Source organism: Burkholderia sp. YIM B11467, assembly GCF_052952715.1.
In genome coordinates, this window is record NZ_JBQVSQ010000002.1 from 673,861 (window position 1) to 729,087 (window position 55,227).

Below are 55,227 nucleotides of genomic sequence, written 5' to 3' on the forward strand. Positions count from 1 at the left end.
ACGACGCGCGCAAGCTCGTGTCGCTCGCGCAGGATCGCTACGCGGGCGGCCTGACGCCGTTCATCGACGTGCTGACGGCCCAGCAGCAACTGCTGACGAGCGAGCGCCAGGCCGTGCAGATCCAGGGCCAGCGCGCGGCGCTCGTCGTTTTTCTCGCGAAGGCGCTCGGCGGCGGCTGGGACGGCGATGCGACGCACGGCCCCGCACCGTCCGACGTCGCGACGGCGGGCCCGCAGCGCACCGCGGGCGTCGGCCCTTAACCCGGTTACGCGGACACACAATATGAAAGTGCTGATCGTCGAAGACGAACCGAAAGTCGTCGAATACCTGAAGAGCGGCCTGACCGAGGAAGGCTGGGTCGTCGATACCGCGCTCGACGGCGAGGACGGCGCGTGGAAAGCCGTCGAATTCGACTACGACGTGGTCGTGCTCGACGTGATGCTGCCGAAGCTCGACGGCTTCGGCGTGCTGCGCGCGTTGCGCGCGCAAAAGCAGACGCCCGTCATCATGCTGACCGCCCGCGACCGTGTCGACGATCGCGTGCGCGGGCTGCGCGGCGGCGCCGACGACTATCTGACCAAGCCTTTCTCGTTCCTCGAGCTGATCGAACGGCTGCGCGCGCTGACGCGCCGTGCCCGCGTGCAGGAATCGACGCTGATCTCGATCGGCGACCTGCGCGTCGACCTGATCGGCCGCCGCGCGACCCGCGACGGCACGCGGCTCGACCTGACCGCGCAGGAATTCCAGCTGCTCGGCGTGCTCGCGCGGCGCAGCGGCGAGGTGCTGTCGAAGACGACGATCGCCGAACTCGTGTGGGACGTGAACTTCGACAGCAACGCGAACGTCGTCGAGACGGCGATCAAGCGCCTTCGCGCGAAACTCGACGGCCCGTTCGCGGAGAAGCTGCTGCACACGATCCGCGGCATGGGCTACGTGCTCGAGGCGCGCGAGGAAGGCGACGCCGAGAGGCAGGCATGAAACGCTCGATCGTCCTGCGGCTCTCCGCGATGTTCGGCATCGTGTCGCTGCTCGTGTTCACGCTGGTCGGCTGCGGGCTGTTCGTGATGATGGAGCGCCAGTTGTTCGCGGAGCTGCGCGCGACGCTCGACACGCGCGCCAAGGTCGCCGAACTGATCGTGTCGCATGCCACCACGGCCGCGCGCGGGCGCCTGCTGCAAGAGAAGCTCAGCGATTTCGAACCGCCCGATGGCTCGACGCACTACCAGATCGTCAGTCCCGATCCCGCCTTCCGCTTCGGCAACCCCGTGAACGGCGTACCCATCGAGCCGCCGAACGGCTCGTTCCAGCGCTACGCGCTGAACGACAGCAGCTACGACGTGATGACGAAAACCGTCACCGTAGCCGGCAGCGGCGAGCGGCCGACACTGCAGCTGGTCGTCGCCAGTTCGTGCGAGCGCACGCAGCGGATGCTGCGCCGCTTCGGCTGGACCCTCGCCGTGCTGATCGCGACGGCCACCGTCATCACGCTGCTGCTGAGCCGCGCGGTCGCGCGCTTCGGGCTCGCGCCGCTCGACCGGCTGTCGCAGGATGCGGCAACCGTGAGCGCCACGAACCGCCGCCAGCGGCTACAGACCGACGCGCTGCCGGCCGAACTGCGCGACCTCGCCGCGGCGTTCAACGGCGCGCTCGACCGCATCCAGCAAACCTACGCGCGGCTCGAGGCATTCAACGCGGACGTCGCGCACGAGCTGCGCACGCCGGTCAGCATCCTGATCGGCCAGACCCAGGTCGCGTTGACGAGCCGCGACCGCTCGGTCGACCGGATGCGCCAAACGCTGCAGTCGAACCTCGAGGAGTTCGAGCGGCTGCGCGTGATCATCAACGACATGCTGTTCCTGTCGCGCAGCGACCGCGGTGAACGCGCGACCGACCTGAAGGACGTGTCGCTCGCCGACGAGGTGCGGCGCATGCTCGACTTCCTCGAAATCCCGCTCGATGAGGCGCAACTGCACGCCGAACTGCACGGCGATGCGCGCGCGGCCGTCGATCCGTCGCTGTTCCGCCGCGCGATGACGAACCTGCTGATCAACGCGATCCAGCATTCGGCGCCCGGCGCGACGCTGAACGTGACGATCACGCGCCGCGACGCGCTCGTCGAAATGGCCGTCGCGAACCCCGGCGAACCGATCGATCCCGCCCAGCGCTCGCACGTGTTCGAGCGCTTCTACCGGCTCGAGGAAGCGCGCGCGAACAGCAAGGAGAACCACGGGCTCGGGCTGTCGATCGTCAAGGCCGTGGCCGAGATGCACGGCGGTGGCGTGTTCGTCGCATGCTCGGGCGGCGTCAATACGTTCGGCTTCTCGGTATCGACCCAACCTTGCGCGGGCGGCCCGCTGCGCCCGGCCGATGCCAACGGCCCCGCCGATACGCACGACGCGCAACCGGCGCATACGCCGCGCGCATTGCACTGACGGCGGCCGCGCGCCGCCGAGGGCAGTTTTCTTCAATACGGACCGGTTCGGCTTCCGTAGTCTCGATGCGACTTTCGACATTTCGCATGGAGACATCCAATGAGCATGCTGGTTTCGATGGCCGCGTTCGCGCTCGCCTCGTCGATCACCCCCGGTCCCGTCAACATCGTCGCGCTCAGCGCGGGCGCGCGCCACGGGCTCGGCGCGAGCCTGCGCTATGCGGCCGGCGCGACGCTCGGTTTCGTCGCGCTGTTCCTGCTGATCGGCCTCGGCCTGCACGCGGCGCTCGCGCGCTGGCCCGTGCTGACGACCGCCACGCAGTGGTCGGGGATCGCGTTCCTGCTGTATATGGCGCTGCGGCTCGCGCTCGATGACGGCCGGCTGTCGGCCGACCCGGACGTGGCCGGCCCGACGGCGGCGGCCGGCGCGGCGATGCAGTGGCTGAACCCGAAGGCGTGGCTCGCGTGCGTGGCCGCGATGGGTGCGTATGCGGCCGATGGCGACCGCACGCAGGTCTGGTTATTCGCCGCGCTGTATCTGGTGATCTGTTTCGCGTCGATCGCGTGCTGGGCGTATGCGGGCGCATCGCTGCGGCACCGGCTTGCGAATGCGCGGCGCATGCGTTTGTTCAACCGGTTGATGGCGCTGCTGCTCGCGGGCAGCGCGCTGTTTCTGCTCGACGTGTAGCCGCGCGCCCGTTCAACTCATCGCGCTGCGGTACTGCCCGGGCGTCGCGGCCGCGATCCGCCGGAACGCGCGCTGGAAATGCGCCTGGTCCGCAAAACCCGCGTCGAGCGCGACGTCGGCGATCGGCCGGCCGCGGCGCAGCTCGGTGCGGCCGTACTGCACGCGACGATCGATCAGGAATGCATGCGGCGTCATGCCGTAGCGCGCGTTGAATGCGCGGATCAGATACGACGGCGAAAGGTCGGCCGCCGCGCAGATCGCATCGAGCGTGACGCCCTCGCGGCAATTCGCGGCGATGTAGTCGGCCGCGCGCGCGAGCTTTGCGTTGTCGTCCCCGGGCCGCGGGTCGGACAGCTCGCGATCGAGCGCGCCGTGCAGCGCGGTGAAGAATTCGACCGCCGCGCTCTCCTTGCCGAGCGGATCGATCGCGGACGACACGAGCGTGCGATAGAAGCCGCCAAATTGCGTGAACAGGTCGCGCCGTTCCGTCAACTTCGGCGAAAACCCGTGGAAATCGCCATTCGGATCCCGGCCCAGCGAATGCTGCAGCCGCGCGAGCCATGGCACGTCGACGTAGACCATCCGGTACGCCCACGCGTCGGGACCGTACGGATTGCACGCGTGCACCTGTTCCGGATCGATGATCACGAGCACGCCGCGCCCGACGTGTTCGTTCGTCGCGCCGTTCACGTAGGTGCTCGTGCCGCCGACGATCGCGCCCACCGAAAACGTGTCGTGCGTGTGCTTCGCGTAGCAGATCGAACGCCCGTCATCGACGGTGCGCGCCTCGATGAACGGCAGCGCGGCATCGCGCCAGAACGGCGACGGTACGGCGGATCGGTTGGCGGTACGGCTCACGCGGCGGGCTCCCGGTTCGGACGGCGAACGCTCACCGTACAAGACTGTGCGGGCCGATGCAACCGGCACTTTGCAGCTTCGATACCGGATCGCGCGGTTTGACCTAAGCTTTGAATTCCGCTCGCCGCGGCATGCGCGGCGGTTCCTGTTCACTCCTCTCCCGTCACCCACATGCACATCGATCTGAAAGGCAAGACCGCGGTTGTCACCGCCTCCACCGCCGGCATCGGGCTCGCCATCGCCGAAGGCCTCGCGCACGCAGGCGCACGCGTCGTCGTCAACGGCCGCAGCGACGCGTCGGTGCAGTCCGCGCTCGCGCACCTGCGCACCGCCGTGCCCGGCGCGAGCGTCGACGGCGTCGCCGCCGACCTGTCCGATGCCACTGGCGTCGCGCGCATCACGGAGCACACGCCTGATGCCGACATCCTCGTCAACAACGCGGGTATCTACGGCCTGAAGGCGTTCTTCGACATCGACGACGCCGAATGGGAGCATTACTTCCAGACGAACGTGATGTCGGGCGTGCGCCTCGCGCGGCATTACCTGAAAGGGATGATCGAACGCAACGCCGGGCGCGTCGTGTTCATTTCGTCGGAATCGGGCCTGAACATCCCGGTCGACATGATTCACTACGGCTTCACGAAAACCGCGCAACTGTCGATCGCGCGCGGCCTCGCGAAGCTCGCGGCCGGCACGAACGTGACCGTCAACTCGGTGCTACCGGGGCCGACGATGTCGGACGGCGTGCGGGCGCTGCTGAAGGAAACGGCCGACGAATCCGGCCGCAGCGTCGAAGACGTGGCCGTGGATTTCGTGCGCAACCATCGCGCGAGCTCGATCATCCAGCGGCCCGCGACGCCCGAGGAGGTCGCGAACCTGGTGGTGTACGTGTGCTCGCCGCAGGCTTCGGCGACAACCGGCGCGGCGCTGCGCGTTGACGGCGGCGTGGTCGACACGATCGCGTGACCGCGTGATGCGGCCGGCGGCGGCCGTACTGACTAACTGCCGTTGCCCGACTGCAGCTTGCCGTTGCGGTCGGCGTCCATGCAGGTATCGAAGCCGTGTTGCGTGACGACGCCGGCCCGGTCGAACACGACGAAATAAGTCCGGTGATCGTTGCCGTGTTCGATGAAGTAGTTGTAGCAGACGCCGCTGCCGTTGCGGACCATCCAGACGCTGCGCGGGTTGCCGCCGGCGCGGACGATGTCGGCGCGGGTCGCGCCATGCCGCGACGCGGCCCTTGCCAGCGGCGTGCGCGAATACGAAAACGGCAGCCACGAGTCGAACCACGCGCAGCCATGCAACATCAGGCAGCTGGCGGCCAGGGACAGCGTCGCTGCGGGACGGGACATCGTAATCAATCGCATGCTTGGGGAAATCTGCTGCGCCGTGCCGGCGCGATCGAAAACCTCATGCTACTCGACCTTTGGGTCCGGATCGAAAAGAAATGTAGAGATCCGCATCCGAATCGCTGGTTTCCACGCACGTTGCATGCCCCGGCGCAAGCCCGAGCGTTGCCGACCGTTGCGGCCGGCGGATGCTTGCCCGCGCATCCATGCCGCTGCGCCGATGCGTCAAACCGGCGCAACGGCGTGCATCGTCACGCGATCCATTCGACCCACAGCACCGTCAGCACCGTCATCAGTGCGGGGCCGACGAACAGCCCGATCAGGCCGAACGTCTCGGCGCCGCCGAGGATGCCGAACAGCACGAGCAGGAACGGCAGCCGCGCCGAGTTGCCGATCAGCACCGGCCGCACGAAATGCTCGGCGACGAACACGACGACGAAACCGAGCACGGCCACCACGACGGCCCACACGGTCGCGCCCTGCACGAACAGCCAGAGCGCCGCGCCACAGAACACGATCGGCGCGCAGAACGGCAGCATTGCGGCGACCGCCGTCACGAGGCCGAGCAGCGCCGCATGCGGGACGCCCGCAAGCGCATAGGCGATGCCGAGCAGCGCGCCCTCGCCGAGCCCGACGACGACGAGCCCCGTCACCGTACCGAACACGGCCGCGACCATCCGCTCGATCAGTTCCGCGCCGTTGCGCCCGAATACGCGCCGCGCGCCCTGCAGCAATGCGCCCGACAACTTGTGGCCCGCGCGCAGGATCACGAACAGCGTGACGAGCATGAAGCCGAATTCGAGCAGCGCATGCGCGAGCTTCGTGCCGAATTGCCGGCCGTACGCGAGGAATTTCTCGCTGTTGACGCCGTGCATCGCGCTGGACGCATGCAGCGGATGGCCGAGATTGGCCTGCCACCATTCGGTGATCTGCGCGGCGCCGTAAGGCAGCCGACCGACCACTTCCGGCAGCGGAATGCCGTTGTCCTGAATCGAGTGCAGCCACTCGCGCAGGTCGTGCGCCTGCGCAACCGCCTCGGTCGCCGCGATGGCGACCGGCAGCACGACGAGCAGCGAGATCGCCGCCGTGATGACGAGCGCGATGACCGTCGGCCGGTCGCGGAACAGCCGGTGCGACTCGAAGCGCTTCAGCAGCGGCCACATCGCGATGGCGCTCACGCAGGCCCACGCGATGGCGGGAATGAAGTCGCGGATCACCCACAGCGCGAGCACCAGCAGCGCCGCATACAGCACGGCGCGGGCGATCTGCTGCCCGCGCGGTCGCGCGGCGGGATCGTGAGACGACGGGACATGGACGCCCATGGCACCTCTGTCGAAATGGAAAAAATGGCGGTTCGCGCAAGCCACCGGCCTGCGCGAACCGCCATTCTATCCATCGGCGCCGGATCGGCGGCGCGTTATCTCACCCGCTCAGGCCACCTTGTCGGCGATCCGGTAACGTTCGAGCCAGTGTGCGTACGGCGCGGGCAGCGTCCACGACGGGCGCTCGACGCCGAGCTGCTTCGCCGCGTAGTACGGCCAGTGCGGATCGGCGAGATGCGCGCGGCCGACCATCACGAGATCGAGTTGCTGTTCGGCGACGACGCGGTTCGCCAGTTGCGGCGTGTCGATCCCCCACGCGGACGACACCGGCAGCCCGGCCTCGCGGCGCACGCGCTCGGCGATCGGCGCGAGGAACGCCGGGCCCCACGGAATCCGTGCGTCGGGCGTCGAGAAGCCGACCGACACGCTAAGCATGTCGAGCCCTGCCTGCTTCATCCGCTGCGTGAGCGCGATCGATTCGGTGAGCGTCTCGTCGTCGCGGCCGTCGTATTCGATCACGCCCAGGCGCGCGGTCAGCGGCAGATGTTCGGGCCATACCTTGCGGACCGCCGCGAGCGTGTCGACGAGGAAGCGGCCGCGATTCTCGGCCGAACCGCCGTATTCGTCGTCGCGCTGGTTCGAATGCACCGAGAAGAAGCTCTGGCCGAGATAGCCGTGCGCGAAGTGCAGTTCGAGCCATTCGAAGCCCAGGTCACGCGCGCGCTTCGCCGATGCGACGAAGTCGGCCTGCACGCGGGCGATGTCGTCGTGCGTCATTTCACGCGGCACCTTCGGCAGATGCGCGCCGAACGGCACGGCCGACGGCGCGATGGTCTGCCAGCCGCGCGGATCGCCTTCGGCGATATGGTCGTCGCCTTCCCACGGACGGTTCGCGCTCGCCTTGCGGCCCGCGTGCGCGATCTGGATGCCGGGCACCGAGCCGGCCGCCTTGATCGCCGCGACCGATGGCGCGAACGCTTCGGCCTGCGCATCGTTCCACAGTCCCGCGCAGCCCGGCGTGATGCGCCCTTCCGGCGACACGGCCGTCGCCTCCGCGATCACGAGGCCCGCGCCGCCGCGCGCGATGCTCGCCAGATGCACGTGATGCCAGTCGTTGACGACGCCGTCTTCGGCGACGTACTGGCACATCGGCGGCACCGCGATGCGGTTGCGCAGCGTGACATCCTTGAGTTTGAACGGTTCGAACAGGGCAGACATCCACGACTCCTTTGCTTGGTTCTGCAAAACGACTGGGAACGCGCCGTGCGGCGTGCACGGCGGAACGATTCGGGCCGTCGGCGGGCAGATCGCGCCCGGCGACGGATACGGAACGGCGCCGGCCCGGCCGGCGCCATGTGCTTGCGTGCTTACTGGCGGCCGAGCTTCGCGAGCAGTGCCTCGGCGGCAGGTTCCGACGACGCGGGGTTCTGCCCGGTGATCAGCAGCCCGTCGGTGACGACATGCGGCGCCCAGTCGGCGCTGCGCTCGAATTCCGCGCCGTTGGTCTTCAGCATGTCCTCGACGAGGAACGGCACCACTTCCGTCAATTCGACGGCCGCTTCCTCGCTGTTGGTAAAGCCCGTCGCACGCTTGCCGCGCACGACCGATTCGCCGGTCTTCGGGTTCTTCACGTGGCGCAGCACGCCCGGTGCGTGGCAGACGGCCGCGACCGGCTTGCCGGCCGCGAGCGCATGCTCGATCAGGCGGATCGAATGCAGATCCTCCGCGAGATCCCACAACGGGCCGTGGCCGCCCGGGTAGAACACGGCGTCGTAGTCGTCCACCGACACGTCGGCCAGCTTGTGCGTCGAAGCGAGTTCGGCCTTGGCCGCCGCATCGGCTTCGAAACGGCGCGTCGCGTCGGTCTGCGACGCCGGATCGCTGCTTTTCGGGTCGAGCGGCGGCTGGCCGCCCTTCGGCGACGCGAGCGTCAGCTCGACGCCCGCATCCTTGAACGTGTAGTACGACGCGGCCAGTTCCTCGAGCCAGAAGCCGGTCTTCTTGCCGGTGTCGCCGAGCGTGTCGTGCGAGGTCAGGACAACCAGAATCTTCATGATCGGATACTCCTTCGAAAGTGGACGGGAACGGGGCCGTCGGCGCGGCCGCCTGGATCGAGCAGACGGCGTGCCGATCACGCAGGCACCTGACGGTTAGTCAGCTGTCGCGCGCCGACGTGCGGCGGACGTCGCCGAAAATCCGTTTCCGCCTATTAGACCAGTCGTCTATAAATCGGCTTAAAAAAAAGCATGACGGCCAAGCGATACCGATGGACTCAAGGGCAACGCCTTCAGCATTCCAGCCGCATGTGGCAATTTCGCGTCCGCGATGTGAGTGCCGTCGCATTCATGAAGCCGGATCATATCGCCGAATTAGACCGGTCGTCTAGTAGACACCCACTCGACCCTGCCGCCCGCATGGGTTTCACAGCACGACCGGGCGAGCGGCCCAATCGCCACCCGCCCGGCCCGCACCTGGCCCCAATCGCTCCGGCTACCGGCCGGTCACGTCGTCGCCCCGCTAACCTTCGGCGCTCAGAGCAACCCCATCCCGCCCGACGCGATGATTTCCGCGCCGACGATGAACGCGGACTCCGGCGCACTGAGGTGCAGCACCGTCGACGCGATTTCATCCGGCGTGCCGAACCGGCCGATCGGGACAAGGCCCTTGATCTTGTCGGCCGTCGCATCGAGCGTCGCCGCATCGAGCCCGAGCTTGCCGTACAGCGGCGTCTGCACCGGCCCCGGGCTCACGACGTTCACGCGCACGCCGTGCGGCAGCAATTCCGTCGACAGCGTCTTCGCGAACGAATTGACGGCCGCCTTGCTCGCCGCGTAGACCGACGAGCCGGGCATCCCGATATGCGCGTTGATCGAGCCGTTGATCACGATCGACGCGCCGCGGTTCAGCAGCGGCACCAGCGACTGGATCTGGAAATACGCGCCCTTCACGTTGGTGTTGAACACGAGGTCCCACATGGCCTCGTCGCTGTCGGCGAACGGCGCGAGTTTCGCGACGCCCGCGTTGATGAACACGGCGTCGAGCCGCACGCCGGCCGTCGCGATCGCGTCCGCCAGCGCGCGGGCCGACGCGACGCTGCCGGCCTCGTTGCGGATCGCGAGCGCGCCTTCGCCGAGCGTCTGCCGTGCGGTCTCGAGCGTCTGCGCGTCGCGCCCGGTGATGATGACCCGCGCGCCTTCGGCCGCGAATGCGCGGGCGGCCGCCAGGCCGATACCGCTGTTGCCGCCCGTGACGAGGACCGTTTTTCCTTCGAAGCGTTGCATGATGTTCTCCTGTGAACCGGTGAGTTGACCGTGAACACAGGATGCGCGCGGCACCCTGCGTTGCCGTACGACGCGCGCGGCGAACATGTTCGAAATCGTCGAACGTGTTCGAGCGGGTGCCGCGCCCGCCTTGCTCCGTCTCAGCCGGCCACGTCGATCCCGTCGAGCAGGCGCTGCGCGAGTCTCGGCTCGCGCAATTGCTCCAGCCACCATTGCAGCGCGCGGCCGTCGCGGTCGCCGCGCCACGCGACATACAGCAGGTTCGGTTCGCGCGGATCGGCCGTCCGTTTCTCGACGAGTTCGCCGCGCGCGAGCAGCGAGGCCACGCGCCGGCGCGGCACCCAGCCGACGCCGAGCCCGTCGCGCTGCGCGAGGATCTTCGCGCGCATCGACGGCACCGCGAGCAGGGCCTGCCCGCCGAGCAGGCCGTAAGCGCGGCCGGCCGCGCCCCGCGACGAATCGGCGACGACGACCGCGCGATGCGCGCCGATCGCGTCCCGCGTCAGCACGTCGTCCGCGGAGGCCAGCGGATGGCGCGGCGACACCGCGAACACCCACTCCATCCCGCCCAGTTCGAACCACTTGAAGCCCTGAATCGCCGGCGGCTCGTTGGTCGCACCGACCACCAGGTCCGCGCGACCGTCGCGCAGCGCTTCCCAGGTGCCGCCGAGCACTTCGTGCGTGAAGCGCAGCGACACGCCCGAGTCGAGCGCGTCGAACGCGCGGACCACCGGCAACAGCGTGTCGAACTCCAGCACTTCGTCGCTGACGATCGACAGCCGGTCCTCCCAGCCGCTCGCGACCTGCCGCACGCGCTGCGTCAGCCGCGCGACGTCCAGCGCCAGCCGCGACGCCTCGTCGGCCAGCAATTGCCCGGCCGGCGTGAGCTGCAGCCGGTAGCCGCGCCGGTCGAACAGCAGCGCATCGAAACGCGTTTCGAGTTGGCGCGCCGCGTGCGACACCGTCGACGGCGCCTTGCCGAGCCGCGCGGCGGCGCGCGACAGGCTGCCGGTGGCGAGGATCGCGTCGAGCAGCGCAAGTTCGTCTTCGGACAGCATGGGGACGCTCCGGTTTGGGGTTGTCGTGGATCGTAAGGCAGCGGCGGGCCGCGGTCCAATCGGGCGACGGGGCTGCGGCGTCGGTCGATGCCGGTGACGGTAGCATGCCGACTTCCGGTATGCTGATCGAAGCAAAATCACCCCAATCGAGGTAACCACTGCGATGGACATCGCGATCCGCATCGAAGGCCGTCACGACCTGTCCGGGCAAATCTTCCGGCAACTGCGCACCGCGATCGTCGACGGGCGTCTCGAAGGCGGCGCGCGGCTGCCGTCGACGCGCGATCTCGCGAAACAGCTCGGCGTATCGCGCAAGACGACGCTCGATGCGTTCGAGCGCCTCGTCGCCGAGGGTTACCTGAATACACGTGCCGGCGACGGCACGTTCGTCGCCGACGGCCTCGCGCGCGTGCCGCATGCCGCCGCGATGTCGGCGCCGTCGCTCGTCGAGGACACCCCGCGCATCGACGCGGTCGACGCACGCGCGCTATGGAACGAGCTGCCCGACGCACTCGCGATGCCCGCGCCGCAGGATTCGCCCGGCTTCGACTTCCGCGGCGGCGTGACCGACAAGACGCTGTTTCCGTTCGACGCGTGGCGGCGCTGCCTGCACCACGCGCTGCGCCAGCAGGCGCGCGGCCCCGGCCAGTACCACGACCCGGCCGGCGACCCGCAGCTGCGCGGCGCGATCGCGCGCTACGTCGCGTTCAGCCGCGCGGTGGCGTGCAGCTGGGACGACGTGCTCGTCACGCACGGCGCGCAACAGGCGCTCGACCTGCTCGCGCGCGTCGTCGTGCGGCCCGGCGACGTCGTCGCGGTCGAGGATCCCGGCTATCCGCCCGCGCGCGCCGCATTCGCGTCACTCGGCGCGACGGTGATCGGCGTGCCGGTCGACGCGCACGGCCTCGTCACGGAACGGCTGCCCGACGATGCGCGCCTCGTCTACGTGACGCCGTCGCATCAGTTCCCGCTCGGGATGCCGATGACGCTGGAGCGGCGCATCGCGCTGCTCGAATGGGCGCAGCGCCGCCGCGCGCTGATCATCGAGGACGACTACGACGGCGAATTCCGCTTCGAAGGCCGGCCGGTGGAATCGCTGAAGAGCCTCGACCGCACGGGCCTCGTCGCGTACGTCGGCACGTTCTCGAAGACGATCTTTCCCGACCTGCGGATCGGTTATGCGATTCCGCCGCGCGCGCTGCGCGGCGCGCTGGCCAAGGCAAAACAGATCGTCGACTGGCACACCTGCGCGCTGACGCAGGCGGCGCTCGCGCGCTTCATGCTCGAAGGCGATTTCGCGCGGCACCTGAAGCGCGTGCAGAAGCACTACGACGCGCGCCGCAAGATGCTGATCGCGCATCTGCGCGGCGCGCTCGCGCCGTGGTTCGACCCGATCGTGCCGACCGCCGGCATCCACCTCGCCGCGCACCTGAAGCCGGGAATCGACGAAGCGGCGCTGGTTCGCGCGGCGCGCGCGCAGAACATCGGCCTGTACGGAATTTCGGGGTTCCATGTCGGCGTGCCGGTCCGTGCGGGGCTGCTGTTCGGCTATGGCGGGATCGACGCGCTGCGCATCGACACGGCGCTCGCGAAGCTGGCCGGATTGCTGGGTTCGGGCAATCTCGGCGACTCGGCACTGGTTACCTGAATTTCCATGAAATTGGTCATTCAAGCAGGCCAATACACGTCTTAAAGTGGGTCCTGTCGCGCCACCCGGCGCACCAACCGAACAAGGACCTGCCATGCAACAGCGCCTGAACTTCTATACCGCCAGCCCGAATGCGATGAAGGTGATGCGCAACGCCGAGGAATTCCTCGCGAAGAGCTCGATCGAGAAGCCGCTCGCCGAACTCGTCCGCCTGCGCGCGTCGCAGATCAACGGCTGCGCGTTCTGCGTCGACATGCACACGACCGACGCGCGCAAGGGCGGCGAAACCGACCGCCGTCTCGCAACCGTCGTCGCGTGGCGCGAAACGCCGTTCTTCACCGAGCGCGAACGTGCCGCGCTGGAGTGGACCGAGGCGCTGACGCTGGTCGCCAGCAATCACGTGCCCGACGCCGTCTGGGAAGCCGTGAAGCCGCATTTCAGCGACGAGGAGCTGTTCGACCTGTCGATGCTGATCGCGACGATCAACTCGTGGAACCGCTTCGCGATCGCGTTCCGCAAGATGCCCGAGTAAGGAGACGACGATGATCCGCTCCATGCTCCATCGAGCCGCCCTGTGTGCGGGGCTCGTGCTGACCGCCGCGCTGCCGGCCGCCGCCCATGCGCACGACGCCGGCGACAACGTGCACGCGATCATGCGGCAGACCGTGCCCGAAGCGCCTGGCAAGTTCGCCGTCGTCGCGACCGTCGACTATGCGCCCGGCCAGGCATCCGAAGCACACAAGCACCTCGGCTCGGTGTTCGCGGTCGTGTCGAAAGGCGAAGTGCTGTCGCAGGTGAACGGCGGCCCGCTGCGCCGCTACCGCGCCGGCGAAGGCTGGTACGAAGCACCTGGCTCGCGCCACCAGGTATCGCGCAACGCGAGCGCGACCGAACCCGCGCAGCTCGTCGTGTTCGGGCTGACCGGCGAACACGAGCCGCTGAAATCGCCGATCGATCAGTAACCCCGCTCCGGGGCGCGTGCCATGTCCGGCCCGCGCCCCGCTTCGCGACCGGCTTCCCCGCCGGTTTCGCCGATTCCCTCTGTTTCTCGTTAATCACTCCCTACACGCCCCCCTCTGCACCCTGCCCGCCGCCCCATCGCGTCCCCGCTTGTCTGCGCCGCCATTCGACGCTCGCCTGATCCCGATCAAGGACGGCGAAAACCCTTCCTTGAAATTAACTAACTCATCAATTAGCGTCGATTTCATGAACGCGAAATCCACCGTCGCCAAGCCGCGCGGGCGCCGCCCGTCGGTAAGCGATTTCGACCTGCGCGACCACATGCTCGACGTCGCAACGCAGTTGTTCGCCGAGCGCGGCATCGCCGCGACGACGGTCGCGCAGATCGCTTCCGCCGCCGGCGTCACGTCGGCGATGGTCCACTACTACTTCACGAACCGCGAACAGCTGCTCGACGCGATCGTCGAGGAACGGATCGCGCAGGCCATCGCGTTCGTGTGGCGGCCGACCGAGCCGCAGATCGACAACGATCCGTTCGCGCTCGTCGCCGAACTCGTCGACCGCTTCTTCGACGTCACGCACCGCATGCCGTGGCTGCCGTCGATCTGGCTGCGCGAGATCATCCACGAAGGCGGGCTGCTGCGTGAGCGGATGGTCCGGCGCATTCCGCTCGAGCATGTCGGGCGTTTCGCCGAACGCATCCGCGGCGCGCAGCAGGCCGGCACGCTGAACCCCGCGCTCGAACCCGCGTTCCTGTTCCATTCGATCATCGCGCTCGTGATGCTGCCGCTCGCGACCGCGAAGCTGTGGCAAAGCGCGCGCGGCCTGCCGCCGATCGACCGCGACGTGCTGCACCGGCACGTCCGCGCGCTGCTCGGTTCCGGCCTGCAGCCGCCGGCCGCCGCGCCGCGGAGTCGGTCATGAACGCCACCCGCGCGTTGCCGCTCGTACTGGCCGCCGCCGTCGCGCTGCTCGCCGGTTGCGGACGGTCGACGGACCACGCCACGACCTACCAGGGTTATGTCGAAGGCGAATTCGTGTACCTGTCGTCGTCGCAATCGGGCACGCTGACGCAGTTATCGGTCGAACGCGGCCAGGCCGTCGCCGCCGGCACGCCGGCGTTCTCGCTCGAAGCCGCCAGCGAAACGGACGCGCTGCTGCAGGCGCAACATCAGCTCGCGGCGGCACGCGCGCAGCTTGCCGACCTGCAGACCGGCAAGCGCCCGCCGGAAGTCGCGGTCACGCAGGCGCAGCTCGCCCAGGCCACCGCGCAGGCCGCGCGGGCCGCCGCGCAGCTCGCGCGCGACGAACGCCAGTACGCGGCCGGCGGCCTGTCGAAGCAGCAACTCGACGATTCGCGCACGTCCGCGCAGACCACCGCCGCGCAGGCGCGCGAGCTGCACAACCAGGTCGACGTCGCGCGCCTGCCGGGCCGCGCGCAGCAGCTCGCCGCGCAAGCCGCACAGGTCGACGCCGCGCAGGCGGCGGTGGCCGCCGCGCAATGGAAGCTCGACCAGAAGCGCGTCGCCGCACCCGCCGCCGGGCGCGTGTACGACACGCTGTACCGCGTCGGCGAATGGGTGCAGGCGGGCAATCCGGTCGTGCAGATGCTGCCGCCGCAAAACCTGAAGGTGCGCTTCTTCGTGCCGGAAGCCGCCATCGCATCGCTCGCGCCGGGGCGCACGGTCGAGATCCGCTGCGACGGCTGCGCGGCCGACGTGCCCGCGCGCATCACCTACGTGTCGAGCGAGGCCGAATACACGCCGCCCGTGATCTACAGCAACGAGAGCCGGACCAAGCTCGTGTTCATGATCGAGGCGCGCCCGGCCGTTGCCGACGCGCCGAAGCTGCATCCGGGCCAGCCCGTCGCCGTGAGGATGCAATGAACGCGCCGGCCGCTCCGTACGCAATCGACGTCGATCGCCTGAACAAGCGTTTCGGCGACAAGCACGTCGTGAAGGACGTGTCGCTGCGCGTCGCGCGCGGCGAGATCTTCGGCTTTCTCGGGCCGAACGGCAGCGGCAAGACGACGTCGATCCGGATGATGTGCGGCCTGCTCACGCCCGACTCGGGCAGCGGCACCTGCCTCGGCTACGACATCGTGCGCGACAGCGCGCAGATCAAGCGGCGCGTCGGCTACATGACGCAGCGCTTCTCGTACTGGGAAGACCTGTCGATCCGCGAGAACCTCGATTTCGTCGCACGCGTGTACGGGATGCCCGACCGCAAGGCGGCCGTCGCGCGCGCGCTCGACGGGCTCGGCCTCGCGAGCCGTGCGGACCAGCTCACGGGCGCGCTGTCGGGCGGCTGGAAGCAGCGCCTCGCGCTAGCCGCCTGCATGCTGCACGAGCCGGAACTGCTGCTGCTCGACGAGCCGACCGCCGGCGTCGACCCGGCCGCGCGCCGCGACTTCTGGGAGGAACTGCACCGGCTGGCCGCACAAGGGATTTCGGTGCTCGTCAGCACGCATTACATGGACGAGGCCGAGCGCTGCCACAAACTCGCGTATATCGCGTACGGCGAACTGCTCGCGCAGGGCACGTCGGCGGAGATCGTCGCGTCGCAGGGGCTGTCGACCCGCTCGATCACCGGCGAGCGCCTGACCGAACTGTCCGCGCGGCTGCACGCGATGCCGGGTGTCGACCAGACGGTCGTGTTCGGCTCGGCGCTGCACGTGAGCGGCCGCGACCGCGCGCTGCTCGACGCGACGCTCGCGCAGGTCGCGGCGCGGGCCGACGGGAATGGCGCACTGCAGGTCGCGCCGATCGACACCGGGCTCGAGGATGTCTTCATCTACATGATGGGCCGCGCCTCCGGGCCGCCCGGGGGAGCGTCGTCATGAGCGCGTGGGCGGGCCTGCGCGAATCGTTCTCGGTCGCGCGCTGGTGGAGCATCGTGCTGAAGGAATTCCTGCAGCTTCGCCGCGACCGCGTGACGTTCGCGATGATCGTCGGCGTGCCGATCATCCAGCTCGCGCTGTTCGGCTTCGCGATCAACACCGATCCGAAGCACCTGCCGACCGCGGTGATCGTCGCCGATTCGAGCCCGTTCGCGCGCAGTTTCATCGCCGCGATGCGCAATTCCGCGTACTTCGACATCGTCGAGACGCTGCCCGACGAGGCGGCCGGCCGGCATGCGCTCGCCCGCGGCGACGTGCAGTTCGTGCTGAGCGTGCCGGCCGATTTCTCGCGGCGGCTGCTGCGCGGCGAGCGTCCATCGCTGCTCGTCGAAGCGGACGCGACCGATCCCGTCGCGACCGCGTCGGCGATCGGCGCGCTGCCGGGCCTCGTGCAGCCCGTCGCGGACAAGGACCTGACGGGGCCGCTCGCGCACCTGAACGGCCGCCCGGCCGCGTTCGACGTCGTGCTGCACCGGCTGTACAACCCCGAAGGCATCACGCAGTACAACGTCGTGCCGGGCCTGATGGGCGTGATCCTGACGATGACGATGGTGATGATGACGGGCCTCGCGATCACGCGCGAACGCGAGCGCGGCACGATGGAGAACCTGCTCGCGACGCCCGTGCGGCCGCTCGAGGTGATGACGGGCAAGATCGTCCCGTATGTGTTCATCGGGCTGATCCAGGTGTCGATCATTCTCGCGGCCGCCCGGTTCGTGTTCGACGTACCGTTCGTCGGCGGTGTGTTCGCGATCTACCTGTCCGCGCTGCTGTTCATCGCCGCGAACCTGACGGTCGGCATCACGCTGTCGTCGCTCGCGCAGAACCAGTTGCAGGCGATGCAGCTCGCGGTGTTCTATTTCCTGCCGAACATCCTGCTGTCGGGCTTCATGTTCCCGTTCGCCGGGATGCCGAAGTGGGCGCAGTTCGTCGGCAACCTGCTGCCGCTCACCTACTTCAACCGCCTCGTGCGCGGCATCCTGCTGAAGGGCAACGGCTGGGCCGACCTGTGGCCGTCCGTGTGGCCGGTCGCGCTGTTCACCGTGGTCGTGATGGGCGTCGCGCTGCGCTTTTACCGGCGCACGCTCGATTAGGCGACACGCAATGAAACCGGCTTCGTATCGCGCCCTCATCGCTGCCCGCGGCTTGACGTTGGCCGCTGCCGTGCTGCTCGTCACCGGATGCGCGGTCGGGCCGGATTTCCGCACGCCCGATGCGCCGGCCACGCAGCACTACACGCGCGGCGAACCACCCGCGACGACGGCCGCCACCGCCGGTCCGGCTGGCGAAGCGCAGACGTTCGCATCCGCCGCGCACACACCGCAACGCTGGTGGACGCAGTTCGGCTCCGACCCGTTGAACCGGCTCGTCGACACCGCGTGGCAAAACAGCCCGACGCTCGCCGAAGCCCGCGCGCGGCTCGACGAAGCGCGACAGAACCATGCGGCCGAAGCCGGCGCGACGATGCTGCCACGCGTCGACGCGAACCTGTCCGCCACGCGCGAGCAAATCGACACCACCGCGTTCGGGTTGCCGGCCAACGTGCCGAATCCGGGGCCGTTCACGCTGTATGACGCGTCGGTGAGCGTGTCGTACGTGCTCGACGTGTTCGGCGGCAACCGGCGCGCACTCGAAGCGTTGCGCGCGCAGGTCGACTATCAGGCATTCACGCTCGACGCCGCGCGCCTGACGCTCGCGGGCAACGTCGTCGCCACGGCGATCCTGCGCGCGTCGCTCGCGCAGCAGGTCGCGCTGACGCGGCAGCTCGTCGACGCGCAGGCGCGGCAGTTGCGCATCGTCGAAGCGCGCTTCGCGGCGGGCGGTGTATCGCAAGCCGACGTCCATGCGCAACGCGCGCTGCTCGCGCAGACGCAGGCCTCGCTGCCGCCGCTCGCGGCTCGCCTCGCGCAGGCCGACCACCGGCTTGCGATCCTGCTCGGCGCGCCGCCGTCCGACGCCGTGCTGCCCGATCTCGCGCTCGATGCGCTCGCGCTGCCGCGCACGCTGCCCGTCGCGCTGCCGTCGACGCTGGCCCGCGAACGGCCCGACATCCGTGCGGCGGAAGCCATGCTGCACCAGGCGAGCGCGAACGTCGGCGTGGCCACCGCGAACCTGTATCCGCGTTTTTCGATTACGGCGGGGATCGGCTCGGAGCGCACACGCGTCGCGGATATCGTGAGCGGGCTCAATGTCTGGAATGTCGGCCTCGGCCTGACGCAGCCGCTCTTTCACGGCGGCGAGCTGCGCGCGAAGAAACGCGCGGCCGAAGCGGCATACGATGCCGCGTTCGCGAGTTACCGGGAAACCGTGCTGCAGGCGTTGCAGCAAGTGGCCGACGCGATGCGCGCGGTCGAGCACGACGCGGCCGAACTGCAGGCGAGAGAGAGCGCCGCGCGGGAAGCCGCGGCAAGCAACACGATTGCCGGCGACCGTTACGCGGCGGGCGGGATCAGCACGTTCGACCTGCTCGACGCGCAGCGGCAGGCGCTGCAGACGTCGCTCGACCGCACCCGCGCGCAGGCCGACCGGCTTGCCGATACGGCGGCGCTGTTCCAGGCGCTGGCGGGGAGCTGGACGGATGAGACTGCGCAGTGACGGGCAGGACGGCGTCGGTACTGGCCGAACACTGCGCCGCTATGCATCCACCTGTCAGGCTCGACTGCTGTCGCCAGCCGCTTCCATGCAATGCCCGTCGGCGACGGAACCGGCACTGCGCGCTATGCGTACCGCCAATAAAAAAACCGGCCCAAAGGCCGGTTTCTTCATACCGCATGCCGTAAGCGGCGCTCGCGCGCCGCGCGACATCAGAAGCGGTGGATCATGCCGACGCCGAGGCCGATCTGGTTCTGCTTCGAACCTGCGCCCACGCCGTCACCGATCGACGTGGTCGCCGAGATGATCGCGTTGCCCTTGCCGTTCAGCGTGTTGCCGCTCGCGTGCTGCCAAGCTTCAACTGCGTACAGGCCCGTGCGCTTCGACAGGCTGTAGTACTGCGACAGCGTGACCTGGTGGTACTTGGCCGCGCTCGAGATACCGTTCGACTGCGTTGCCGCCGTGTACGAGTAGCCTGCCGCGAAGTCCCACTGAGCGGCTGCCTTCCAGTGCAGCACGGCGCCTGCCGTGTTGAAGATTGCCGTGTTCTTGAAGAACGAACCCGTGCCCGGCGTGTACTGGACGTTCGAGTACGACGCCGAAATGTCCCATGCCGGCGTGAACTGGTAGCCTGCCGTCACAGCGACGCGTTGCTGCGATTGCGCGGTTGCATAACCGTTGTTGATCGACGAAACAGCCGGCTGGTTGCCGTCGCCCGTCGCCGTCAGGCCGTTCTGGACCGTCGAATTCGCGCCCCACACGCCGCCGCCGAGCGTCGCGTTGTTGACCTTCTGGTAGCCGACCGCGATGCCTGCCGGGCCGTTCAGGTACTGGATCGCCGCGCTCCACGTCGAGCCACGGTTCGTCGCGCCTGCGACGCCGCCGAACGAGTACGAACCGCCGACCGTGAAGCCGTAGATCTTCGGCGACATGTAGACGAGCGAGTTGTTCGCGCGGTAGCTGGTATCCAGCGAATCGATATCGCCCGGGTGCGCGCCGTAATAGCCGGTCAGCCAGGTCGTCGGGCTGTACGGCGACAGCAGCGTGTAGTACGCGGTGTACTGGCGGCCGGCCGTCAGCGTACCGTACGTCGCGTTGGTCATACCGACCCATGCCTGACGCGTGAAGATGCCGTTGGTCCACTGCGACGAGCCGTTAGCCGTGTTGACGCCGGCTTCCAACTGGAAAATCGCCTTCGTGCCGCCGCCGAGATCTTCGCTGCCCTTCAGGCCGAAGCGGCTGCCTGCCCACACGCCGGTGGACATCTGCACCTTCGAGTGACCGCCCGTGGTCGCACCGACTGCCGACGAGTTGTTCTGCCAAGCGATACCGTTATCGACGATACCGTACAGGGTCACGCTGCTCTGGGCGTGGGCGGCGGTAGCGGCTGCAAGGCCAGCTGCCGTCATGGCGAAAGCGACGCGCTTTTTCATTGATTCTCCGTCCTCAAAGAATGATTTCTTTTCTGGTGTGGTTTTATGACTGACACATGTGCGAGTACATGCCGGCGCAATTCTGACGGATTACCGATTGTTTCCCAACATGTGCAGTCGGTCATCGTATGATCGACGCAACGCGCGGGTTCACCAAGCGGTTACATAACACCTGAAAACGCTTACGCGACGGGCATTTCCGGCCTTTCCCGGTGAAAACCCTAGCTTTACATTTTTACTGGTGTAACACGACCGTCCGATGTCGTCAGACGCCTTCGGCATAAATTCATCTTACAAATGCGCGATCGAGACCTGACATCCGATTCACGCCGCCGCGCAGGATCGCTGACATTCATGACACCCACATTTCGGGAAACGAAATCATGAAAACGTTTTAGTCCGCACGCGGGAGATCGAACGGGAGCGGCCCGGCGAACGCGGGCCGAAGGGGATGCCGGCGCACCGCGCCGGCGAGATTCAACGCGATGCGGGCTGGACGAGCCGCGCGGTCACCGCATCGGTGAGCGCGGTCATGCGTGCGCGGATCGCCGCGTTCGAGCCGACGAGCGCGAGCGACGACGCCATGATCCGGTAGATGCGCTTTCTCGGCACCTTGGCCGGCTGCGCCGGGTCGAGCCAAGCATCGTGGCCGGCCAGCAGCTCGAGCGTTTCGAGGCCGATCATGATCGGCCACAGGCACGCGAGCCGCAGCCGCACGAAGCGGCGCGGGATCGCGAGCGTGTACAGGCAGGCGTCGCGATACTGGTCGAGCGCGACGCGCAGCAAGTCGACCAGCACGCCGCGCGTGCGCGCCGACGCATCGGGCTGCATCAGGTCGGCGAAGACGAGCCCGTGCGCGGCCAGCACGTCGTCGGGCAGGTAGCAACGGCCGATGCGCAGGTCCTTCGCGCAATCGCGCAGGATGTTGGTCATCTGCAGCGCCTTGCCGAACCGGATGCCCTTCTCGCGCATGTCCGGCAGGTCCCAGTTGCGTGCGGCGCGCGTGTGCGCGCCGGTCATGTCGGTCCAGAACTCGCCCACGCAGCCCGCGACGAGATACGTGTAGCGGTCGAGCAGGTCGCGCGTCGGCAGCGACGCGACCTGCCCCGACTGCTCGTCGGGAAACGTGCGCAGGTCGAATTCCATTCCCGACGTGAGCGTCGCGACGACCTTGCGGATCGACGCGCGGTCCGCGTCGGGCTGCGCGCGCAGCAGCGCGAGCATCGGCTCCATCGAGCCGAGCAGCACATGCTCGTGTGAGTCGGTCTGCATCCGCGTCACGTCCTCGAGCGAACGCGACAGCGCCGCGCCGTCGCCGAGCCGTTCGATCTCGTCGCGCAGGTCGGTCAGCAACGCCGCCCGGCGATCGGGCGCGACCAGTGCCGTGTCGGCGATCGTGTCGGCCGCGCGTGCGAGCAGGTACGCAAGGCCGACCGGGGCGCGCATGCCGTCGGGCAGCACGCGCAGCGTCAGGTAGAAGGAGCGGGAAACGTTCTTCAGCAGCTCGCCGAGCAGATAGGCGGGATCGGTATGGGTCGTCATGGGTCGGAAAAAATCGGCCGGCGCGCGCCTCGGACGCTCAGAGCGCCGGGCGCCCGCGCCGGCCCGCGAGTCGCCGCATCGTCGCGCCAGGCGGGCGTCGGCCCCGGTGCGTCGATGCAAAATTCCCGCAAGTTTAGTGCATCCGGCGCGCGACCTCCCGGCGACGGCCGGATTGCGGTGCGCGCACGGGCGCCGTGCTCCCTTCTACTGCGCGCATCACGTCTCGAACAAAATAGAAAGACACAAGTAATACGTATGTAATTATTCGGTGCGACGATCGCGTCCCGTTCGACTCCGTCCGGTGCGACACGACAGCCGTACCGGCGGAACGACCGCCCTTTTCCGACTCTCGTTTCGAAGGTTCATCGACATGCTCCTCAAGCGCCCGAGCGCCCTGCGCTACGTCCCGTTCGCCTGTGCCGCCGCTTTCCTGCTCGCCGCATGCGGCGGCAACGACGATCTGACGTCCGATCCCACGCAGCCGATCTCCGCGAAAGTCCAGGTGGTCGGCCATCGCGGCGCGAGCGCGCTGCGCCCCGAACACACGCTCGCGTCGTACCGCAAGGCGATCGAGGACGGCGCGGACGTCATCGAGCCCGACCTCGTGTCGACCCGCGACGGCGTGCTCGTCGCGCGCCACGAGAACGAGATCTCGGGCACGACGAACGTGTCGGTACTGCCGCAGTTCGCGAGCCGCAAGGCGACCAAGACGATCGACGGCGCGCAGTTGACGGGCTGGTTCACCGAGGATTTCACGCTGGCCGAGCTGAAGACGCTGCGCGCCCGCGAGCGCATTCCGCAGGTCCGCCCCGCGAACACCGCGTACAACGACCAGTTCGAGATTCCGACGTTCGACGAAATCGTCGCGCTCGCGAAGCAGATGTCCGCGCAGACCGGCCGCACGATCCACCTGTATCCGGAAACCAAGCATCCGACCTACTTCCAGTCGATCAACCTGCCGCTCGAGGACCGCCTCGTCGATGCGCTGCTGAAGGATGCGTACACGTCGCGTACCGCGACCGTCTACATCCAGTCGTTCGAAGTCGCGAACCTGAAGACGATCCGCAACCGGATCAAGTCGAGCCAGCCGAACTGGAAGCTCGTGCAGCTGATGGACGAAGCCGGCCAGCGCCCGTACGACTTCGTGAAGGCGAACGACAAGCGCACCTACGGCGACCTGTCGACGCGCGACGGCATGCGCGAGATCGCGACCTATGCGAACGGCGTCGGCCCGTACAAGACGTCGATCATCGCGGTTGCCGCGGACGGCACGCTGCAGCAGCCGACGCCGTACGTGCGCTACGCGCACGAGGCCGGCCTCGTCGTGCATCCGTACACGTTCCGCCCGGAGAACAACTTCCTGCCGGCGTCGCTGAAGGACGGCGGTACGCCGAGCACGCGCAACACCGCCGGCTCCGTGCGCGAGATCCAGGCCTACCTGCGCGCGGGCATCGACGGCTTCTTCACCGACGATCCGGCCGTCGGCCGCACGGCCGTCGATACGTTCAAGCGCTGATCGCGCGGGACGTGCCGAACATGCGGTAACCGGGCGTGGCGCGCAACGTGCCGCGCCCGGTCGTGCCGCTTCGGTCAGATCACGTTGAAGTGGTGCGTACCGTCCCGCTTCAGCTGGTCGACCAGCCCGTATTCCCAGTCGAGATACGCCTGCATCGCGGCAGCCGCGTTGTCGGTGCCTTCGTACGGGCGCCGGTAGCGATCGACGCGCGGCGACGCGAGGCGCGTCTCGCCGCTTTCGAGCGGCAGCCCAGCGTCGATCCAGGCAGCCGTGCCGCCGGTCAGCACCAAGATGTCGGCCGAAGCCGGCAGCAACGCGCGCGCGTCGTCGGCCGCGAACCGCGCAAGCAGGCTCGATCCGCACGTGAACACGTAGCGCTTCGCGGGCGGGATCGCCGCGAGCGCGTCGCGCAACTGCGCGCGCACGACGAACCATGCGCCCGGGATATGGCGCTTCACGTAGTTCGCGCTGGCCGTCACGTCGACGATCGCCAGTTCGCCGGGCGCGGCTTCCTTCAGCCAGCCCGCGAGCGTCGCGGGCGACACGTCGGTCGCCGCCGGCGTGACCGGCACGTCGCGCGGCGGCTGGCCGCGCTCGCCGAACGCCGCCGCGCCGGCCGGCTCGACGACGCGCACGTCCCAGCCCATCTGCGCGAGCCACGACGCGGTCATGTCCGCGCGCACGCCGTCGTCGTCGGCGAGCACGATCCGCGCGCCGCGCACGGCCGCGTGATGGTCGGTCTCCTGCACGAGCTGGCCGCCCGGCGTGCTCAGGAAGCCCGGCAGGTGGCCGGCCTCGTATTCCTCCGGCGTACGCACGTCGAAGCGGTACAGCGTGCGGCCCGGCTCGTCGAGCGCGGCGACGTCCGCGAGCGCGATGCGCGGCACGCCCGCACGTTCGGCCACGGCGCGCGCGGCCTGGCGCGCAGCGGCGCGCTGTGCCGCGTCGATCTCGTCCGGAAAGCGGCGCGCGGCGCCACGCTCGAGCGTCTGGCCGGCGAGCGTCCAGCCGATCGTGCCGTTACGCAGTGCCGCGACCGGGTTCGGCAGCCCCGCGTTGACGAGCGACTGCGTGCCGATGATGCTGCGCGTGCGGCCCGCGCAGTTGACGACCACCTGCGTCGCCGGGTTCGGCGCGAGCGCGCGCACGCGCAGCACGAGTTCCGCGCCCGGCACGCTCGTCGAGGTCGGGATGTTCATCGTCTGGTATTCGTCGAAACGGCGCGCGTCGACGATCACGACATCGGCCTTCGCGTCGATCAGCGCCTGCACTTCCTGTGCGGACAGCGACGGCGTATGCCGCTCGGCCTCGACCCATTCGCCGAACGACTTGCTCGGCACGTTCACGTCGATGAACAGTTCGCCGCCCGCGGCCACCCAGCCCGCGAGGCCGCCGTCGAGCAGCCGCACGTCGGTATAACCGAGCTGTGCAAGCTTCGCGGCTGCGCGCGGCGCGAGATCCTCGCCGCCCGCTTCGCCGAACACGACGATCGGCGTGTCGCGGCGCGGAATCCGCGCCCACGCGTCGAGTTCGAGTTTCGACAGCGGAAAGTTGGCGGCCCACAGCGGGTGGCCCTGCGCGTACGGATCTTCCTCGCGTACGTCGATCAGCGCGATCTCGTCGCGGGCAAGCAGGCGCGCGCGCACGTCCTGGTACGACGCGACGGGAAAGCGGGAGGTGGAATCGGCGGATTGCGTCACGATGTCTCTGTCTGATTCGGTTGAAGTCGGTGAAGAAAACTAAACGGATGAATCTTGGGCCTGCCGGCGCGCGCCCGCAACGGACCGCGCCAGCGGGCCCGGCGTCAGGCGTTCGAATAACCCGACACGAACGGCTTCACGGTGCCGTCGTCCAGGAACACCGCGCGCTCGACCTTGCCGATGTTCGCGCCGTACACGTGGATGCTGATCGATACGCGATCAGCGAATGCGTTGGTCACGCGATGGACGTCGCCGATGCGCGGCGACACGGCCTCGACCTGCCCCGGTTCCAGCCGCACGGCTTCGCCGAACGGCACGGGCTTCCCCGCTTTGCCGAACCGGTACGGCTGCGAGAACTCGCCGCCGCGCAGCATCCCGATCAGCCCCCACACCGTGTGGTTATGGATCGGTGTCGTCTGGCCGGGCCCCCACACGAAGCTGACGACCGAGAACCGCTCGTCCGGGTCGAGATGCAGCAGGTACTGCCGATAGCGTGCCGGATCGGGCTCGGCAAATGCGTCGGGCAACCAGTCGTCGTGTGAGACGAGCGCGGCGAGCAGCGCACCGCCCTCGTCGAGAATGCGCGCCTCGTTCGCGCCGGACGCGAGCAGCGCGCCCAACGCGTCGACGAACGGACGCAGCGGCGTCTGATGCAACGAAAGCGTACTCATCGACTGGCTCCTCGAATATGATGCCGAATATGATGGATCGTCATGATGCACCCGAAAGACCATGCAGAACAAACATGAAAATTAGCGATATCGACGCTTTTGCAGCGGTCGTCCGCTGCCAGACCCTGAGCCAGGCCGCAGCCGAGCTCGGGATGACGCAGCCCGCGATCACGCGGCGCGTCCAGAATCTCGAGGAAGCGCTCGGCGTGATCCTGCTCGATCGCAACACGAAGCCGCCGCGCCCGACCGATATCGGCCGGCGGGTATTCGAACAGTGTCGCGCAATCCTGCGCGAAGTCGATGCGCTGCGCGAACTGACGGCCGGCGAGCAGCCTCCCGCCGGCGAATTCCGGATCGGGCTCACGCAGGGGCTCGGCGAGCTGATGCTGCCGGCGCTGATCGCGGAACTCGCCGCGCAGTGGCCGGCGCTCGCGACGCAGGTCACGACCGCGTGGGGCGGCATGCTGGTCGAGCGCGTCGCCCGCCGCGAGCTCGATGCGGCGCTCGTGTTCCTCGCGCGCGAGATGGTGCTGCCGGCGCAGGTCGAAGGCGAGCGATTGCTGGCCACGCGGCTCGTCGTCGTCGGCCGCAAGGGCGACTGGCCGCGCCGCGGCTACCGGCTCGCCGATTGCCATGCACGCGGCTGGGTGCTCAATCCCGACGGTTGCGGTTTTCGCGCGGGCTTGCGGCGTGCGCTCGACGCGCAGGGCCTGCCGATGCCGGTCACGCTCGACACCTACGGCCGCGACCTGCAACTGCAGAGCGTCGCGAACGGCTTCGGCGTCGGGCTGATGCCGCTGCCGCTCGTCGAAGGCAGCCCGCTGCGCGACGCGCTCGACATCGTGCCGCTCGCCGATTTCAAGCCGCAGATCGATCTGTGGCTGCTGCGCCGGCACGATGCGACGCGCTTCGACGCGCCGCTCGCGGCCGTTGCCGCACATGCGCGCACCGCGTTCGCGTTGCCCGAACAGACGCACGGCAAGGCTGCGTGACCGTATGGGGCGGTGTCTGCATGGCATCGCCCAGTCTGCCTGCGCGGCAGCCCTGCACCGCTCACGCATCGTTTCGACCGCGTTCGCCCTCGTGGCGTGACGTCCCGCCCGCCTCACCCTTCGTTTCACCCCGGCTCGCCGCTTCGAGCACCTCGCGCCCCGCCGCCACCGCGATCGCATCGTCCTGCGGCGTATGCACGCGGCTGCACAGCACGTCGCGATAGTGGCGCTCGAGCGGGTTGCCGCGGCTCAGCCCGTGATTGCCCGACAGCTTCAGCGCCTGTTCGACCGCGCGGATCGCGTGCTCGGTCACGGTCCGCTTGACGAGGCCGCTGGTCGTGACCGACGGCGCATCGCCCGCGTCGGTGCGCGCGATGTGATCGTCGAGCAGCACGCGGTTCGTATGCAGCCAGCCCTCGATTTCGCCGACCGCCTCCTGCACGCGCGGCAGTGTCGCGAGCGGCGCCCCGAGCCCGCTCGGCGCACGCGTCGTCGCGAATCCGGTCAGCCAGTCGCGCGACGCGCGTGCCACCGCGTCGTACAGGCTGCCGAGCAGCGCGACCATCCATGCCTGCTGGTCGGCCTGTGCGTCGGCATCCGCATGCGTCGCGGCGGACACGGCCCACGCTTGCGGCGCGCGCACGTCGACCGCGTGATCGGCCGGCAGCCGCACGTCGTCGAACACGACCTCGTGGCTGCCCGATGCGCGCAGGCCGAGGTGATTCCAGCTTTCGATCACGCGGATCCGATCGCCATCCGCATCGCGGTCGCGCGGCACGAGAAACACGCCGACACGCGGCTCCGGCTCGTCGGTGCGCGCCCACACGGCCAGCCAGCGCAGCGCCGGAATCCCGGTGCTGTACAGCTTGTGGCCGGACAGCCGCCAGCCGTCGCCGTCGCGGCGCGCGACGGTTTCCGGCAGACCGCCGCGCGACGGCGAACCGAGCGCGGGCTCGACGCGCAGCGCGTTGATCAGCGCGCCGTGCGCGACCGCGCTGTCGAACACCGCGCGCCGCACCGGTGCCGGCCAGCGGTTGTCGGCGCGGCCGAGCGCGCGATGCTGCAGATACGTCATCGTCAGCACCAGCGCGGTCGCCGGATCGGCGCGCGCGACGGCCGCGACGATCCGGCTCGCTTGCGCAAGCGTCGCACCGGCGCCGCCATGCTCGCGCGGCACGACCTGCGCGATCAGCCCCGCGCGATGCAGCCGCGCGAAGTTCTCGTGCGGAAAACGGCCGTCGACGTCGTTGCGGGCCGCATCGGCGGCGAGTTCCGGTGTGAGGCGGTCGAGCAGCGCGTCGACGCGTGCGTCGTCGGCAGCGTCTGTGTCGTCGGTGGGCAGAAGGCGCAGCGAAGGCGGCTGCGGCGACGGCGAGGAAGCGGCAAGGCTGGCGGACATCGAGACGGATTCCCTGGGTAGTGCAAGCGCGGCAATGCCGGCCATGGCGATGATCGATCGGCACGCGACGCGCGGCGCACGACACGGCGCCAACGCGCGCCCGATCGTTCGTGAGCCCACAGCGTATGCGCACCGCGCACCCGCCCAAACCATGCAAATCTGATATTCAAATCGGGATTGATTATTTCCATTCCGCATGATCGCGGCGTTAACCTGCGCTCCATTCCTGCCCGGCCGTGCGCCGGGACGTCCCTGCACCGGAGACCCAGATGAGCGTCGAATTCATCGGCATGATCCAGAGCCAGAAGCAGTCGGAAATCCATCCGGCGTCCGGCCCCGTGGTCGATCCCGACTATGTGCGCGACTTTGCGCGCGCCCACGAAACGGCCGGTTTCGACCGGATCCTCGTGCCGCATCACTCGACCGGCCCGTCGGCGACGCTGACGATCGCGTTCGCGGCGGCCGCGACCGAGCGCATCCACTTCATGCTCGCGCATCGCCCGGGCTTCACCGCGCCGACGCTCGCCGCGCGGCAGATCGCGACGCTCGACCAGTTCAGCCGCGGCCGGCTCGCCGTGCACTTCATCTCCGGCGGCTCGGACAGCGAGCAGCAGCGCGACGGCGATTTCCTCGACCACGACGCGCGTTATGCACGCACCGACGAATACCTCGGCATCCTGCGGCGGATCTGGACCGAAACCCAGCCGTTCGATCACGACGGCGCGCACTACCGGTTCAAGCAGGGCTTTTCGGAAGTGAAGCCGTTCCAGCAGCCGCACGTGCCGATCTATTTCGGCGGCGCATCGGAAGCCGCACTCGCGGTGGCCGGCAAACACGCGGACGTCTATGCACTGTGGGGCGAATCGCTCGACCAGGTGCGCGACCTGACGACACGCGTGCGCGCGGAAGCCGCCCAGCACGGCCGGCAGGTGCGGTTCTCCGTGTCGTTCCGCCCGATCCTCGCCGCGACCGAGGACGAAGCGTGGGCGCGCGCGCACCGCATCCTCGACGAAACGCGCCGGCTGCGCGAAGCGGCCGGCCTCGGCGCCGGCGGCCCGCAACAGAGCGAAGGCGCGCGCCGCCTGCTGGCCGCGGCCGAACGCGGCTCGCGCGTCGACAAGCGGCTGTGGACGGAAATCGCGAAGCTCACCGGCGCTCGCTCGAATTCGACGGCGCTCGTCGGCACGCCCGAACAGGTCGCCGACGCGCTGCTCGACTACTACGACCTCGGCGTGACGACGTTCCTGATCCGCGGCTTCGATCCGCTCGAGGACGCGATCGACTACGGCCGCGAACTGATTCCGCGCGTGCGCAGCGCTGTCGCGGAACGCGACGCGGCACGGCGCGCCGCATGACGCCAACGGAGCGATACGCCATGTCCGCCGTTCTTTCCTCGCCCGTCCGCACCGCATCGGGCCTCGTGCTCGCCGACGCGCCGCGCCAGCATTTCTGGTTCGACCCGCCCGCGCCGCGCATCGACGTCGCCGCCGAACGCCGCCACCGGCAGGAGCGGCTCGCGGCCGCGTTCCGCCTGTTCGCGCGCTTCGGTTTCGCGTCGGGCCTCGCCGGCCACATCACCGCGCGCGATCCGGAGTTGCCCGACCATTTCTGGGTGAATCCGCTCGGCGTGCATTTCTCGCAGATCAAGGTGTCCGATCTGCTGCTCGTCAACGCGCATGGCGAAACCGCGATCGGCACGCGCCCGCTGAACAAGGCCGCGTTCGCGATCCATGCGGCGATTCACGACGCGCATCCGCATATCGTCGCCGCCGCGCATACGCATTCGACCTACGGCAAGGCCTGGTCGACGCTCGGCCGCCCGCTCGATCCGCTCACGCAGGACGCATGCGTGTTCTACGAGGATCACGCGCTGTTCGACGACTTCACGGGGATGGTCGTCGATACCAGCGAAGGCGCGCGGATCGCCGATGCGCTCGCGAAACCGGACGGCACCACGCACAAGGGCGCGATCCTGAAGAACCACGGGATCCTGACGGCCGGCCCGTCGGTCGAGGCCGCCGCATGGTGGTACATCGCGCTCGACAATGCCGCGCACACGCAGTTGCTGGCCGAAGCGGCCGGCACGCCGCAGCCGATCGATCACGCGACCGCGCGCCACACGCACGGCCAGATCGGCGGCCCCGAGGGCGCGCTGCATGCATTCGACAGCCTGTTCGCGCGCGTCGTCGCCGACGAACCCGACCTGCTCGACTGAGCGCCTTTCCGCACGACCGGAGACCCGACCACATGACCCGAACCACCGCACCCGCGCCCACCGATGCGCACGACGACAAACGCCGCAGGCTGCTGCGCGCGGCCGGTGCCGCCGCGCTTGCCGCGCCGGCGATCACGCTCGGCCGCAAGGCCTGGTCCGCGCCGCCGCTGAAGAAACTCACGTTCGCGTGGAACCAGAACGCGTTCTGCCTGACGCCGATCGTCGTCGCGCAGGAACGCGGCTTCTTCGAGAAGAACGGCCTGAAGGTCGAGCTGATCAACTACAGCGGGTCGACCGACCAGTTGCTCGAATCGATCGCGACCGGCAAGGCCGATGCGGCGGTCGGGATGATCCACCGCTGGCTTAAGCCGCTTGAAGCCGGCTTCGACGTGAAGATCGTCGGCAGTTCGCACGGCGGCTGCGTGCGGCTGCTCGGCGCGAAGGCGGCCGGCGTCACGACGCTGCAGGCGCTGAAGGGCAAGACGGTCGGCGTCAGCGATCTCGCCGCGCCCGGCAAGCATTTCTTCTCGATCCTGCTCGCGAAGAACGGCATCGATCCCGAGCGCGACATCACGTGGCGGCAGTACCCGGCCGACCTGCTCGGCGTCGCGGTCGACAAGGGCGAGATTCACGCGATCGCCGACGGCGACCCGAATCTATTCCTGCTCGAAAAGCGCAGCAACGGCGCGTATACGGAACTGGCGACGAACCTGTCCGGCGAATACGCGCGCAAGGTGTGCTGCGTGATCGGCGCGCGCGGCGACCTCGTGCGCAACGACCGGCCGTCGGCTGCCGCGCTCGCGCGCTCGATCGTGCAGGCCACCGAGTACACGCACGACAACCCGAACGAGGCCGCGAAGGTGTTCGCGAAGTATTCGCCGAAGATCAGCCCCGACGATCTGCGCAAGCTCTACGCGACGCTCACCTACACGCATCACCCGACCAACGTCGATCTGCAGCAGGAAATCGCGTTTTATGCGGACGATTTCCGCCGCATCAGCGTGCTGAAGAAAAGCACCGACCCGCAGCGCTTCGCGCAGCAGGTCTATGCGAACGTGCTGGGGTGACGCGATGTCGACGATCGAACAGGCTTCCCCCGCACGCACCGCATCCGCACCGGCCGGCGGCAGCGCCACCGCGTCCGCGCGCGTGGCCTGCACCGCCTGCGAAGCCACGCTCGCCGCCGAAGCCCGCCGCGCACGAACCTGGCCGACCGGCATCGCCGCCGCGCTCGCGTGGGCCGCGCTCGGCGCGCTCACGCAACTGTGGCCGAACCGCATCGTCGGCTTCAGCGACTGGGCGTACACGGACACGTTCGGCGCGGCCGCCTGGTCGATCGGCGCGCTGCTGCTCGCCGCCGCGACGCTCGGCCATCTCGTCCCCGCCACCCGCACGCGCCTCGCACGCGTGCGTCCGGCCGGCCCGTGGCTCGTCGCGCTGCCGCTCGTGCTCGCCGCGTGGGAAATCGTCACCGCGAAAACCGGCTGGCTGCCGACACCGTTCTTCGCGCCGCCGCAGGCGCTGATCGAGGTCTATGTCGACGACTGGCCGCGCCTCTTCGGCAGCGCCGGCAACACGCTGAAACTGCTCGCGCTCGGGTTTGCGTACGGCGTCACGGTCGGCTTCGCGGTGGGCGTGTCGATCGGCTGGTCGCGCCGGATCGGCTACTGGGTGCATCCGGTGCTGCGCGTGCTCGGCCCCGTGCCGGCCACCGCGCTGCTGCCGCTCACGTTCTACTTCTTCCCGTCGAGCTATTCGGCCGCCGCATTCCTGATCGCGCTGTCGACCGGCTTCCCGGTCGCCGTGCTGACGTGGTCCGGCGTCGCGAGCGTCAACCGCCAATACTACGACGTCGCACGCACGCTCGGCGCGAACGCGCGCTTCCTCGTGCTGCGCGTCGCGATTCCGGCCGCGCTGCCGCACGTGTTCGTCGGCATCTTCATGGGGCTGAGCGCGTCGTTCACGGTGCTGGTCGTCGCCGAGATGATGGGCGTCAAGTCGGGGCTCGGCTGGTACCTGAGCTGGGCGCAGGGCTGGGCATCGTACGTGAACATGTATGCGGCGCTGATCGTGATGGCGCTGCTGTTTTCCGGGCTGATCGCGCTGCTGTTCGCGGTGCGCGACCGCGTGCTCGCGTGGCAGAAAGGAACCGTCAAATGGTGAGCACCACCGTACTCGAACCGTCCGTTGCCGCTGCGCCCGCCGCTACGCCCACCATCACGGCGCCGCGCGGCGCGCGCATCGACATCCGCCGCGTCAGCCATGCGTTCGACGGCCCCGGTGGCCCGCTGCCGGTGCTCGACGACGTCACGCTGTCGGTCGCGGCCGGCGAATTCGTCGCGCTGCTCGGCCCGAGCGGCTGCGGGAAATCGACGCTGCTGCGTCTCGTCGCGGGCCTCGACGCCGCGCGGCAAGGCACGATCGCGCAGGACGGCGTGCCGATCGAGCGCCCCGATCCGTCGCGCATCGTCGTGTTCCAGGACCCGACGCTGTACCCGTGGCGACGCGTGCGCGCGAATGTCGCACTCGGCCTTGAAGCGCGCGGCGTGGCGCGTGTCGCGCAGCATCGCGTCGACGATGCGCTGGCGCGCGTCGGGCTGCAGGAATTCTCGAACGTGTTCCCGCATCAGCTATCGGGCGGGATGGCGCAGCGCGTCGCACTTGCCCGCGCGCTCGTCAACGATCCGCGCCTGCTGATCCTCGACGAACCGCTCGGCAAGCTCGATTCGCTGACGCGGCTCACGATGCAGGGCGAACTGACCACGCTGTGGCAACGCGACGGGTTCTCCGCGCTACTCGTCACGCACGACGTCGAGGAAGCGCTGTTCCTCGCGCAGCGCGTGATCGTGTTCGGGCCGCGTCCCGCACGGATCGTCGCCGAATTGCATGTCGACCTGCCCTACCCGCGCCATCGCGGCGACCCGCGCCTCGCGGCACTGCGCCACGACGCGCTGCGGCATCTCGGGCTCGATGCGAGCTGGTAGATGCGGGTTGCCGTTCGACGATCGGCCGCCACGCGGCGGGCGCGCGGCCGATGAACACGCCGCCGTTCGCCGACTGGGCGCTCGTGTTCCTGCAAGGTCTGTATCGCGCGCAACTCGCGTTGGCACGCGTGCTGCACATGCTCGGCCTGACGGGCGACGCCGACGGTCAGGCCGCGTGGCCATGGGCGCACCGCATCGCGCTCGAGACGCTGCGCATCGACGCGGGCCTCACGCGGCAGCTCGCGTTCGCGCTGGCGGCGACCGCGTGTGCCGTCGTGCTCGCGTGCGTCGCGCTCGTTTCGCGCAAGGGGCGTTTCGCGTCGGCGATCGCCGCGCTGGCCGTTGCATGGTTCGCGCCATGGCCGCCGTCGTCGCTGTGGCTCTCGCCTGCCGTGCCGACGAGTTTCCAGCGCGATCCCGCGCCGTTTTCGGTATCGAACGTGGTGCGCGGCGCGCATCTCTACACGCAACACTGCGCGGCCTGCCACGGCGCGGACGGCCGTGGCGAAGGGCCGCTCGCGGCCACGCTCGCGCACTGGCCGCCGACCTTCGCCGGCGCGCTGCTCGCCCGTCGCCTCGACGGCGAACTGTTCTGGCGGGTGCGCCACGGCACGCGCGACGAACACGGTGTGTCGACGATGCCCGGCTTTGCGGCCACGCTCGGCCCGCAAGACACGTGGGCCGTGCTCGACTACCTGAAGGCGCTTTCCGCGGGCAGCGGCGCGCGAGCCGAAGGCGCGTGGCCCGTGCCCGTCCCGCTGCCGGCGCTCGACGTGCGCTGCGGCGACGCCGCGCCCCAATCACTCGAACACTGGCGCGAAGGCCAGCGGGTGCGCATCGTCGCGCTCGCGCCGGGCGCCGCAGCGCCGCCGGAAGACCCGCGCTGGCAGACCCTGCTCGTCACGGCACGCGGCACATCCATGCCGCCCGCAACCGGCACGCGTGCGAACTGCGTCGCGTCGACGCCCGACGCGTGGCTCGCATTCGCGACGATCGCGGGCCTAGCGCCCGATGCGCTCGGCGGCACGCAACTGCTCGCCGATCGTCGCGGCTGGCTGCGGGCACGCGCGTTGCCGGGCAGTGCCGGCTGGTCGGACGCCGACCTGCTGTGCCGCTCGGACGCCGCCGCACGGCCGGCCGCGGCGTCGGCGACCGGCGATCCGCTGACCGCGCTGCTGCTGCGCGTCGACACGGAACCCGTCCGCGACGTGCAGGCCGGACTCCCGCACTGAATTCCCACCCCTTTTCTCCGACCGACCGAACTTCACGATGAATCCGACCCGACGCCATTTCCTCGCGCAAGCGAGCGCCCTCGCCATGATCGCCGCGGCCCCGGCCGCGCTGCGCGCGCAATCGGGCACACGGCCGCTGCTGCGCGCCGGCGACCAGAAAGGCGGGCTGCGCGCGCTGCTCGAAGCGGCCGGCGAACTGAACGGCCTCGCGTACGACATCGCATGGACCGAGTTCCCGGCCGCCGCGCCGCTCGCCGAAGCGCTGAACGCGGCCGCCGTCGACTGCGGGCCGATCGGCGACGCGCCGGTGATCTTCGCGCTTGCGTCGGGCGCGCGCATCAAGGTGATCGGCGCAAACCGTTCCGATCCGTACGGCACGGCCGTGCTCGTGCGGCCCGACGCAGCGCTGAAAAGCGCGGCCGACCTGAAGGGCAAGCGCATCGGCACCACGCGCGGCTCGATCGGCCATTTCGTCACGTTGAAGGCGCTCGACGCGGCCGGCCTGCCGCCCGACGCCGTGTCGTTCCGCTTCCTGCCGCCGGCCGACACGATGCTTGCACTCGCGACCGGATCGATCGACGCGTGGGCGACGTGGGAGCCCTATACCGCGCTCGCCGAAACGAGCGGCCGCGCGCGCGTGCTCGTCAACGGCCGCGGACTGTGGTCGGGCCTCAGCTATGTCGCGGCGACCGATGCGGCGATCGCGTCGAAGCGCGACGTATTGCACGATTTCCTGTTGCGCGTCGTGCGCGCGCAGACGTGGTCGTACCGGCATGTCGACGCGTATTCCGCGGCGCTCGCGCGCATCATCGGCATTCCGCCGGCCGCCGCGAAGCTGCAGTTCGAGCGCCGCAACACGCGCTGGTTGCCAATCGACGCGACCGTGATCGCCGGGCAGCAGCGCACGGCCGACTTCTACCTGAAGGCCGGGCTGCTGCGTCAGCCGCTCGACGTGCGCACGACGTTCGACACCGGCTTCCCGCTCGCGTAACCGGCCAAACTGCTTCGGCCCGATCTGGCACAATCGCGTTTTGACTCTTCACGTCATTCGAAGCCAGCGCCATGCCAGCCATCAGCGAACTTTTCGTCTACCCGATCAAATCCTGCGCCGGCATCGCGCTGACGCGTGCGCAACTGCTCGAAACGGGCCTCGCCTACGACCGCCACTGGCTGATCACCGACCCCGCCGGGCAAATGATCACGCAGCGCACGCACCCGCGCCTCGCGCTGATCCGCACCGCGCTCGACAGCGACGCGCTCGTGCTGAATGCGCCGGGCATGCGCGAGATCCGCACGCCGCTCGACGGCGACGCGTCGCCCGCCACGCCGAAAATGGCCGCGACCGTCTGGCGTGACACCGTCGACGCGATCGACACGGGCGCCGAAACGGCCGCGTGGCTCACCGAATTCCTCGGCACGCCGGCGAAGCTCGCCCGCTTCGGCGCCGACGCGCGCCGCGGCTGCAACCGCAAATGGACCGGCGAGATCGATACGCACACGCAGTTCGCCGACGGCTATCCGCTGCTCGTGATCGGCCAGTCGTCGCTCGACGACCTGAACGCGCGGCTCGCCGCGAAAGGCGCGCCGGCGATTCCGATGAACCGCTTCCGCCCGAACATCGTCGTGTCGGATCTCGATGCGTACGAAGAGGATTTCGTCGAACACCTCGATACCGAAGGCGCGACGCCCGTACGGCTGCGCCTCGTGAAGCTGTGCACGCGCTGCCCGATGCCGACGATCGACCAGGCCACCGCCGCGCCCGATCCGGCATGGCCGCACGAGCCGACCGACACGATGCAGACCTATCGCGCGAATCCGAATTACGAAGACGCGCTGACGTTCGGCATCAATGCGATCGTCGTCGAAGGCGCGGGTGCGTGGCTCGAAATCGGCCAATCGCTCGAAGCGGAGATCGGGTTCGGCGATTAAAAAATCGCGAACCCGCATGAATGGCACAATGCGCTGAATCGGAAGGCGACGCATGCGATCGTTTACCGCAATGCGCCACCGTGTTCGATTTCAAACAATTTGCCGATTGATTTCCGCTGGAATCACAGTTCCGTAATCTTTGCGTCGCTTACCGTGATCTTTTCTTCCGGATTTTGGGGATCGACGCTCGTATAACTGGCCGTTCCGGTTTTCGAACCCTGCGGAATAAGGGAAGACAAATCCAGCACCGGAAACAGTGCCGGCGGGATGCCATGATACTTGTTGACGGGAATGATCCCGCCGACGTAACCATGCACGTGCAGCAAAAGCGACCGTACCAGAAGAGCGGACGCGCTTTCCTCTTCCTTTGACGGGAAGTAGGTATAGTTTCCGCCGATCGTGATTCTGGTCACGTTATTGGGCCGATGAGCCCAGACAATCGTGCCGGAGCCTTGCAGCGAGCCCGACGGATGATCCAGTTCCGGGTGGAATGCGGCGGCAAACTGGATGGTCGGCGCATGCCCCTTTCCTGACGTGACCTGCCCACCGCTGATTCTGAATCGTTTGACGAAAATCTCCGGCAGAACTTCTTCATCGAGTGTCGTGGCCATGGCCTTGCCCTCACTGAATTGTGGAAAATTACGATTCATCCCTGAATTAACGAGATGAAGCCGTATATTGAACGGCTGATTCAGCTTAGGTCGGATAATCGGAATTTGTAGCTGTTATAAATAGCAGCATGTCACGTGAGTATAAAAATACTCAATTCAATTATTGAATATTTAGATTTTATAAAACATCTCGAATGTGCATAATGGCGCAGATAATCACCTGCGCTCCGCATATCCACCGCCTCCCGGGAAACACATGCCGAAATGTGTTTCTAAAGGCTGATCGGCAGCACCACCGTGACGATCAGCCCGCCGCCGCTCGCATCGGCCAGCGCCACCGTGCCCTGGTGCACGCGTGCGATCTCCCGCACGATCGACAGCCCAAGCCCCGTCCCTTCGACCGTCTGCGTCTTGCTGCCGCGATGGAAGCGCTCGAACACCGCGTCGCGCTCGTCGGCCGGAATGCCCGGCCCGTTGTCGATCACGTCGAGCCGTGCATGCTCGCCGTCGCGCGACACGCGCACCGTGATCACCGCACGGTCGCCCGCATAGCGGATCGCGTTGTCGATCAGGTTGCCGATCATCTCGCCGAGCAGGTCGGACTGCCCGTGCACGTCGACGTCGGCCTCGTGTTCGAAGCCGAGATCGATGTCGCGCGCGCGTGCGACGGGCGACCAGTCGAGCGTCACGCTGCGCGCGAGCCGGTGCAGTTCGACCGGTTTGCGCGCGACCGCGTGGCCGCTGTCCGAATCGAGCCGCGACAGCGACAGCAATTGCTGGACGATCTTCGCGGCCTGTCGCACCGCGCCGTTCGCGCGCCGCAGGTGGGCGTTCGCGCGCGGCTGCTCGTCGGGCCGCAGCGCGAGCTCGACGCCGGCCTGCACGGCCGCGAGCGGCGTCTTCAGTTGATGGGCCGCATCCGCGAAGAAGCGGCGCCGCGCGACCTGCATGCGCTGCGTGCGGCCAATGTACTGGTTGATCGAATCGACGAGCGGCGTCAGCTCGCTCGGCATCGCGCCCGTGTCGAGCGGCGTCGTGTCGTCCTCGCTGCGCGCGGCGACCGTCGCCGACAGCCGGTTCAGCGGCCGCAGCCCGCGCCCGACGCCGAGCCATACGATCCCGAGCGCGAGCACGACGAGCAGCCCTTCCTGCAGCAGCGAACCGACCAGTATCTCGCGCGCGAGCGCCTGGCGCGCCTCGATCGTCTCGCCGACCATCACCCATACGATGCGCGACTGTGCGGTCGGCACGTCGTGCACCGGAATGCGCAGCGCGGCCATCCGCAACTGCTCGCCGCGATAGACGACGTCGTAGTAACGCGTGACGAACAGCGCGCCGTCGCCCGCATCGCGCCCCTGCGGCAGCGGCAGGTCCGGATAACCGGTGATCGTGTGGCCGTTGTCTTCGCGGATCAGGTAGTAGATCTTGCCGCCGTCGCTCGATTCGAGCATTTCGAGCGCGAGATACGGCAGGTCGACCTCGATTTCACCGTCGTTGAGCCGCACGCCTTCGCGGATCGACTTCAGCGACGACGACAGCGTGCGGTCGAATGCGACGTGCGCGGCGCTCATCGCGCGCTGGTACGTGAGCCACGAGTCGAGCGCGAGCAGGCCGAGCAGCGGCAGCAGCAGCCACAGCGCAACCTGGGTGCGCAGGTTCGGGCGGGTCACCATGCCTCCCGCCGGGCTGCCCCAAGGAAGGCATGCGCCCCCTTGGGGGGCAGCGAACGAAAGTGAGCGTGGGGGCGGTCACTCATACCGCCTTCGCTTCCAGCAGATATCCCAATCCCCGTAACGTGACGATCGCGATGCCCGTGTTCTCGAGCTTCTTCCTCAGCCGGTACACGTAGATTTCGATCGCGTCGGCGTTGACCGATTCGTCGAGCCCGAAGATCTTCTCCGACAGCGTTTCCTTGTTGATCGCGCGGCCGTTGCGCAGGATCAGCACCTCGAGCACCGAGCGCTCGCGCGGCGTGAGCGACAGCGGTTCGCCCGCGAGGTGGAAACTGCGATCGATACTGTCATACGAAAGCGGCCCGCATTCGACCCGCGAATGCTCGTGGCCGAGGCTGCGCCGGATCAGCGCGCGGGCGCGCGCTTCCAGTTCGGTCAGCTCGAACGGCTTCGCGAGATAGTCGTCGGCGCCGAGATCGAGCCCCTTCACGCGGTCCTCGACCGACCCGTGCGCGGTGAGGATCAGCACCGGCACCGGATTGCGGCGCGCGCGCAGCCGCCGCAGCACCTCCAGCCCGTCGAGCTTCGGCAGCCCGAGATCGAGGATCACCAGCGCGTAATCCTGCGTGCGCAGCACGTGGTCCGCCGCCTCCCCGTCCGCCATGTGATCGACCGCGAAGCGCGCGGCGCTCAGCGCGTCGTTCAGCGACTGGGCCAGGTTCGGGTTGTCTTCGACGAGCAGCACACGCATGGGGAATCCGGTAAGGTCAGCGACAGGCCGCTACATTACATGATCCTTTCCATTTCGACGCCTCGCGGAAACACCTGTTGCACCGCGCCTGCGAACCCGCGCCGCGCGGTCCGGTCGACTGCCGCTCATCGCTCGGGCGCGCGATGGCTCCCTGTCGCGAAGCGCGAACCGTCGGTCACGCGACGCTCACGCAGACCGACGGCCACCGCGACGAACGCGACGCTCGCACCGACCGTGACGGCAATCATCGAGCGGGCGGTGCCATCCGACAGCCACGCCAGCACACCGCCGCACGCGGCCGTGATCGCCATCTGGATAAAGAAGAAGAGCCCGGACGCCGTGCCGGCGATCTTCGTGTACGGCTGCATCACCGCAAACTGGCAGGCCGGAATCGCAATCCCGACGGCAATCATCACGACGAACATCGGCACGACGAGGGCCGCCACCGCCGTGGGGGCGATCGCACCGCCTGCCCACAACACCGCGGCGCCGACCAGATTGATGGCTGCCGCCGCGACGATGACCGCATCGGCTTCCCAGCGGCCGCTGGTCCGCGCGAACAGGCTCGAACCGATCAGGTAGCCGAGCACGGTCAGGCCGAAGATCGCCGCATAGACCGGGCCGGACACGCCCATCTGCCGCTGGAACAGCGTCGACGACTCCGCGATGAACGGATAGTACGTGCAGTAAGCGAAGCTGATCGCCAGCGAATAGCGCAGGAACCGGCGCTCGCGCAGCAGGCCGGCATACGTCCGCAAGAGCCCGCGGCCCGGCACCGGCCGCGCGTCGTATTCGCGGGTCTCGGGCAAATAGCGCAGCACCATCGCCGTCGCGATCAACCCGCCCGCCGCGAGACACGCGAACACCCCGCGCCAGCCGAACCATTCGGCGACCGCGCTGCCGGCCAGCGGCGCAATCACCGGCGACAACGCCATGCCGGCCGAGATACGGCCCAGCATCGTGGCCTGCATCGCGGTCGGAAAGCGCTCGCGCACGATGACGCGCCCGATCACCGTTCCGCTGCAGCCGCCCAGCGCCTGGAAGATGCGTGCGGCGATGATCGCCGGGATGCTCGTCGACAACGCGCAGGCAACGCTCGCGATCGCGTAGACGCACAGGCCGCCGACGAGTACCGGACGGCGTCCGTACCGATCGGACAACGGCCCCGACACCAGCATCGACAACGCATAACCGACCATGTACAGCGTCAGCGTGAGCTGCAACTGGGCATCGGTGCCGTGCAGCGCGTCGGCCATCGCGGGCAGCGACGGCAGGTAGGCATCGATCGTGACCCGCGGCAGGCACACGACAAGCATCAACAGGAACAGCCAGCCCCACTGGGGCAATAAACGCGTCTTCATGCGGTGAGTCCGTCTTCGGTCGGATGGAGGTGGTCGACAGCAATCTAAGGGGAAAGTGATATAAGCTGAAGGACCATTAAATCGAACACCGACTGGACCACTATGCCGCGAGGCAAAGCCGCGATTCCGCTTGATCTGCCGCGCCCTTCCGGGCTGTCGACCGGCAGCCCGCAGTCGAAGCAGGCGTGCATTGCCGACGCGATTCGCGACGCGATCCTGAAGCGCCTGCTACCCGGTGACAGCCCGCTGCCGTCCAGCCGGACGCTTGCCGCGCGCTGGAGCGTCGCACGGGGAACCGTCGAAGCGGCGTACGACCTGCTGTGCTCCGAGGGCTACATTGCGCGCACGCGCGGCTCCGGGTCGCGGGTCTGCGCGATGGTGCCGGACAGCTATCTGCGCGCGGCCGCGCAGCCGCGTCACGGCGGCGCCGATCGCCCCGACACGCCGAGCGCGTCGGCAGGCACGACGGACACGGCCGAGCCGGAACATGGCGTGCGCCCCGGCGTCCCGTTCGTCGCACGGCTCGCCGATCCCGGCCTGCTGCCGATGCAGCAATGGAAGAAGGCGCTCGGCGCGAGCCTGCTTGCCGCGACGGTGAACGACCTCGGGGCGACGCCGTCGCAAGGCGTCGAAAGCCTGCGCGCCGAAATCGCCGCGTACCTGCGGGAATACCGCGGCATTCCGTGCGAAGCCGGCGACATCTTCATCACGACCGGCATCCGGCATTCGATCGATCTCGTCGCGCGAACGGTGCTCGCGCCCGGCTCGACGGTGCTGATGGAAGATCCGGGTTATGCGTCGGCCTGGCAGATTTTCACGATTGCGGGCGCAACCGTGATCGACGTGCCGGTCGATCGGGAAGGGATCGACACGGCGTCGCTGGATCGCCATCCGGATGCGCGCGCGGCCTACGTGACGCCCGCCCATCAGGCACCGCTCGGCGTCACGATGTCGGTGTCGCGCCGGCTCGAACTGCTCGACTGGGCGCAGCGCAACCGGGCATGGATCATCGAGGACGACTACGACGGCGAATTCAGTTACCAGACCGCCCCGCTGCCCGCGCTGAAATCGCTCGACGCATGCGATCGCGTGATCTACTGCGGCTCGTTCAACAAGACGCTGTTCTCGGGGCTGCGCATCGGCTTCATGGTCGTGCCGACGGAACTGCGGCCGATGCTGTCGGCCGTGTGGCACGCGACCGCACGCTCCGTCGGCGTGGCGCCGCAGCTTGCGCTGGCCCGCTTCATCGCGCACGGCGATTTCGCGAAGCACCTGCGCGCCAGCCGCCACGCGTACCGCCAGCGGCGCGACATCGTGCTCGACCAGCTGGCGAAGCACGCCAGCGGGCGGTACACGGTGTCGGGCGAGCACGCGGGATTTCATTTCGTGCTGTGGCTGCCGCCCGGGATGGACGACGCGTCGTACGTCGCGCAGGCGCACGCGGCCGGCGTCACGTTGCAGGCGATCCGCGGATTCTGCCGAAGCGCCGAGCGCGAAGCGGGTGTCGTCGTCGGCTATTCGGCGCTGACGGCCGCGCACGCGCGGCACGGCGGCCGGATCCTCGGAAAGCTGCTGGCGCAATCCGCATAACCGTCTTCGGCATCGTTGCCGCCCCCGTCGGCAACGCACTTCCCGCCCTTTTCAAACCGTGTCGCGCGCCGCGAAAACCGCGGCCGCCGTCGTTTCGACCTCGGGAAATCCATGACACAAAGGACGCGATTGTGAACGGAAATGAAAGCAGGCTGAAAGTGCCTCGCAATTAACATCCGCGTCACTCGAACAACACCGATACGTACTGGAGGAAGACATGTCGTTTGCACCGAAGACCCTCGCCGCCGCGCTGGCGGTCGTTCTGGGCACTGCCGCCGGCAGCGCCGCCGCGCAGGTTCCGGCCGGGTATCCGGGTAACTACCAGGGCGTGATCGACGCCGCGAAGAAGGAAGGCAAGCTGATCGTCTACTCGACGACCGACACGGGCCTCGTGCGTCCGCTGATCAAGGACTTCGAAAGCCTGTACGGCGTGAAGGTCGAGTACAACGACATGAACAGCACCGAGCTGTACAACCGCTACATCAGCGAGAACGCGGCGAGCAGCACCAGCGCCGACGTGCTGTGGAGCTCGGCGATGGACCTGCAGGTCAAGCTCGTCAACGACGGCCTGATGGCGTCCTACGATTCGCCCGAAAGCCCGAACCTGCCGCAATGGTCGCAATACCAGAAGCAGGCGTACGGCACGACCTTCGAGCCGCTCGCGATCGTCTACAACAAGCGCCTGATCCCCGAGAACGAAGTGCCGACGACGCGCGCCGACCTGATCAAGCTGCTCACCACGCAGGGCGACAAGTTCAAGGGCAAGGTCACGACCTACGACATCGAGAAATCGGGTGTCGGCTTCAACTACCTGACGCAGGACGCGCATGTGAACGAGAAGGTCACGTGGGAACTCGTGCGGGCGATCGGCGCGACCGGCCCGAAGCTGCAGTCGAGCACCGGCGCGATGATGGAGCGGATCTCGTCGGGCGAGAACCTGATCGGCTACAACATCATCGGTTCGTATGCCTATGCGAAGGCGAAGAAGGACAAGTCGATCGGTTATGTGTTTCCGAAGGACTACACACAGGTCGTGAGCCGCCTCGCCACCGTGTCGAAGAAGGCGAAGAACCCGAACGCCGCGAAGCTGTGGGTCGACTACCTGCTGTCGAAGCGCGGCCAGACGCTGATCGCGAACCAGGCGAACCTGTACGCGATCCGCGCGGACGTCACGGGCGAAACGTCGGCCGCGAGCCTGTCGAAGGAGCTCGGCGATTCGCTGAAGCCGATCCAGATCGGCACCGGGCTGCTCGTCTATCTCGACCAGTCGAAGCGGCTTGCGTTCCTGAAGCAATGGCAGCAGTCGATCAAGCGCTGATCCGCTGACTGCCGGCCGCCCGCCGCCTCTGGCGCGGGCGGCCCCTTCCCCTTACCGACTTCCTAAAGGCGGCCATCCGGATGGCCGCAGGGGCGAACTCATGCTTTCAACCAGCACACGCGGAACGGCGCCGGCCGTTCCGCCCTCTACCGGCCAGAGCAGCGCGATTCCCGCGCTGCCGGTCAACAGCCTGCAGCCGCTCGCCGGCATGCTGCGCTGGATCGTCGTCGCGGTGCTGACCATCGCGGTCGCGCTGCCGCTTGGCTTCATCCTGTTCCAGAGCCTGTTGTCCGCACCGTTCTTCGATGCGAACAAGACGCTCGGCATCGAAGGCTTCCGCTTCATCTTCAGCGATCCCGACTTCTGGTCGGCCGTGAAGAACTCGTTCATCATCGCCGGCGGGATGCTGTTCATCTCGATCCCGCTCGGCGGCATCCTCGCGTTCCTGATGGTGCGCACCGACCTGCCCGGCCGCCGCTGGCTCGAACCGCTGCTGCTCACGCCCGTGTTCGTGTCGCCGATGGTGCTCGCGTTCGGCTACGTGGTCGCCGCCGGCCCGGTCGGCTTCTACTCGGTGTGGTTCAAGGAACTGTTCGGGGTCGCGAACGTGCCCTGGAACGTGTATTCGATCTTCGCGATCACGGTGATCGTCGGCCTCACTCACGTGCCGCACGTGTACCTGTACTCGTCGGCCGCGCTGCGCAATCTCGGCTCGGACGTCGAGGAAGCCGCCCGCGTGACGGGCGCCCGCCCGTTCCGCGTCGCGCTCGACGTGAGCCTGCCGATGACGATGCCCGCGCTGCTGTTCGCCGGCGTGCTCGTGTTCTTCCTCGGCTTCGAAGTGTTCGGGCTGCCGCTCGTGCTCGGCGATCCGGAAGGCCACCTCGTGCTCGCGACCTACCTGTACAAGCTGACCAACAAGCTCGGCGTGCCGTCGTATCACCTGATGGCCGCGGTCGCCGTGTGCATCGTCGCGATCACGTTCCCGCTCGTGCTGCTGCAGCGCCGCCTGCTGAAGACCGCGAACCGCTTCGTCACCGTGAAGGGCAAGGCCGGCCGCGCGACGGTGCTGCCGCTCGGCGTGTGGCGCTGGGTCGCGCTCGCGATCGTCGCGCTGTGGCTGATGCTGACCGTGATCGTGCCGATCTCGGGCATCGTGTTGCGCGCATTCGTGACCAACTGGGGCGAAGGCGTGGCGCTCGCCGAGGTGCTGACGCTGTCGAACTTCATCGAGCTGTTCGAGCAGGACAACCTCGTGCGCGCGATCGTCAACACGCTCGGCATCGGCGTGATCGGCGGTGCGCTCGCGGTCGGTTTCTACTCGCTCGTCGCGTTCGCGGGCCACCGCCGCCACGACTGGGCGACGAAGCTGCTCGACTACATCGTGCTGCTGCCGCGCGCGGTGCCCGGCCTGCTCGCCGGCCTCGCGTTCCTGTGGATCTTCCTGTTCGTCCCGGGCCTGCGCGAACTGAAGAACTCGATGTGGAGCATCTGGATCGCGTACACGGTCGTGTGGCTCGCGTACGGGATGCGGCTCATCCAGAGCGCGCTGCTGCAGGTCGGCCCCGAGCTCGAGGAAGCCGGCCGCAGCGTCGGCGCGACGCGCAGCCGCGTGTCGCTCGACGTGACGCTGCCGCTCGTGCGTTTCGGCCTGCTCGCCGCGTGGCTCCTGATCTTCATGATCTTCGAGCGCGAATACTCGACGGCCGTCTACCTGCTGTCGCCCGGCACCGAAGTGATCGGCGCGCTGCTCGTGTCGCTGTGGGCGACCGGCGCCGTCGACCAGGTCGCCGCGCTCTCTGTCATCAACATCGCGATGGTCGGCGTCGGACTCGGCGTGGCCCTGCGTTTCGGAGTGAAACTTCATGGATAAGCTCATCGTCGACGACCTGCATCTCAGCTATGGCGTCAATCCGATCCTCAAGGGCGTGTCGTTCGAACTGAAGGCCGGCGAAGTCGTCTGCCTGCTCGGCGCGTCGGGCAGCGGCAAGACCACGCTGCTGCGCGCGGTGGCCGGCCTCGAACAGCCGTCCGAAGGCCGCATCCAGCTCGACGACCGCGTGTTCTTCGACGGCGCGCGGCGCGTCGACCTGCCCGTCGAGCAGCGTTCGCTCGGTCTCGTGTTCCAGTCGTACGCGCTGTGGCCGCACCGCACCGTCGCCGACAACGTCGGCTACGGGCTGAAGCTGCGCCGCGTCGCGCCGGCCGAACAGAAACGCCGCGTGCAGAGCGCGCTCGACCAGCTCGGCCTCGGCCATCTCGCGGAACGCTTTCCGCACCAGCTGTCGGGCGGCCAGCAGCAACGCGTCGCGATCGCACGCGCGCTCGTCTACAACCCGCCGGTGATCCTGCTCGACGAGCCGCTGTCGAACCTCGACGCGAAGCTGCGCGAGGAAGCGCGCGCGTGGCTGCGCGAGCTGATCGTGTCGCTCGGGCTGTCGGCCCTGTGCGTGACGCACGACCAGACTGAAGCGATGGCGATGTCCGACCGCATCCTGCTGCTGCGCAACGGCCGCATCGAGCAGGAAGGCACGCCGGCCGAGCTGTACGGCGCGCCGCGCTCGCTGTACACGGCCGAGTTCATGGGCAGCAACAACCGGATCGACGCACGCGTCGCCGCGATCGACGGCGAATGCGTGACGCTCGCCGGCGACGGCTGGGAAATCCGTGCGATGGCGCGCGACACGTTCGCGCCGGGCCAGGACGCGCAGGCCGTGATCCGTCTCGAACGCGTGCAGGTGACCGACGGCCCGGGCGCGAACCGGCTGCAGGCCGACCTCGTCACGTCGATGTATCTCGGCGACCGCTGGGAATACCTGTTCCATTGCGGCGACATGCGCCTGCGTGCGTTCGGCAACGTGCCGCGCGCGGCCGGCAAGCACTGGATCGAATTCCCGACCAACGACTGCTGGGCGTTCGCGAAAGCGGGCTGACCCGAGCGCGGCGGTCCGCGTGCCGCCGCGCGTGCACCGCGCGCACCCCGCCAGGTGATGACTTGCATGACCGGCGGACGTCTTCGGGCGTCCGCCGCGGGCTGCCGCGCGCCGCATCCGTTTCACCCAACCCACAAGAACCAAGGAGACACCGTCAATGAAGTCACGCACAGAACGTTCGATTCGTACAGTAGTCCTCACGGGCTCGGCCGCCGCGGCCTGCATCGCCGCGCCCGCCGCGCACGCGCAGTCGTCGGTCACGATGTACGGGATCATGGATGCCGGCATCGAATTCGCGAACCATGCGGCGCCGGAGGGCGGCAATTCGGTCAAGCTCAAGTCGGGCAACAAGAACACGTCGCGCTGGGGCCTGCGCGGCGTCGAGGATCTCGGCGGCGGGCTGAAGGCCGTGTTCCGCCTCGAAAGCGGGATCGACCTCGCGAACGGCGCGTCGGACGACGGCCCCGACTCGATCTTCGCGCGCCGCGCGACGGTCGGCCTGAAAGGCAAATGGGGCGAGCTGTCGCTCGGCCGCAACTTCACCGTCACCTACGACTACATGCTGCCGTTCGACCCGATGGGTTACGCGCAGAACTACTCGTGGGCGACATCGTCGATGGCGACGGGCGGCCGCAAGGACGGCATGTTCACGCGCTCGTCGAACGCGGTGCGCTACGACGGCGAATTCAGCGGCTTCAAGTTCGGCGCGCTGTACGGCTTCGGCAACGTGCCGGGCAGCGTGAAGACCAGCTCGAAGTACGACATCGCGCTCGGCTACGAGACCGGCCCGTTCTCGGCGGTGGTCACGTTCGACCGGCAGAACGGCGCGGCCGACAGCGTCACGCCGGCCGACACGGTCAACTACATCCAGGGCATCCACGCAGGCCTGAGCTACGACTTCGGCAACCTGAAGACGATGGCCGGCTACCGCAATTACAAGCGCACGTTCCGCACCACGGCGGCAAACCAGCTGAGCGACATGGCCTGGATCGGCGGGTCGTACCAGTTCACGCCGACGTTCTCGCTGATCGCGGCCGTCTATCACCAGAACGTCAAGGGCGGCACGGATGCCGATCCGACGCTCGTGTCGCTGCGTGCGCAGTACGCGCTGTCGAAGCGCACGGTGCTGTACGCGGCCGGCGCGTTCGCGATCGCGAAGCACGACCAGAAGGTCGGCGTGTCGCGCGACTTCAACGGGTACGGCACGACGCAGGTCGGCGTGACGGCGGGGATTCAGCAGCGGTTCTGAGCCTGACGCGGCGGGCGGCGACGGGCGTCTTTCGCGCGCGGCCGCCCTGCTTTCGCCCCACGCGCGGCGGCATCACGACGGATGACGGCGTGTCGCCGCGCGGCTTGACCGTCGTGCCGTATTCGGCCCGCCGCGGCTCGGTCGCCGTTCACTCGTCCTGCATCGTGAACACCGTGCGCACGAGGCTGTTTGCATCGCCCCAGTGTTCGCCGACCGCCGACAGCGGCACGGTGCGCGTATCGATTGCCAGCCGCGCCGGCCCGGCCGCGTCGAACACGCCGCGCACCGAGTCCAGCAAACGCGGCAGCGATACGCTGCCGATGCCGCTGCCCATCAATTCGATCGCGGTGGCGCGCAGCACCGCACCGGGCAACGACACGTCCGCGCCGCCGATCGAGCCGATCTGCACGAATCGCAGCCGGCGCCCATCGGGCGTCGCCTTCGCGGCGGCAACCAGCAGCGTCTGCGCGCTGGCACCCCACAAGTAGTCGAGCACGACATCCACGCCCGCGCGGAAATGCGGTTCGAGCGCACGCGCCAGATGCGCATCGTCCTGCTGCAGCGACACGACGGCGTCCGCACCCGCGTTCAGCAAGGCGTCCAGCGCAGCCGTATTGCGGCCCGTCGCGATCACTCTTGCAGCACCGAGATGCTTCGCGATCCGCACCGCCAGCCGCCCCGACGTCCCCGTCGCACCGTTGACGATCACCGTCTCGCCCGCGACGAGCCGCGCGCGTTCGGTCAGCGCGGCCCACGACGACATTCCGGGAATCGCGATCGCCGCGGCCGTGACATCGTCGAGCGCGTCTGGCAGCGGCACGCACCGCGCGTCGGGCGCGATCGTGCGCTCGGACATCGCGCCGAACGGCGCGGGCGCACCGAAGAAATAGACGCGCTGCCCGTCGTCGAGGCGGCCGACGCCGTCAACGCCGACGACGAACGGATAGCCTCCGTCCGACGAGTAATGCGTGCCGGACGCACGCGCCTGCGCGATCCGGCTCAGCGCGGACGCCGTCACGTCGATCAGGCTGTGGCCCGGCATCGTGCGCGGCGGTTCGAATTCCATATGAACGGGACGCTCGCCGGCGCCCGTCACGACTGCAGCTTTCATCTTGGCTCCTTGAATCGGGGATCTTGATCGACGGCTCGGGCGGACGTCAGCGTACGGCGAGCCACGCGCGCAGCGCGGGATCGCGTACTTCGAGCACGTCGAACAGTCCGAGCGCGCGCAGTGCCGGCAACGCGTCGAGCGTGTCGGCCTCCGCGCGCGCCCGGTCGGCCGGCGCGGCGTTCGGATCGGTCAGCACACGCGCGTTGACCAGAAACGCGCCGATGGTGCCCTTGCGGATCGTCGTTCCGCCGGCCTCGATCCGGTCGGCATGGTCGGGAAGCATTTGTTCGGCTCGCATCGTGTCGTACTCCGGTTGTCATCGATGGACGCAGTGTAGGCGTGCGAAGCCGGCCAATCTCCGGTATAACAGCCATTCGATACCGCTATCCGGCCATGTCCGATCCACTCCTGCCCGCCCGATTCGTCGTGTCCGACGACGGCCCGTTCGTCGTCGCCGCCGTCCTGTCGCAACGCGACCCGCGTATCACCGCACCGCACGCGCATGCGCGCGGTCAGCTCGTCGGCGCGCTGAGCGGGCTGCTGACGATCGGTCTCGATGACCAGGACTGGGTCGTGCCGGCGATCCACGCGATCTGGATTCCGCCGCATTGCCGGCATTCGCTGCGTTCGTTCGGGCCGATTTCCGGCTGGTCGGCGTTCGTCGCCGAAGCGCGCTGCGCGGCACTGCCGGACACGCCGCGCGCGATTCGCACGTCGCTGCTGCTGCGCGAAGCCGTGCAGCGTGCCGCAAGCTGGGGCGATGCGGAACTGGATGCGGCGCAGACGCGGATCGCCGACGTGATCCTCGATGAAATCGCGTCGTCGGAGGTCGAAGCGCTGGGGCTGGTACGGCCGCAGGACCCGCGGCTGATGAAGATCACCGATGCGCTTGCCGCGGATCTCGCGGACAACCGGCGGCTGGAGGAATGGGCGGAATGGGCCGGCATCAGCGCACGGACGATGAGCCGTCGCTTCGTCGCCGAGACGGGGCTGACGTTCGCGCAGTGGCGTCAGCAGGCGAGGCTGCTGCGTGCGCTGGAGAAAATCGCCGACGGCGTGCCGGTGACGACGATCGCGCTCGATCTCGGGTACGACAACGTGAGCGCGTTCATCGATATGTTCCGGCGAGCATTGGGGACGACGCCGGGGCGCTATATGGAAATCGGGCAGCGCGGAACGCGATAGTCGCGGTCATGCGCAGGCATGAAACCGCACCGCGGAAGGCGGGCGTTCGGCAGACGGCCAGCCGCTGCCGCTTCGTCAATACGTCCCGTCACCCTTCTTCACCGCCTCGCCGCCCTTCCCCTTGAACTGCGCCGCCAACCGCTCCGCGCTTCGCGCCAGCAGCGTCGTATCGACCCCGACCGCGACGAACAACGCGCCCGCTTCCAGATAGCGTCGCGCCGCCGCCTCATCCGCACTCAGAATGCCCGGCGCCTTGCCGGCCGCCTTGATCGTCCGGATCGCGCCATCGATCGCGGCCTGCACGTCCGGGTGCCCCGGATTGCCGAGATGGCCGAGATCGGCGGCCAGGTCGGCCGGCCCGATGAACACGCCATCGACGCCTTCGACCCGCGTTATCGCGTCGATCGCGTCGAGCCCCGCGCGCGTCTCGACCTGCACGAGCACGGCCATCTCGTCGTTCGCGCGATGCAGGTAGTCGCCGACGCGATTCCACCGCGACGCGCGCGCCAGCGCGCTGCCGACGCCGCGAATCCCGTGCGGCGGGTACCGCGTCGCGGCAACGGCCGCGCGCGCTTCGTCTGCGGTCTGCACCATTGGCACGAGCAGCGTCTGCGCACCGAGATCGAGCACCTGCTTGACGATCACCGGATCGTTCCACGGCACGCGCACGACCGGATGCGACGGATACGGCGCAATCGCCTGCAACTGCGCGAGGATCGTCGGCACCGTATTCGGCGCATGCTCGCCGTCGATCAGCAGCCAGTCGAAACCGGCGCCCGCGACCACTTCAGCGCTGTACGGATTCGCAAGCCCGAGCCACAGCCCGACCTGCGCGTCGCCGCGCGCAAGCGCGGCCTTGAAGACGTTCGAAGGAATCTGCATCGCTCGCTCACTCGAAGTAGCACTGAATCGTCCCGAGCGGGCCGTAGTCGACGCTGAACGTGTCGCCCGGCCGCGCCGCGCACGGCCGCGTGAATGAGCCGCCGAGCACGATCTGCCCGGGTTCCAGCGCGACGTCGAAACGCGACAGCCGGTTCGCGAGCCACGCGACGCCGTTCGCCGGATGGTTCAGCACGCCGGCCGCGACGCCCGTTTCCTCGACCACGCCGTTGCGCGACATGATCGCCGCGACCCAGCGCAGGTCGACGTCGTGCGGCTTCACCGGCCGCCCGCCGATCACGACTCCCGCGTTCGCGGCGTTGTCGGCGATCGTGTCGAACACCTTGCGCGGCCGTTTCGTATCGGGGTCGATCGACTGGCTGCGCGCGTCGATGATCTCGAGCGCGGGCACGACGTAATCGACTGCGTCGTACACATCGAAGATCGTGCAGTCCGGGCCCGAGAGCCGCTTGCCGAGCACGAACGCGAGTTCGACCTCGACGCGCGGCACGATGAAGCGACTGGTCGGGATCGTGCCGCCGTCCGCGAAGAACATGTCGTCGAGCAGCGCGCCGTAGTCGGGTTCGTCGATCTGCGACGTGTTCTGCATCGCCTTCGACGTGAGGCCGATCTTGTGTCCCTTCAGCGTGCGGCCTTCCGCGAGCTTGAGGGTCACCCACGCGCGCTGGATCGCATACGCGTCGTCGATCGTGATGTCGGGATGGTCGAGCGAGATCTGGCGGATCTGCGTGCGCTCGCGCTCGGCGTCGTGCAGACGCTGCGCAAGCTGGTCGATGAGGGCGGGTTCGAGCATGGTCGGATCGGGAATGGGGTTCAGCCGGCCCGCTTGTAGCGGGCGTGGATGTTGTTGTGCTTGTACGAGCCGCTTTCGCTGAACTCGGTCAGCTCCATCGACAGCGCGAGGTAGCGTTTCGCGTACAGCTCGGCGAAATGCGCCTTGATCGCGTCGAACAGCGCGTCGCATGCGGCCTTCTTCGTTTCGTCGCTGCGGCCCGAGCCGATCTTCAGCGTCACGTGGACGAACGCGTCGTCCTCCGTGCCGTCGGCGACGCAGTAGTCCTGCAGTTCGATCGCGCGCGAGCGGATGCCGCCCGTCGGGAACACGCCGCCCTGCGCGATCAGCGTTGCATTGATCGTGCGCAGCAGCGCGGGGATGCGCGCGTCCTCGCGGATGTTCGCGGTGTATTCGACGACGATGTGTGGCATGGCTTGATCTCCAGTCGTTGCGGGGCGGCGCCGTTCAGGGCAGCGGGAAGATCGCGTTGATCTGCCCCGTACCCGAACTCGCGAAATAGTCGGTGACGATCTCGACGGGTTTGTCGTAACGATCCCAGCCGAGCAGGCCGAGCAGCATCGCCGTGTCGTGCATGCCGCCTTCGCCGTGGCAATGCGTGTTGTACTCGGGCAGCATCGCGCAGAAGGTCTTGAAATCGCCCTGCTTCCACAGCTCGACCACGCGCAAGTCGACCTGCCGGAAGAATTCGCGGCTGATCTGGTGGATCGATTCCTCGGGGCTGCCGTTGTCGTTGAAGCGGTGCGACAGCGAACCGCTCGCGAGGAACGCGACGTTCGAATCGCTCTTCTCGATCGCCTCGAGCAGCGCCTCGCCGAAGCGCCGGCTTTCGTCGAGCGTGTGCCACATGCACCAGCCGGCGATCGACACGACCTTGAAGTGCTGGTCGCCGTTCATGTAGCGCATCGGCACGAGCGTGCCGTATTCGAGTTCGAGGCTGTCGATCTCGTGCGCACGCGTCGCGACGCCACGTGCGCTGGCCGTCTCGGCGATCAGCCGGCCGAGCGCCGGGTTGCCCGGATATTCGTACTGCATGTCGCGGATGAAATGCGGCAGTTCGTTGCTCGTGTACGTGCCCGCGAAGTGCGCATTGCAGTTCACGTGATAACCCGCGTTGACGAGCCAGTGCACGTCCGACACGACGATCGTGTCGACGCCGAGCGCACGGCAGCGCTCGCCGATCAGTTGATGGCCGCGGATCGCCGCTTCCCGGCAGCCGTGATGCCTGCCGGGCAATTCCGACAGGTACATCGACGGCACGTGCGTGATTTTCGCGGCGAGGGACAGTTTGCCCATCGTTAAGTCTCCGTATCGTTCGTTTTAGCGCCGAAACGACCCGCGCCCGTCACACGCCCCAGCGCGGAATGTGGTGCGAACCCATCGAAATGCACACGTTCTTGATCTCCGCGAACACCTCGAAACTGTACTCGCCGCCCTCGCGCCCGGTACCCGATTCCTTCACGCCGCCGAACGGCTGGCGCAGGTCGCGCACGTTCTGGCTGTTCACGAACACCATCCCGGCCTCGATGCCGCGCGCGAGGCGATGCACCTTGCCGACGTCCTGCGTCCAGATGTACGACGCGAGGCCGTACGACGTGTCGTTCGCGAGCCGCAGCCCTTCTTCCTCGTCCTCGAACGGGATCAGGCACGCAACCGGCCCGAAGATCTCTTCCTGTGCGACGCGCATCCGGTTGTCGACGTCGGCCAGCACGGTCGGACGCACGAAGTTGCCGTTGCGCAGATGGTCGGGCAGGCCCGCCGGCTTGTCCGCGCCGCCCGCGACCACGCGCGCGCCTTCCTGCTCGCCGATGCGGATATAGCCCGTCACCTTCTCCCAGTGCTGGCGCGTGATCATCGCGCCCAGATTCGTGGCCGGATCGGACGGATCGCCGACCACCAGGTTGTTCGCGCGGCGCGCGAACTCCTGCACGAAGCGGTCGTAGATCGTGCGCTGCACGAAGATCCGCGAGCCCGCGGTGCAGCGTTCACCGTTGATCGAGAAGATCGTGAACAGCGACGCGTCGAGCGCGCGGTCGAAATCGGCATCGTCGAAGATCAGCACCGGCGACTTGCCGCCGAGTTCCATCGAATACTTCTTGAGGCCCGCGCGCTCCATGATCCGCTTGCCGGTGACGGTGCCGCCGGTAAACGACACCGCGCGCACGTCCGGATGCCGCACGAGCGCGTCGCCGGCCGTTGCGCCGTAACCCTGCACGACGTTCAGCACGCCGGGCGGAATGCCGGCTTCGAGCGCGAGCCGGCCGAGCTGGTCGGCCGTCAGCGGCGACAGCTCCGACATCTTCAGCACGGCCGTGTTGCCGAGCGCGAGGCACGGTGCCGTCTTCCACGTCGCGGTCATGAACGGCACGTTCCACGGCGACACCAGCGCACACACGCCGACCGGCTGGTAGAGCGTGTAGTTCAGCATCTGGTCGTCGACCGGATAGGTGCGGCCGTTCATCTGCACGCACACTTCGGCGAAGAAGTTGAAATTCTCGGACGCGCGCGGAATCAGCTGCTTGCTCGTCTGCGCGATCGGCAGGCCGGTGTCCTGCGTCTCCAGCGCCGCGAGCATCGGCACGTTCTTCTCGATCAGTTCGCCGAGCTTGCGCATCAGCTTCGCGCGCTCCTTCGCGGGCGTGTTCGCCCATTTCGGGAAGGCTTCCTTCGCCGCGCGCACGGCCGCGTCGACTTCGGCTTCGCCGGCCGACGCGACGTCGGTGATGACATCGCCGGTCGCGGGATTCAGCGTCGTGAAGGTCTCGCGGCTCTCGACTTCGCGGCCGTCGATCCAGTGCTTGATGGTCATGGGTTCTCCTTGGGCGACGGGCTCAGCCGGCGCGATAGTAGTCTGCTTCGCCGACGATCGTGTTGACGAGCCGGCCGATCCCTTCGATTTCGGTCACAACCTCGTCGCCCGGCTGCGTGTCCGCCAGCCCCTCGGGCGTGCCGGTCAGGATCAGGTCGCCCGGCGAGAGCGTCATGAAGCCGCTGATGTGCTCGATCAGCGCCGGCACGTCGAAGATCATGTCGCGCGTGCTGCCGCGCTGCGT

53 protein-coding genes (2 of these 53 cut by a window edge) are annotated in these 55,227 nt (G+C 68.3%); 29 read left to right on the forward strand and 24 right to left on the reverse strand.

Annotated features, from left to right (window positions below; all coding sequences use genetic code 11):
• The 4 genes from ACTRWB_RS10175 to ACTRWB_RS10190 all read left to right on the forward strand — a co-directional run.
• Nucleotides 1-260 carry the 3' portion of an efflux transporter outer membrane subunit gene (locus ACTRWB_RS10175; RefSeq protein WP_446901801.1) on the forward strand. The gene continues 1,255 nt to the left of window position 1, outside the view, so only the last 260 of its 1,515 coding nucleotides appear in the window; its start codon lies beyond the left edge, outside the window; its stop codon occupies nucleotides 258-260.
• A gap of 22 nt (nucleotides 261-282) precedes the next feature.
• Nucleotides 283-978 carry a heavy metal response regulator transcription factor gene (locus tag ACTRWB_RS10180; RefSeq protein WP_048245357.1) on the forward strand — a complete coding sequence of 232 codons (696 nt, stop codon included), beginning with the start codon at nucleotides 283-285 and terminating at the stop codon, nucleotides 976-978.
• On the forward strand, nucleotides 975-2,432 hold the full coding sequence (locus ACTRWB_RS10185; RefSeq protein WP_446901802.1) for a heavy metal sensor histidine kinase: 1,458 nt from the start codon (nucleotides 975-977) through the stop codon (nucleotides 2,430-2,432). Before ACTRWB_RS10180 ends, ACTRWB_RS10185 begins: the two co-directional genes overlap by 4 nt.
• 99 nt (nucleotides 2,433-2,531) lie before the next feature.
• Nucleotides 2,532-3,119 (forward strand): LysE family translocator, encoded by a 588-nt coding sequence (locus ACTRWB_RS10190; RefSeq protein ID WP_446901803.1) that lies wholly within the window; start codon nucleotides 2,532-2,534, stop codon nucleotides 3,117-3,119.
• Between the two features lie 12 nt (nucleotides 3,120-3,131).
• Here ACTRWB_RS10190 and ACTRWB_RS10195 read toward each other — a convergent pair whose 3' ends face one another.
• Entirely contained in the window at nucleotides 3,132-3,977 is an 846-nt protein-coding gene (locus ACTRWB_RS10195; RefSeq protein ID WP_446901804.1) for an AraC family transcriptional regulator, read from the reverse strand.
• 171 nt (nucleotides 3,978-4,148) lie between these two features.
• Here ACTRWB_RS10195 and ACTRWB_RS10200 point away from each other — a divergent pair, with 171 nt between their 5' ends.
• Nucleotides 4,149-4,943: an SDR family NAD(P)-dependent oxidoreductase gene (locus tag ACTRWB_RS10200; protein ID WP_446901805.1), complete on the forward strand. Its 795-nt coding sequence runs from the start codon at nucleotides 4,149-4,151 to the stop codon at nucleotides 4,941-4,943.
• Nucleotides 4,944-4,975: 32 nt separating this feature from the next.
• On the opposite strand, the gene ACTRWB_RS10205 is transcribed toward ACTRWB_RS10200, so the two are convergent.
• The 6 genes from ACTRWB_RS10205 to ACTRWB_RS10230 all read right to left on the reverse strand — a co-directional run bounded on the left by ACTRWB_RS10205 (nucleotide 4,976) and on the right by ACTRWB_RS10230 (nucleotide 10,987).
• Nucleotides 4,976-5,344 (reverse strand): hypothetical protein, encoded by a 369-nt coding sequence (locus ACTRWB_RS10205; protein ID WP_446901806.1) that lies wholly within the window; start codon nucleotides 5,342-5,344, stop codon nucleotides 4,976-4,978.
• A gap of 233 nt (nucleotides 5,345-5,577) precedes the next feature.
• Nucleotides 5,578-6,648 (reverse strand): AI-2E family transporter, encoded by a 1,071-nt coding sequence (locus tag ACTRWB_RS10210; RefSeq protein ID WP_446901807.1) that lies wholly within the window; start codon nucleotides 6,646-6,648, stop codon nucleotides 5,578-5,580.
• A gap of 108 nt (nucleotides 6,649-6,756) precedes the next feature.
• On the reverse strand, nucleotides 6,757-7,866 hold the full coding sequence (locus ACTRWB_RS10215) for an NADH:flavin oxidoreductase/NADH oxidase (protein WP_446901808.1): 1,110 nt from the start codon (nucleotides 7,864-7,866) through the stop codon (nucleotides 6,757-6,759).
• A 149-nt stretch (nucleotides 7,867-8,015) separates the two neighbouring features.
• Nucleotides 8,016-8,702, reverse strand: coding sequence for a type 1 glutamine amidotransferase domain-containing protein (locus ACTRWB_RS10220; RefSeq protein ID WP_446901809.1), 687 nt, complete (start codon nucleotides 8,700-8,702; stop codon nucleotides 8,016-8,018).
• A gap of 477 nt (nucleotides 8,703-9,179) precedes the next feature.
• The gene (locus tag ACTRWB_RS10225; protein WP_412024649.1) at nucleotides 9,180-9,929 is read right to left on the reverse strand and encodes an SDR family oxidoreductase; all 750 of its coding nucleotides are present in this window, start codon (nucleotides 9,927-9,929) and stop codon (nucleotides 9,180-9,182) included.
• A 140-nt stretch (nucleotides 9,930-10,069) separates the two neighbouring features.
• Nucleotides 10,070-10,987, reverse strand: coding sequence for a LysR family transcriptional regulator (locus tag ACTRWB_RS10230; protein WP_446901810.1), 918 nt, complete (start codon nucleotides 10,985-10,987; stop codon nucleotides 10,070-10,072).
• 163 nt (nucleotides 10,988-11,150) lie between these two features.
• On the opposite strand from ACTRWB_RS10230, the gene pdxR (ACTRWB_RS10235) reads away from it, so the two are divergent.
• The 8 genes from pdxR (ACTRWB_RS10235) (at nucleotide 11,151) to ACTRWB_RS10270 (ending at nucleotide 19,089) form a co-directional block, all read left to right on the forward strand.
• Entirely contained in the window at nucleotides 11,151-12,635 is a 1,485-nt protein-coding gene (gene pdxR / locus ACTRWB_RS10235; protein WP_446901811.1) for a MocR-like pyridoxine biosynthesis transcription factor PdxR, read from the forward strand.
• Between the two features lie 94 nt (nucleotides 12,636-12,729).
• Nucleotides 12,730-13,167, forward strand: a complete 438-nt coding sequence (locus tag ACTRWB_RS10240; protein WP_129517277.1) for a carboxymuconolactone decarboxylase family protein — start codon at nucleotides 12,730-12,732, stop codon at nucleotides 13,165-13,167.
• A 10-nt stretch (nucleotides 13,168-13,177) separates the two neighbouring features.
• Entirely contained in the window at nucleotides 13,178-13,597 is a 420-nt protein-coding gene (locus tag ACTRWB_RS10245) for a cupin domain-containing protein (RefSeq protein WP_446901812.1), read from the forward strand.
• Between the two features lie 244 nt (nucleotides 13,598-13,841).
• The gene (locus ACTRWB_RS10250) at nucleotides 13,842-14,519 is read left to right on the forward strand and encodes a TetR/AcrR family transcriptional regulator (RefSeq protein WP_419689314.1); all 678 of its coding nucleotides are present in this window, start codon (nucleotides 13,842-13,844) and stop codon (nucleotides 14,517-14,519) included.
• The gene (locus ACTRWB_RS10255) at nucleotides 14,516-15,481 is read left to right on the forward strand and encodes an HlyD family secretion protein (protein ID WP_446901813.1); all 966 of its coding nucleotides are present in this window, start codon (nucleotides 14,516-14,518) and stop codon (nucleotides 15,479-15,481) included. Before ACTRWB_RS10250 ends, ACTRWB_RS10255 begins: the two co-directional genes overlap by 4 nt.
• On the forward strand, nucleotides 15,478-16,437 hold the full coding sequence (locus tag ACTRWB_RS10260; protein ID WP_446901814.1) for an ABC transporter ATP-binding protein: 960 nt from the start codon (nucleotides 15,478-15,480) through the stop codon (nucleotides 16,435-16,437). Before ACTRWB_RS10255 ends, ACTRWB_RS10260 begins: the two co-directional genes overlap by 4 nt.
• Nucleotides 16,434-17,588: an ABC transporter permease gene (locus ACTRWB_RS10265; RefSeq protein ID WP_446901815.1), complete on the forward strand. Its 1,155-nt coding sequence runs from the start codon at nucleotides 16,434-16,436 to the stop codon at nucleotides 17,586-17,588. Before ACTRWB_RS10260 ends, ACTRWB_RS10265 begins: the two co-directional genes overlap by 4 nt.
• 10 nt (nucleotides 17,589-17,598) lie before the next feature.
• On the forward strand, nucleotides 17,599-19,089 hold the full coding sequence (locus ACTRWB_RS10270) for an efflux transporter outer membrane subunit (protein WP_446901816.1): 1,491 nt from the start codon (nucleotides 17,599-17,601) through the stop codon (nucleotides 19,087-19,089).
• 209 nt (nucleotides 19,090-19,298) lie between these two features.
• On the opposite strand, the gene ACTRWB_RS10275 is transcribed toward ACTRWB_RS10270, so the two are convergent.
• Both ACTRWB_RS10275 and ACTRWB_RS10280 read right to left on the reverse strand, forming a co-directional pair.
• A complete protein-coding gene (locus ACTRWB_RS10275) occupies nucleotides 19,299-20,519 on the reverse strand; it encodes a porin (protein WP_412024657.1) in 1,221 nt (406 codons plus the stop codon).
• Between the two features lie 477 nt (nucleotides 20,520-20,996).
• On the reverse strand, nucleotides 20,997-22,061 hold the full coding sequence (locus ACTRWB_RS10280) for a phytoene/squalene synthase family protein (RefSeq protein ID WP_446901817.1): 1,065 nt from the start codon (nucleotides 22,059-22,061) through the stop codon (nucleotides 20,997-20,999).
• A gap of 370 nt (nucleotides 22,062-22,431) precedes the next feature.
• Between ACTRWB_RS10280 and ACTRWB_RS10285 the strand changes: the two genes are divergently transcribed.
• The gene (locus tag ACTRWB_RS10285; RefSeq protein WP_193100656.1) at nucleotides 22,432-23,577 is read left to right on the forward strand and encodes a glycerophosphodiester phosphodiesterase; all 1,146 of its coding nucleotides are present in this window, start codon (nucleotides 22,432-22,434) and stop codon (nucleotides 23,575-23,577) included.
• Nucleotides 23,578-23,651: 74 nt separating this feature from the next.
• On the opposite strand, the gene ACTRWB_RS10290 is transcribed toward ACTRWB_RS10285, so the two are convergent.
• Nucleotides 23,652-25,277 carry a rhodanese-related sulfurtransferase gene (locus ACTRWB_RS10290; RefSeq protein WP_446901818.1) on the reverse strand — a complete coding sequence of 542 codons (1,626 nt, stop codon included), beginning with the start codon at nucleotides 25,275-25,277 and terminating at the stop codon, nucleotides 23,652-23,654.
• A gap of 104 nt (nucleotides 25,278-25,381) precedes the next feature.
• The gene (locus ACTRWB_RS10295) at nucleotides 25,382-25,948 is read right to left on the reverse strand and encodes a cysteine dioxygenase family protein (protein ID WP_193100658.1); all 567 of its coding nucleotides are present in this window, start codon (nucleotides 25,946-25,948) and stop codon (nucleotides 25,382-25,384) included.
• A gap of 17 nt (nucleotides 25,949-25,965) precedes the next feature.
• Between ACTRWB_RS10295 and ACTRWB_RS10300 the strand changes: the two genes are divergently transcribed.
• Entirely contained in the window at nucleotides 25,966-26,940 is a 975-nt protein-coding gene (locus ACTRWB_RS10300; protein ID WP_446901819.1) for a LysR family transcriptional regulator, read from the forward strand.
• A 61-nt stretch (nucleotides 26,941-27,001) separates the two neighbouring features.
• Here the strand turns inward: ACTRWB_RS10300 and ACTRWB_RS10305 are convergent, their stop codons facing one another.
• Nucleotides 27,002-28,339 carry an acyl-CoA dehydrogenase family protein gene (locus ACTRWB_RS10305; RefSeq protein ID WP_446901820.1) on the reverse strand — a complete coding sequence of 446 codons (1,338 nt, stop codon included), beginning with the start codon at nucleotides 28,337-28,339 and terminating at the stop codon, nucleotides 27,002-27,004.
• Between the two features lie 269 nt (nucleotides 28,340-28,608).
• Between ACTRWB_RS10305 and ACTRWB_RS10310 the strand changes: the two genes are divergently transcribed.
• The 8 genes from ACTRWB_RS10310 to ACTRWB_RS10345 all read left to right on the forward strand — a co-directional run bounded on the left by ACTRWB_RS10310 (nucleotide 28,609) and on the right by ACTRWB_RS10345 (nucleotide 36,699).
• Nucleotides 28,609-29,694 carry an LLM class flavin-dependent oxidoreductase gene (locus ACTRWB_RS10310; RefSeq protein WP_193100661.1) on the forward strand — a complete coding sequence of 362 codons (1,086 nt, stop codon included), beginning with the start codon at nucleotides 28,609-28,611 and terminating at the stop codon, nucleotides 29,692-29,694.
• Between the two features lie 20 nt (nucleotides 29,695-29,714).
• Complete coding sequence (locus ACTRWB_RS10315) at nucleotides 29,715-30,554, forward strand: class II aldolase/adducin family protein (RefSeq protein ID WP_446901821.1); 840 nt, start codon at nucleotides 29,715-29,717, stop codon at nucleotides 30,552-30,554.
• Between the two features lie 32 nt (nucleotides 30,555-30,586).
• Nucleotides 30,587-31,621 (forward strand): ABC transporter substrate-binding protein, encoded by a 1,035-nt coding sequence (locus ACTRWB_RS10320; protein ID WP_446901822.1) that lies wholly within the window; start codon nucleotides 30,587-30,589, stop codon nucleotides 31,619-31,621.
• A 4-nt stretch (nucleotides 31,622-31,625) separates the two neighbouring features.
• Complete coding sequence (locus tag ACTRWB_RS10325; RefSeq protein ID WP_446901823.1) at nucleotides 31,626-32,717, forward strand: ABC transporter permease; 1,092 nt, start codon at nucleotides 31,626-31,628, stop codon at nucleotides 32,715-32,717.
• The gene (locus ACTRWB_RS10330) at nucleotides 32,711-33,538 is read left to right on the forward strand and encodes an ABC transporter ATP-binding protein (protein WP_446901824.1); all 828 of its coding nucleotides are present in this window, start codon (nucleotides 32,711-32,713) and stop codon (nucleotides 33,536-33,538) included. The genes ACTRWB_RS10325 and ACTRWB_RS10330 overlap by 7 nt, the downstream gene beginning before the upstream one ends.
• 50 nt (nucleotides 33,539-33,588) lie before the next feature.
• On the forward strand, nucleotides 33,589-34,770 hold the full coding sequence (locus ACTRWB_RS10335) for a c-type cytochrome (RefSeq protein ID WP_446901825.1): 1,182 nt from the start codon (nucleotides 33,589-33,591) through the stop codon (nucleotides 34,768-34,770).
• Nucleotides 34,771-34,807: 37 nt separating this feature from the next.
• Complete coding sequence (locus ACTRWB_RS10340; protein ID WP_446901826.1) at nucleotides 34,808-35,761, forward strand: ABC transporter substrate-binding protein; 954 nt, start codon at nucleotides 34,808-34,810, stop codon at nucleotides 35,759-35,761.
• 71 nt (nucleotides 35,762-35,832) lie between these two features.
• Entirely contained in the window at nucleotides 35,833-36,699 is an 867-nt protein-coding gene (locus ACTRWB_RS10345; protein ID WP_446901827.1) for an MOSC domain-containing protein, read from the forward strand.
• A gap of 122 nt (nucleotides 36,700-36,821) precedes the next feature.
• On the opposite strand, the gene ACTRWB_RS10350 is transcribed toward ACTRWB_RS10345, so the two are convergent.
• The 4 genes from ACTRWB_RS10350 to ACTRWB_RS10365 form a co-directional block, all read right to left on the reverse strand.
• The gene (locus ACTRWB_RS10350) at nucleotides 36,822-37,310 is read right to left on the reverse strand and encodes a hypothetical protein (RefSeq protein WP_129517258.1); all 489 of its coding nucleotides are present in this window, start codon (nucleotides 37,308-37,310) and stop codon (nucleotides 36,822-36,824) included.
• A gap of 272 nt (nucleotides 37,311-37,582) precedes the next feature.
• Entirely contained in the window at nucleotides 37,583-38,983 is a 1,401-nt protein-coding gene (locus tag ACTRWB_RS10355; protein ID WP_446901828.1) for a sensor histidine kinase N-terminal domain-containing protein, read from the reverse strand.
• A gap of 79 nt (nucleotides 38,984-39,062) precedes the next feature.
• Complete coding sequence (locus tag ACTRWB_RS10360; RefSeq protein ID WP_065502220.1) at nucleotides 39,063-39,734, reverse strand: response regulator; 672 nt, start codon at nucleotides 39,732-39,734, stop codon at nucleotides 39,063-39,065.
• 125 nt (nucleotides 39,735-39,859) lie between these two features.
• Nucleotides 39,860-41,095, reverse strand: a complete 1,236-nt coding sequence (locus tag ACTRWB_RS10365; RefSeq protein ID WP_446901829.1) for a multidrug effflux MFS transporter — start codon at nucleotides 41,093-41,095, stop codon at nucleotides 39,860-39,862.
• 102 nt (nucleotides 41,096-41,197) lie between these two features.
• Here ACTRWB_RS10365 and pdxR (ACTRWB_RS10370) point away from each other — a divergent pair, with 102 nt between their 5' ends.
• The 5 genes from pdxR (ACTRWB_RS10370) (at nucleotide 41,198) to ACTRWB_RS10390 (ending at nucleotide 48,185) form a co-directional block, all read left to right on the forward strand.
• A complete protein-coding gene (pdxR, locus tag ACTRWB_RS10370) occupies nucleotides 41,198-42,685 on the forward strand; it encodes a MocR-like pyridoxine biosynthesis transcription factor PdxR (RefSeq protein WP_446901830.1) in 1,488 nt (495 codons plus the stop codon).
• Between the two features lie 217 nt (nucleotides 42,686-42,902).
• Nucleotides 42,903-44,003 carry an ABC transporter substrate-binding protein gene (locus ACTRWB_RS10375; RefSeq protein ID WP_048245395.1) on the forward strand — a complete coding sequence of 367 codons (1,101 nt, stop codon included), beginning with the start codon at nucleotides 42,903-42,905 and terminating at the stop codon, nucleotides 44,001-44,003.
• Nucleotides 44,004-44,103: 100 nt separating this feature from the next.
• Nucleotides 44,104-45,876: an ABC transporter permease gene (locus ACTRWB_RS10380; RefSeq protein ID WP_048245396.1), complete on the forward strand. Its 1,773-nt coding sequence runs from the start codon at nucleotides 44,104-44,106 to the stop codon at nucleotides 45,874-45,876.
• The gene (locus ACTRWB_RS10385) at nucleotides 45,869-46,936 is read left to right on the forward strand and encodes an ABC transporter ATP-binding protein (RefSeq protein ID WP_048245397.1); all 1,068 of its coding nucleotides are present in this window, start codon (nucleotides 45,869-45,871) and stop codon (nucleotides 46,934-46,936) included. Before ACTRWB_RS10380 ends, ACTRWB_RS10385 begins: the two co-directional genes overlap by 8 nt.
• Before the next feature lie 157 nt (nucleotides 46,937-47,093).
• Complete coding sequence (locus ACTRWB_RS10390) at nucleotides 47,094-48,185, forward strand: porin (protein WP_446901831.1); 1,092 nt, start codon at nucleotides 47,094-47,096, stop codon at nucleotides 48,183-48,185.
• 148 nt (nucleotides 48,186-48,333) lie between these two features.
• Here the strand turns inward: ACTRWB_RS10390 and ACTRWB_RS10395 are convergent, their stop codons facing one another.
• The gene (locus ACTRWB_RS10395) at nucleotides 48,334-49,296 is read right to left on the reverse strand and encodes a quinone oxidoreductase family protein (RefSeq protein ID WP_446901832.1); all 963 of its coding nucleotides are present in this window, start codon (nucleotides 49,294-49,296) and stop codon (nucleotides 48,334-48,336) included.
• Nucleotides 49,297-49,342: 46 nt separating this feature from the next.
• Nucleotides 49,343-49,594, reverse strand: a complete 252-nt coding sequence (locus tag ACTRWB_RS10400; protein ID WP_446901833.1) for a hypothetical protein — start codon at nucleotides 49,592-49,594, stop codon at nucleotides 49,343-49,345.
• 95 nt (nucleotides 49,595-49,689) lie between these two features.
• On the opposite strand from ACTRWB_RS10400, the gene ACTRWB_RS10405 reads away from it, so the two are divergent.
• Nucleotides 49,690-50,481, forward strand: coding sequence for an AraC family transcriptional regulator (locus tag ACTRWB_RS10405; RefSeq protein WP_446901834.1), 792 nt, complete (start codon nucleotides 49,690-49,692; stop codon nucleotides 50,479-50,481).
• Between the two features lie 75 nt (nucleotides 50,482-50,556).
• Here ACTRWB_RS10405 and hpaI read toward each other — a convergent pair whose 3' ends face one another.
• The 6 genes in view from hpaI to ACTRWB_RS10435 are tightly spaced (at most 49 nt apart) and all read right to left on the reverse strand, a layout consistent with a single transcriptional unit that may run on beyond the window.
• Entirely contained in the window at nucleotides 50,557-51,363 is an 807-nt protein-coding gene (gene hpaI / locus ACTRWB_RS10410) for a 4-hydroxy-2-oxoheptanedioate aldolase (protein ID WP_446901835.1), read from the reverse strand.
• A 7-nt stretch (nucleotides 51,364-51,370) separates the two neighbouring features.
• Nucleotides 51,371-52,174, reverse strand: coding sequence for a 2-oxo-hept-4-ene-1,7-dioate hydratase (gene hpaH / locus ACTRWB_RS10415; RefSeq protein ID WP_343493755.1), 804 nt, complete (start codon nucleotides 52,172-52,174; stop codon nucleotides 51,371-51,373).
• 20 nt (nucleotides 52,175-52,194) lie between these two features.
• Nucleotides 52,195-52,587 (reverse strand): 5-carboxymethyl-2-hydroxymuconate Delta-isomerase, encoded by a 393-nt coding sequence (locus ACTRWB_RS10420; protein ID WP_446901836.1) that lies wholly within the window; start codon nucleotides 52,585-52,587, stop codon nucleotides 52,195-52,197.
• A 34-nt stretch (nucleotides 52,588-52,621) separates the two neighbouring features.
• Nucleotides 52,622-53,470, reverse strand: coding sequence for a 3,4-dihydroxyphenylacetate 2,3-dioxygenase (gene hpaD / locus ACTRWB_RS10425; RefSeq protein ID WP_419689289.1), 849 nt, complete (start codon nucleotides 53,468-53,470; stop codon nucleotides 52,622-52,624).
• Nucleotides 53,471-53,519: 49 nt separating this feature from the next.
• Entirely contained in the window at nucleotides 53,520-54,983 is a 1,464-nt protein-coding gene (gene hpaE, locus ACTRWB_RS10430; RefSeq protein WP_129517246.1) for a 5-carboxymethyl-2-hydroxymuconate semialdehyde dehydrogenase, read from the reverse strand.
• A gap of 22 nt (nucleotides 54,984-55,005) precedes the next feature.
• A protein-coding gene (locus ACTRWB_RS10435) for a fumarylacetoacetate hydrolase family protein (protein ID WP_446901837.1) crosses the window boundary here: on the reverse strand, nucleotides 55,006-55,227 show its final stretch. It continues 543 nt past the right edge of the window; the window shows 222 of its 765 coding nt (coding positions 544-765); the start codon falls outside the window, past its right edge; it ends in the stop codon at nucleotides 55,006-55,008.

Excerpts from the sequence above, each read along its gene's own strand:
- ACTRWB_RS10180 (WP_048245357.1), top strand. The coding sequence starts at position 283 with ATGAAAGTGCTGATCGTCGAAGACGAACCGAAAGTCGTCGAATACCTG.
- ACTRWB_RS10185 (WP_446901802.1), top strand. The coding sequence starts at position 975 with ATGAAACGCTCGATCGTCCTGCGGCTCTCCGCGATGTTCGGCATCGTG.
- ACTRWB_RS10190 (WP_446901803.1), top strand. The coding sequence starts at position 2,532 with ATGAGCATGCTGGTTTCGATGGCCGCGTTCGCGCTCGCCTCGTCGATC.
- ACTRWB_RS10200 (WP_446901805.1), top strand. The coding sequence starts at position 4,149 with ATGCACATCGATCTGAAAGGCAAGACCGCGGTTGTCACCGCCTCCACC.
- ACTRWB_RS10205 (WP_446901806.1), bottom strand. The coding sequence starts at position 5,344 with ATGCGATTGATTACGATGTCCCGTCCCGCAGCGACGCTGTCCCTGGCC.
- ACTRWB_RS10210 (WP_446901807.1), bottom strand. The coding sequence starts at position 6,648 with ATGGGCGTCCATGTCCCGTCGTCTCACGATCCCGCCGCGCGACCGCGC.
- ACTRWB_RS10215 (WP_446901808.1), bottom strand. The coding sequence starts at position 7,866 with ATGTCTGCCCTGTTCGAACCGTTCAAACTCAAGGATGTCACGCTGCGC.
- ACTRWB_RS10220 (WP_446901809.1), bottom strand. The coding sequence starts at position 8,702 with ATGAAGATTCTGGTTGTCCTGACCTCGCACGACACGCTCGGCGACACC.
- ACTRWB_RS10225 (WP_412024649.1), bottom strand. The coding sequence starts at position 9,929 with ATGCAACGCTTCGAAGGAAAAACGGTCCTCGTCACGGGCGGCAACAGC.
- ACTRWB_RS10230 (WP_446901810.1), bottom strand. The coding sequence starts at position 10,987 with ATGCTGTCCGAAGACGAACTTGCGCTGCTCGACGCGATCCTCGCCACC.
- pdxR (WP_446901811.1), top strand. The coding sequence starts at position 11,151 with ATGGACATCGCGATCCGCATCGAAGGCCGTCACGACCTGTCCGGGCAA.
- ACTRWB_RS10240 (WP_129517277.1), top strand. The coding sequence starts at position 12,730 with ATGCAACAGCGCCTGAACTTCTATACCGCCAGCCCGAATGCGATGAAG.
- ACTRWB_RS10245 (WP_446901812.1), top strand. The coding sequence starts at position 13,178 with ATGATCCGCTCCATGCTCCATCGAGCCGCCCTGTGTGCGGGGCTCGTG.
- ACTRWB_RS10250 (WP_419689314.1), top strand. The coding sequence starts at position 13,842 with ATGAACGCGAAATCCACCGTCGCCAAGCCGCGCGGGCGCCGCCCGTCG.
- ACTRWB_RS10255 (WP_446901813.1), top strand. The coding sequence starts at position 14,516 with ATGAACGCCACCCGCGCGTTGCCGCTCGTACTGGCCGCCGCCGTCGCG.
- ACTRWB_RS10260 (WP_446901814.1), top strand. The coding sequence starts at position 15,478 with ATGAACGCGCCGGCCGCTCCGTACGCAATCGACGTCGATCGCCTGAAC.
- ACTRWB_RS10265 (WP_446901815.1), top strand. The coding sequence starts at position 16,434 with ATGAGCGCGTGGGCGGGCCTGCGCGAATCGTTCTCGGTCGCGCGCTGG.
- ACTRWB_RS10270 (WP_446901816.1), top strand. The coding sequence starts at position 17,599 with ATGAAACCGGCTTCGTATCGCGCCCTCATCGCTGCCCGCGGCTTGACG.
- ACTRWB_RS10275 (WP_412024657.1), bottom strand. The coding sequence starts at position 20,519 with ATGAAAAAGCGCGTCGCTTTCGCCATGACGGCAGCTGGCCTTGCAGCC.
- ACTRWB_RS10280 (WP_446901817.1), bottom strand. The coding sequence starts at position 22,061 with ATGACGACCCATACCGATCCCGCCTATCTGCTCGGCGAGCTGCTGAAG.
- ACTRWB_RS10285 (WP_193100656.1), top strand. The coding sequence starts at position 22,432 with ATGCTCCTCAAGCGCCCGAGCGCCCTGCGCTACGTCCCGTTCGCCTGT.
- ACTRWB_RS10295 (WP_193100658.1), bottom strand. The coding sequence starts at position 25,948 with ATGAGTACGCTTTCGTTGCATCAGACGCCGCTGCGTCCGTTCGTCGAC.
- ACTRWB_RS10300 (WP_446901819.1), top strand. The coding sequence starts at position 25,966 with ATGATGCCGAATATGATGGATCGTCATGATGCACCCGAAAGACCATGC.
- ACTRWB_RS10305 (WP_446901820.1), bottom strand. The coding sequence starts at position 28,339 with ATGTCCGCCAGCCTTGCCGCTTCCTCGCCGTCGCCGCAGCCGCCTTCG.
- ACTRWB_RS10310 (WP_193100661.1), top strand. The coding sequence starts at position 28,609 with ATGAGCGTCGAATTCATCGGCATGATCCAGAGCCAGAAGCAGTCGGAA.
- ACTRWB_RS10315 (WP_446901821.1), top strand. The coding sequence starts at position 29,715 with ATGTCCGCCGTTCTTTCCTCGCCCGTCCGCACCGCATCGGGCCTCGTG.
- ACTRWB_RS10320 (WP_446901822.1), top strand. The coding sequence starts at position 30,587 with ATGACCCGAACCACCGCACCCGCGCCCACCGATGCGCACGACGACAAA.
- ACTRWB_RS10325 (WP_446901823.1), top strand. The coding sequence starts at position 31,626 with ATGTCGACGATCGAACAGGCTTCCCCCGCACGCACCGCATCCGCACCG.
- ACTRWB_RS10330 (WP_446901824.1), top strand. The coding sequence starts at position 32,711 with ATGGTGAGCACCACCGTACTCGAACCGTCCGTTGCCGCTGCGCCCGCC.
- ACTRWB_RS10335 (WP_446901825.1), top strand. The coding sequence starts at position 33,589 with ATGAACACGCCGCCGTTCGCCGACTGGGCGCTCGTGTTCCTGCAAGGT.
- ACTRWB_RS10340 (WP_446901826.1), top strand. The coding sequence starts at position 34,808 with ATGAATCCGACCCGACGCCATTTCCTCGCGCAAGCGAGCGCCCTCGCC.
- ACTRWB_RS10345 (WP_446901827.1), top strand. The coding sequence starts at position 35,833 with ATGCCAGCCATCAGCGAACTTTTCGTCTACCCGATCAAATCCTGCGCC.
- ACTRWB_RS10350 (WP_129517258.1), bottom strand. The coding sequence starts at position 37,310 with ATGGCCACGACACTCGATGAAGAAGTTCTGCCGGAGATTTTCGTCAAA.
- ACTRWB_RS10355 (WP_446901828.1), bottom strand. The coding sequence starts at position 38,983 with ATGGTGACCCGCCCGAACCTGCGCACCCAGGTTGCGCTGTGGCTGCTG.
- ACTRWB_RS10360 (WP_065502220.1), bottom strand. The coding sequence starts at position 39,734 with ATGCGTGTGCTGCTCGTCGAAGACAACCCGAACCTGGCCCAGTCGCTG.
- ACTRWB_RS10365 (WP_446901829.1), bottom strand. The coding sequence starts at position 41,095 with ATGAAGACGCGTTTATTGCCCCAGTGGGGCTGGCTGTTCCTGTTGATG.
- pdxR (WP_446901830.1), top strand. The coding sequence starts at position 41,198 with ATGCCGCGAGGCAAAGCCGCGATTCCGCTTGATCTGCCGCGCCCTTCC.
- ACTRWB_RS10375 (WP_048245395.1), top strand. The coding sequence starts at position 42,903 with ATGTCGTTTGCACCGAAGACCCTCGCCGCCGCGCTGGCGGTCGTTCTG.
- ACTRWB_RS10380 (WP_048245396.1), top strand. The coding sequence starts at position 44,104 with ATGCTTTCAACCAGCACACGCGGAACGGCGCCGGCCGTTCCGCCCTCT.
- ACTRWB_RS10385 (WP_048245397.1), top strand. The coding sequence starts at position 45,869 with ATGGATAAGCTCATCGTCGACGACCTGCATCTCAGCTATGGCGTCAAT.
- ACTRWB_RS10390 (WP_446901831.1), top strand. The coding sequence starts at position 47,094 with ATGAAGTCACGCACAGAACGTTCGATTCGTACAGTAGTCCTCACGGGC.
- ACTRWB_RS10395 (WP_446901832.1), bottom strand. The coding sequence starts at position 49,296 with ATGAAAGCTGCAGTCGTGACGGGCGCCGGCGAGCGTCCCGTTCATATG.
- ACTRWB_RS10400 (WP_446901833.1), bottom strand. The coding sequence starts at position 49,594 with ATGCGAGCCGAACAAATGCTTCCCGACCATGCCGACCGGATCGAGGCC.
- ACTRWB_RS10405 (WP_446901834.1), top strand. The coding sequence starts at position 49,690 with ATGTCCGATCCACTCCTGCCCGCCCGATTCGTCGTGTCCGACGACGGC.
- hpaI (WP_446901835.1), bottom strand. The coding sequence starts at position 51,363 with ATGCAGATTCCTTCGAACGTCTTCAAGGCCGCGCTTGCGCGCGGCGAC.
- hpaH (WP_343493755.1), bottom strand. The coding sequence starts at position 52,174 with ATGCTCGAACCCGCCCTCATCGACCAGCTTGCGCAGCGTCTGCACGAC.
- ACTRWB_RS10420 (WP_446901836.1), bottom strand. The coding sequence starts at position 52,587 with ATGCCACACATCGTCGTCGAATACACCGCGAACATCCGCGAGGACGCG.
- hpaD (WP_419689289.1), bottom strand. The coding sequence starts at position 53,470 with ATGGGCAAACTGTCCCTCGCCGCGAAAATCACGCACGTGCCGTCGATG.
- hpaE (WP_129517246.1), bottom strand. The coding sequence starts at position 54,983 with ATGACCATCAAGCACTGGATCGACGGCCGCGAAGTCGAGAGCCGCGAG.